53 protein-coding genes (1 of these 53 running past the window's edge) are annotated in these 57,671 nt (G+C 32.8%); 29 read left to right on the top strand and 24 right to left on the bottom strand.

Annotated elements, in window-relative coordinates; genetic code table 11:
* Positions 1 to 496: 496 nt before the first annotated feature.
* The 4 genes from DG508_RS09425 to DG508_RS09440 form a co-directional block, all read right to left on the bottom strand.
* The gene (locus DG508_RS09425; RefSeq protein WP_108867902.1) at positions 497 to 2,155 is read right to left on the bottom strand and encodes an MBOAT family O-acyltransferase; all 1,659 of its coding nucleotides are present in this window, start codon (positions 2,153 to 2,155) and stop codon (positions 497 to 499) included.
* Complete coding sequence (locus tag DG508_RS09430) at positions 2,152 to 3,429, bottom strand: GDSL-type esterase/lipase family protein (RefSeq protein WP_108867903.1); 1,278 nt, start codon at positions 3,427 to 3,429, stop codon at positions 2,152 to 2,154. Before DG508_RS09430 ends, DG508_RS09425 begins: the two co-directional genes overlap by 4 nt.
* Positions 3,416 to 4,927 carry an SGNH/GDSL hydrolase family protein gene (locus tag DG508_RS09435; protein ID WP_159090782.1) on the bottom strand — a complete coding sequence of 504 codons (1,512 nt, stop codon included), beginning with the start codon at positions 4,925 to 4,927 and terminating at the stop codon, positions 3,416 to 3,418. Before DG508_RS09435 ends, DG508_RS09430 begins: the two co-directional genes overlap by 14 nt.
* 168 nt (positions 4,928 to 5,095) lie before the next feature.
* The gene (locus DG508_RS09440; RefSeq protein ID WP_108867905.1) at positions 5,096 to 5,593 is read right to left on the bottom strand and encodes a hypothetical protein; all 498 of its coding nucleotides are present in this window, start codon (positions 5,591 to 5,593) and stop codon (positions 5,096 to 5,098) included.
* A 481-nt stretch (positions 5,594 to 6,074) separates the two neighbouring features.
* Between DG508_RS09440 and DG508_RS09445 the strand changes: the two genes are divergently transcribed.
* The gene (locus DG508_RS09445) at positions 6,075 to 6,767 is read left to right on the top strand and encodes a M57 family metalloprotease (protein WP_108867906.1); all 693 of its coding nucleotides are present in this window, start codon (positions 6,075 to 6,077) and stop codon (positions 6,765 to 6,767) included.
* Positions 6,768 to 6,858: 91 nt separating this feature from the next.
* On the opposite strand, the gene DG508_RS09450 is transcribed toward DG508_RS09445, so the two are convergent.
* Positions 6,859 to 10,311 (bottom strand): pyruvate carboxylase, encoded by a 3,453-nt coding sequence (locus DG508_RS09450; protein WP_108867907.1) that lies wholly within the window; start codon positions 10,309 to 10,311, stop codon positions 6,859 to 6,861.
* A gap of 355 nt (positions 10,312 to 10,666) precedes the next feature.
* Here DG508_RS09450 and DG508_RS09455 point away from each other — a divergent pair, with 355 nt between their 5' ends.
* Positions 10,667 to 11,509, top strand: coding sequence for a hypothetical protein (locus DG508_RS09455; protein WP_108867908.1), 843 nt, complete (start codon positions 10,667 to 10,669; stop codon positions 11,507 to 11,509).
* Positions 11,510 to 11,673: 164 nt separating this feature from the next.
* A complete protein-coding gene (locus tag DG508_RS09460; RefSeq protein WP_108867909.1) occupies positions 11,674 to 12,516 on the top strand; it encodes a hypothetical protein in 843 nt (280 codons plus the stop codon).
* A gap of 70 nt (positions 12,517 to 12,586) precedes the next feature.
* Here the strand turns inward: DG508_RS09460 and DG508_RS09465 are convergent, their stop codons facing one another.
* From DG508_RS09465 to DG508_RS09485, 5 genes are all read right to left on the bottom strand, one after another.
* The gene (locus tag DG508_RS09465) at positions 12,587 to 13,708 is read right to left on the bottom strand and encodes a TRAP transporter substrate-binding protein (RefSeq protein WP_234418207.1); all 1,122 of its coding nucleotides are present in this window, start codon (positions 13,706 to 13,708) and stop codon (positions 12,587 to 12,589) included.
* A gap of 37 nt (positions 13,709 to 13,745) precedes the next feature.
* Positions 13,746 to 15,092, bottom strand: a complete 1,347-nt coding sequence (locus DG508_RS09470; RefSeq protein ID WP_108867910.1) for a TRAP transporter large permease — start codon at positions 15,090 to 15,092, stop codon at positions 13,746 to 13,748.
* The gene (locus DG508_RS09475) at positions 15,092 to 15,595 is read right to left on the bottom strand and encodes a TRAP transporter small permease subunit (RefSeq protein WP_108867911.1); all 504 of its coding nucleotides are present in this window, start codon (positions 15,593 to 15,595) and stop codon (positions 15,092 to 15,094) included. The genes DG508_RS09470 and DG508_RS09475 overlap by 1 nt, the downstream gene beginning before the upstream one ends.
* Before the next feature lie 119 nt (positions 15,596 to 15,714).
* Complete coding sequence (yaaA, locus tag DG508_RS09480; protein ID WP_108867912.1) at positions 15,715 to 16,476, bottom strand: peroxide stress protein YaaA; 762 nt, start codon at positions 16,474 to 16,476, stop codon at positions 15,715 to 15,717.
* Positions 16,477 to 16,570: 94 nt separating this feature from the next.
* Positions 16,571 to 16,972, bottom strand: coding sequence for a VOC family protein (locus DG508_RS09485; RefSeq protein ID WP_108867913.1), 402 nt, complete (start codon positions 16,970 to 16,972; stop codon positions 16,571 to 16,573).
* 367 nt (positions 16,973 to 17,339) lie between these two features.
* On the opposite strand from DG508_RS09485, the gene DG508_RS09490 reads away from it, so the two are divergent.
* Positions 17,340 to 18,716 carry a glycoside hydrolase family 99 protein gene (locus tag DG508_RS09490; RefSeq protein WP_108867914.1) on the top strand — a complete coding sequence of 459 codons (1,377 nt, stop codon included), beginning with the start codon at positions 17,340 to 17,342 and terminating at the stop codon, positions 18,714 to 18,716.
* Between the two features lie 99 nt (positions 18,717 to 18,815).
* Here DG508_RS09490 and DG508_RS09495 read toward each other — a convergent pair whose 3' ends face one another.
* The 3 genes from DG508_RS09495 to DG508_RS09505 all read right to left on the bottom strand — a co-directional run bounded on the left by DG508_RS09495 (position 18,816) and on the right by DG508_RS09505 (position 20,961).
* Positions 18,816 to 19,007, bottom strand: a complete 192-nt coding sequence (locus DG508_RS09495) for a cold-shock protein (protein WP_103866618.1) — start codon at positions 19,005 to 19,007, stop codon at positions 18,816 to 18,818.
* Between the two features lie 323 nt (positions 19,008 to 19,330).
* Positions 19,331 to 20,380 carry an RluA family pseudouridine synthase gene (locus DG508_RS09500; protein ID WP_108867915.1) on the bottom strand — a complete coding sequence of 350 codons (1,050 nt, stop codon included), beginning with the start codon at positions 20,378 to 20,380 and terminating at the stop codon, positions 19,331 to 19,333.
* Positions 20,380 to 20,961 (bottom strand): PASTA domain-containing protein, encoded by a 582-nt coding sequence (locus tag DG508_RS09505; protein ID WP_108867916.1) that lies wholly within the window; start codon positions 20,959 to 20,961, stop codon positions 20,380 to 20,382. Before DG508_RS09505 ends, DG508_RS09500 begins: the two co-directional genes overlap by 1 nt.
* 98 nt (positions 20,962 to 21,059) lie before the next feature.
* Between DG508_RS09505 and DG508_RS09510 the strand changes: the two genes are divergently transcribed.
* Both DG508_RS09510 and coaD read left to right on the top strand, forming a co-directional pair.
* Positions 21,060 to 22,037: a D-alanine--D-alanine ligase gene (locus DG508_RS09510; RefSeq protein ID WP_108867917.1), complete on the top strand. Its 978-nt coding sequence runs from the start codon at positions 21,060 to 21,062 to the stop codon at positions 22,035 to 22,037.
* 90 nt (positions 22,038 to 22,127) lie between these two features.
* Entirely contained in the window at positions 22,128 to 22,583 is a 456-nt protein-coding gene (coaD, locus tag DG508_RS09515; protein WP_108867918.1) for a pantetheine-phosphate adenylyltransferase, read from the top strand.
* A gap of 94 nt (positions 22,584 to 22,677) precedes the next feature.
* On the opposite strand, the gene DG508_RS09520 is transcribed toward coaD, so the two are convergent.
* A complete protein-coding gene (locus tag DG508_RS09520) occupies positions 22,678 to 23,991 on the bottom strand; it encodes a M12 family metallopeptidase (RefSeq protein WP_159090783.1) in 1,314 nt (437 codons plus the stop codon).
* A gap of 302 nt (positions 23,992 to 24,293) precedes the next feature.
* Here DG508_RS09520 and DG508_RS09525 point away from each other — a divergent pair, with 302 nt between their 5' ends.
* Positions 24,294 to 24,752: a GyrI-like domain-containing protein gene (locus tag DG508_RS09525; protein ID WP_108867919.1), complete on the top strand. Its 459-nt coding sequence runs from the start codon at positions 24,294 to 24,296 to the stop codon at positions 24,750 to 24,752.
* 208 nt (positions 24,753 to 24,960) lie between these two features.
* Here the strand turns inward: DG508_RS09525 and DG508_RS09530 are convergent, their stop codons facing one another.
* Positions 24,961 to 26,052, bottom strand: a complete 1,092-nt coding sequence (locus DG508_RS09530) for a polysaccharide deacetylase family protein (RefSeq protein ID WP_108867920.1) — start codon at positions 26,050 to 26,052, stop codon at positions 24,961 to 24,963.
* Between the two features lie 194 nt (positions 26,053 to 26,246).
* Between DG508_RS09530 and DG508_RS09535 the strand changes: the two genes are divergently transcribed.
* Complete coding sequence (locus tag DG508_RS09535) at positions 26,247 to 27,077, top strand: class I SAM-dependent methyltransferase (RefSeq protein WP_108867921.1); 831 nt, start codon at positions 26,247 to 26,249, stop codon at positions 27,075 to 27,077.
* A 316-nt stretch (positions 27,078 to 27,393) separates the two neighbouring features.
* Positions 27,394 to 28,533 (top strand): hypothetical protein, encoded by a 1,140-nt coding sequence (locus DG508_RS09540; protein ID WP_108867922.1) that lies wholly within the window; start codon positions 27,394 to 27,396, stop codon positions 28,531 to 28,533.
* Positions 28,534 to 28,612: 79 nt separating this feature from the next.
* Here DG508_RS09540 and DG508_RS09545 read toward each other — a convergent pair whose 3' ends face one another.
* Positions 28,613 to 30,244, bottom strand: a complete 1,632-nt coding sequence (locus DG508_RS09545) for a SulP family inorganic anion transporter (RefSeq protein WP_108867923.1) — start codon at positions 30,242 to 30,244, stop codon at positions 28,613 to 28,615.
* A gap of 158 nt (positions 30,245 to 30,402) precedes the next feature.
* On the opposite strand from DG508_RS09545, the gene DG508_RS09550 reads away from it, so the two are divergent.
* Entirely contained in the window at positions 30,403 to 32,148 is a 1,746-nt protein-coding gene (locus DG508_RS09550; RefSeq protein WP_108867924.1) for a M14 family metallopeptidase, read from the top strand.
* Positions 32,149 to 32,162: 14 nt separating this feature from the next.
* On the opposite strand, the gene DG508_RS09555 is transcribed toward DG508_RS09550, so the two are convergent.
* The 3 genes from DG508_RS09555 to DG508_RS09565 all read right to left on the bottom strand — a co-directional run bounded on the left by DG508_RS09555 (position 32,163) and on the right by DG508_RS09565 (position 34,693).
* Positions 32,163 to 33,395 carry a glycoside hydrolase family 18 protein gene (locus DG508_RS09555; RefSeq protein ID WP_108867925.1) on the bottom strand — a complete coding sequence of 411 codons (1,233 nt, stop codon included), beginning with the start codon at positions 33,393 to 33,395 and terminating at the stop codon, positions 32,163 to 32,165.
* Positions 33,396 to 33,529: 134 nt separating this feature from the next.
* A complete protein-coding gene (gene lysM, locus DG508_RS09560) occupies positions 33,530 to 33,991 on the bottom strand; it encodes a peptidoglycan-binding protein LysM (RefSeq protein WP_108867926.1) in 462 nt (153 codons plus the stop codon).
* Positions 33,992 to 34,084: 93 nt separating this feature from the next.
* Positions 34,085 to 34,693, bottom strand: a complete 609-nt coding sequence (locus DG508_RS09565) for an NUDIX hydrolase (RefSeq protein WP_108867927.1) — start codon at positions 34,691 to 34,693, stop codon at positions 34,085 to 34,087.
* Between the two features lie 8 nt (positions 34,694 to 34,701).
* Here DG508_RS09565 and pyrE point away from each other — a divergent pair, with 8 nt between their 5' ends.
* Positions 34,702 to 35,343 carry an orotate phosphoribosyltransferase gene (gene pyrE / locus DG508_RS09570; RefSeq protein ID WP_108867928.1) on the top strand — a complete coding sequence of 214 codons (642 nt, stop codon included), beginning with the start codon at positions 34,702 to 34,704 and terminating at the stop codon, positions 35,341 to 35,343.
* A gap of 16 nt (positions 35,344 to 35,359) precedes the next feature.
* Positions 35,360 to 35,752 carry an SRPBCC family protein gene (locus tag DG508_RS09575; protein WP_108867929.1) on the top strand — a complete coding sequence of 131 codons (393 nt, stop codon included), beginning with the start codon at positions 35,360 to 35,362 and terminating at the stop codon, positions 35,750 to 35,752.
* Here DG508_RS09575 and DG508_RS09580 read toward each other — a convergent pair whose 3' ends face one another.
* The gene (locus tag DG508_RS09580; RefSeq protein WP_108867930.1) at positions 35,753 to 36,484 is read right to left on the bottom strand and encodes a biotin--[acetyl-CoA-carboxylase] ligase; all 732 of its coding nucleotides are present in this window, start codon (positions 36,482 to 36,484) and stop codon (positions 35,753 to 35,755) included.
* 89 nt (positions 36,485 to 36,573) lie between these two features.
* Here DG508_RS09580 and rsfS point away from each other — a divergent pair, with 89 nt between their 5' ends.
* From rsfS to DG508_RS09610, 6 genes are all read left to right on the top strand, one after another.
* Positions 36,574 to 36,945: a ribosome silencing factor gene (rsfS, locus tag DG508_RS09585; RefSeq protein ID WP_108867931.1), complete on the top strand. Its 372-nt coding sequence runs from the start codon at positions 36,574 to 36,576 to the stop codon at positions 36,943 to 36,945.
* A 13-nt stretch (positions 36,946 to 36,958) separates the two neighbouring features.
* Positions 36,959 to 38,911 (top strand): ATP-dependent zinc metalloprotease FtsH, encoded by a 1,953-nt coding sequence (ftsH, locus tag DG508_RS09590; protein WP_108867932.1) that lies wholly within the window; start codon positions 36,959 to 36,961, stop codon positions 38,909 to 38,911.
* A gap of 116 nt (positions 38,912 to 39,027) precedes the next feature.
* Positions 39,028 to 39,639, top strand: coding sequence for an LUD domain-containing protein (locus tag DG508_RS09595; RefSeq protein ID WP_108867933.1), 612 nt, complete (start codon positions 39,028 to 39,030; stop codon positions 39,637 to 39,639).
* 1 nt (position 39,640) lies between these two features.
* Entirely contained in the window at positions 39,641 to 40,450 is an 810-nt protein-coding gene (locus tag DG508_RS09600; protein ID WP_108867934.1) for a phosphatidate cytidylyltransferase, read from the top strand.
* Complete coding sequence (locus DG508_RS09605) at positions 40,440 to 41,087, top strand: phosphatidylserine decarboxylase family protein (protein ID WP_108867935.1); 648 nt, start codon at positions 40,440 to 40,442, stop codon at positions 41,085 to 41,087. Before DG508_RS09600 ends, DG508_RS09605 begins: the two co-directional genes overlap by 11 nt.
* Before the next feature lie 117 nt (positions 41,088 to 41,204).
* Entirely contained in the window at positions 41,205 to 41,471 is a 267-nt protein-coding gene (locus DG508_RS09610) for an acyl-CoA-binding protein (protein ID WP_103865678.1), read from the top strand.
* Positions 41,472 to 41,537: 66 nt separating this feature from the next.
* Here the strand turns inward: DG508_RS09610 and DG508_RS09615 are convergent, their stop codons facing one another.
* On the bottom strand, positions 41,538 to 44,171 hold the full coding sequence (locus tag DG508_RS09615; RefSeq protein ID WP_108867936.1) for a valine--tRNA ligase: 2,634 nt from the start codon (positions 44,169 to 44,171) through the stop codon (positions 41,538 to 41,540).
* Between the two features lie 258 nt (positions 44,172 to 44,429).
* Between DG508_RS09615 and DG508_RS09620 the strand changes: the two genes are divergently transcribed.
* On the top strand, positions 44,430 to 44,822 hold the full coding sequence (locus DG508_RS09620; protein WP_108867937.1) for a DUF1573 domain-containing protein: 393 nt from the start codon (positions 44,430 to 44,432) through the stop codon (positions 44,820 to 44,822).
* An 83-nt stretch (positions 44,823 to 44,905) separates the two neighbouring features.
* Here DG508_RS09620 and DG508_RS09625 read toward each other — a convergent pair whose 3' ends face one another.
* Positions 44,906 to 46,255, bottom strand: a complete 1,350-nt coding sequence (locus DG508_RS09625; RefSeq protein WP_108867938.1) for a PDZ domain-containing protein — start codon at positions 46,253 to 46,255, stop codon at positions 44,906 to 44,908.
* 105 nt (positions 46,256 to 46,360) lie between these two features.
* Here DG508_RS09625 and DG508_RS09630 point away from each other — a divergent pair, with 105 nt between their 5' ends.
* The 4 genes from DG508_RS09630 to DG508_RS09645 all read left to right on the top strand — a co-directional run bounded on the left by DG508_RS09630 (position 46,361) and on the right by DG508_RS09645 (position 49,663).
* Positions 46,361 to 47,551: a pyridoxal phosphate-dependent aminotransferase gene (locus DG508_RS09630; RefSeq protein ID WP_108867939.1), complete on the top strand. Its 1,191-nt coding sequence runs from the start codon at positions 46,361 to 46,363 to the stop codon at positions 47,549 to 47,551.
* Positions 47,551 to 48,564: a UDP-N-acetylmuramate dehydrogenase gene (gene murB, locus DG508_RS09635; protein WP_108867940.1), complete on the top strand. Its 1,014-nt coding sequence runs from the start codon at positions 47,551 to 47,553 to the stop codon at positions 48,562 to 48,564. The genes DG508_RS09630 and murB overlap by 1 nt, the downstream gene beginning before the upstream one ends.
* Positions 48,565 to 48,845: 281 nt before the next feature.
* A complete protein-coding gene (locus DG508_RS09640) occupies positions 48,846 to 49,052 on the top strand; it encodes a membrane or secreted protein (RefSeq protein ID WP_108867941.1) in 207 nt (68 codons plus the stop codon).
* A 41-nt stretch (positions 49,053 to 49,093) separates the two neighbouring features.
* Positions 49,094 to 49,663, top strand: coding sequence for an RNA polymerase sigma factor (locus DG508_RS09645; RefSeq protein ID WP_234418208.1), 570 nt, complete (start codon positions 49,094 to 49,096; stop codon positions 49,661 to 49,663).
* Positions 49,664 to 49,681: 18 nt separating this feature from the next.
* Here DG508_RS09645 and DG508_RS09650 read toward each other — a convergent pair whose 3' ends face one another.
* A complete protein-coding gene (locus tag DG508_RS09650; protein ID WP_108867942.1) occupies positions 49,682 to 49,912 on the bottom strand; it encodes a hypothetical protein in 231 nt (76 codons plus the stop codon).
* A 275-nt stretch (positions 49,913 to 50,187) separates the two neighbouring features.
* On the opposite strand from DG508_RS09650, the gene lipA reads away from it, so the two are divergent.
* From lipA to DG508_RS09665, 3 genes are read left to right on the top strand one after another with little or no spacing between them, the layout of a single operon-like run.
* Positions 50,188 to 51,060 carry a lipoyl synthase gene (gene lipA / locus DG508_RS09655; RefSeq protein WP_108867943.1) on the top strand — a complete coding sequence of 291 codons (873 nt, stop codon included), beginning with the start codon at positions 50,188 to 50,190 and terminating at the stop codon, positions 51,058 to 51,060.
* A gap of 25 nt (positions 51,061 to 51,085) precedes the next feature.
* Positions 51,086 to 52,090 (top strand): type I glyceraldehyde-3-phosphate dehydrogenase, encoded by a 1,005-nt coding sequence (gene gap / locus DG508_RS09660; protein ID WP_108867944.1) that lies wholly within the window; start codon positions 51,086 to 51,088, stop codon positions 52,088 to 52,090.
* A 9-nt stretch (positions 52,091 to 52,099) separates the two neighbouring features.
* On the top strand, positions 52,100 to 54,340 hold the full coding sequence (locus tag DG508_RS09665; protein ID WP_234418209.1) for a tetratricopeptide repeat-containing hybrid sensor histidine kinase/response regulator: 2,241 nt from the start codon (positions 52,100 to 52,102) through the stop codon (positions 54,338 to 54,340).
* An 88-nt stretch (positions 54,341 to 54,428) separates the two neighbouring features.
* Here DG508_RS09665 and lpxK read toward each other — a convergent pair whose 3' ends face one another.
* Complete coding sequence (gene lpxK / locus DG508_RS09670; RefSeq protein ID WP_108867946.1) at positions 54,429 to 55,436, bottom strand: tetraacyldisaccharide 4'-kinase; 1,008 nt, start codon at positions 55,434 to 55,436, stop codon at positions 54,429 to 54,431.
* Between the two features lie 101 nt (positions 55,437 to 55,537).
* Between lpxK and DG508_RS09675 the strand changes: the two genes are divergently transcribed.
* The 3 genes in view from DG508_RS09675 to DG508_RS09685 are tightly spaced (at most 60 nt apart) and all read left to right on the top strand, a layout consistent with a single transcriptional unit that may run on beyond the window.
* A complete protein-coding gene (locus DG508_RS09675; protein WP_108867947.1) occupies positions 55,538 to 56,632 on the top strand; it encodes a Nif3-like dinuclear metal center hexameric protein in 1,095 nt (364 codons plus the stop codon).
* A gap of 3 nt (positions 56,633 to 56,635) precedes the next feature.
* A complete protein-coding gene (locus DG508_RS09680) occupies positions 56,636 to 57,412 on the top strand; it encodes a zinc ribbon domain-containing protein (protein ID WP_108867948.1) in 777 nt (258 codons plus the stop codon).
* A gap of 60 nt (positions 57,413 to 57,472) precedes the next feature.
* Positions 57,473 to 57,671, top strand: the 5' portion of a protein-coding gene (locus DG508_RS09685; RefSeq protein ID WP_108867949.1) for a glycosyltransferase. Its footprint extends 1,040 nt past the window's final position; only the first 199 of its 1,239 coding nucleotides appear in the window; the start codon lies at positions 57,473 to 57,475; its stop codon lies off the right edge, out of view.

A 57,671-nucleotide genomic window follows, 5' to 3' on the forward strand; every position in this document is an offset into this window, starting at 1 on the left:
AACTACAATCCAACATAGTGTAAGTTTTGTGATCGATTTCTAATTTGGCTTTAAAAGACATTTGGTGTTAAAATTTTGGTTAATACTATACATAGAACTTGTTTTTGATATCCCTATATATATTTTGTTTTATAAACAATAGTATATAAGCTATTACCAAAAGTGTGACCAATAAACATTCAGGGTAGGAAAAAATGATATTGATACTATAGAACTCATCCTTACTTTTTGTTTTTAAAATACGATACTCAAAAAAAACAAAAAATAGTATAATTTTGAATACCAATGTAATTATCTTGGTAATAAAGACCAATAAATCAGGTAGTTTTTCGATAAAACACTGTTTTATATAGGCAAAAAACACGTATTATAATACCGTGACCTATTTGCCTTACAGGCTTATCATTTTTGGTATTTCAAAGATATTTTTAGATTCAAATAATAACCTTTTTGGTGCTTCAAAGATACTTTTAGGTTCTTTTTGACAATTTCTTTTCTAAAACTGAAAATAAATAAATGGCTGAAAATCTGCCGCATAGGTTTGATAGCATAGTATTGCTACTACCATTGCTACGAGCGCCTTGATTACTATATTACTTTTTACAAATACGTTTTCTGCCCAGTCCTTAGTACGATATGGCAACCAGTGTGTAATATACCCCAATGCCATTACTATAAAAACAATACGATACTCCCACAATACGGCAAGGGCATTCTGCCAATCCATATTGGTTATCACTTGTTGATAAAAACGATTGATATGATCCATACTATTTCCTCTAAAATAGATACGGGTAAAGGTTATAAAAAGAAATGTCAAAGTGATTTTCCATAACAATGCATACCATTTTGTAGAGCTTTCATAGGGGCTGACTTTACGCCAATATTTATAAGCTACTACCCCCAAACCATTTAATCCGCCCCAGATCACAAATTTCCATGAAGCTCCGTGCCATAGCCCACCGATAAGCATGGTAATCATAATATTTACGTTTCTATTAAAATGCCATGCCAGTTTTGATGAAAAGAGTGTCATAATCAAAAAACCACCTACAACAGCCGCTGCCACCAACGCAATAGAATAGTCTGATACGGCAAAGACACCCAAAAAAGTAAATAGTAATACAAAGGCATAAGAGAAGATGCTTCCGCTACGATTACCTCCTATAGGAATATATAAGTAATCTTTGAGCCAGCTTGATAATGAGATATGCCATCTCCTCCAGAAATCACCACAATGAATTGCCTTGTATGGGGAGTTGAAATTAACGGGGAGTTTGTACCCCATAAGCATTGCCAACCCTATGGCAATATCAGTATATCCAGAGAAATCGCCATAAATCTGTAACGAATATCCAAACATTGCCATGATATTGGTAAAACCAGAGAACATCTCGGGCACATCAAATACCCGATCCATAAAATTTGCCGCAATATAATCTGCAAACAACATTTTTTTGATCAGCCCTTTAAGAATCATAAAAGTAGCTCTCCCAAACTCTTCTTGGGTTATGGTTATTTTTTTTCTGATCTGTGGCACAAAATCTGATGCTCGCACTATAGGCCCTGCTACTAATTGAGGAAAGAAACTTACAAAAAATCCAAAATCAATAATCGAATTGAGGGGCTTGATCTGTTTTCTGTATATATCAACACTATAACTAATCGTCTGGAAGGTATAAAAGGATATCCCTACCGGAAGAATTATTTTATCTACCGTAAAATAATCTGTTGTTGCCCATGTATTTGCCCATTGTGCTAGATAGTTTATAACCTCATAGTCTGTTTGAAACAGGTAGTTATATGAATCTGCAAAAAAATAGGCATATTTAAAATAGCACAGTGTACTCAGGTTGATGATCACACTGATTGCTACCAATATCTTTTGCAATATTACCGATCTACTTTTATAGATGGCTTTGCCCAAAAAGAAATCATTGACGGTACTAAATAATAAGATACCTATAAAAAATCCACTGGTTTTATAATAAAAAAGTAAACTGATTGCGAAAAGATAAGCGCTTCGCAAATTTTTATTACTATATACTATTGCATAGATAAAATATACTACTGCAAAAAATATCCAGAAGTTTGCCTGTGTAAAAATTAAGGGGAATTCTTCTGAAAAAGAAAATATGTCTATAAGTCTATTCATTTAATAATCTGGCTCAAAACAGTGTTATACTCCAATTGCATTTCTTTTTCCCAGGAATGTGCTAATGCTTGTAGTAGTAGGTCTGCTTTTATTCTATATCCCGCTACCGTAAAATGAATACGGTCTCGAGGCATTAATTTATTTGTATACCAACTTTGTGAGGAATTGAATCCTCCCATAATTTCATAAAAATCCCAAATCGCCATTTTTTGTTCTTTTGCTACTTCATAAATTACTTTTTGAGCTATACGGGTTCTGGGATTAGGAATTTTTCTTTTATAATAGGAATCATTGGGTACGGTAAGCAGTACAGCGCAATCAGGATTTGCTTTTTGAATTGTTTTGATCAACTCTGTATAGTATGCCTTATACTTTGCTGGATCAAAATCTGGGTGATAAGCATCATTGGTACCAATGGATACAATAAATAAATCAGGTTTATAGAGCATCAATTGCTCTTCAAAATATCGGCATCGTTTATAGAACCCAAAACTCCCCCCGTTTACCCCTATAGAAGTGTATTGTATCCCGCTATTATCATTCATAAGCTCTATCCCCATCATCAGGAATTCTGCATTCTGTGCTCCTTTTACTTTACGCACACAAAACTCGATCTCTTCAACCGTTTTATTAAAGGTATATTCTACAAAATGTGCTTGTTTGTTTTCTGCTACTGCAGTGACAAGGCTATCTTGTTTAAAAGATATTTCATAATCTGTGGTCCAGTTATCATAAAAAATTCTGATTTTATTAAAATCATACATTTTTTCGTGGTAGTTATTACCGTTGGCTTTTATTTTTATATTGGAAACACTATCCTTGAAAACAGCAGTGACTCCTGATAATCCCCAAGCTATACTATCTCTATTGACCGAGCATCGATACCCACGCCATACTCCATCATATTTTACTCTGTAATTACCAGGGTTATTGGTTTTTGCAATACTATACGGGTATATAAATCCACGTTGTCCTTTTGCTTCTGGATTCATCATTTGCAGGTATGATCGTAATCGATTTGAATAGATATCTGCCTGAATGTGTGATCCACCGATATGAAAAATGTGTACATTCTCTTTTTTGCCATTGGCAATAGCATCTAGTTTTTGATATAGTTTTTTGAAAGCTGGAGAGTTTTCTGCCATCTTGATTGTATTGGCTTTCCAGTTTATAAAAGTATATTTATTCTTTAATGTATCTATAGTATAGGTCTGTGCTATGGCTGGTAGTACCAGTAGCCATAGTAAAAAAAATAATTGTCTACGTTTCTTCATTGGTTTTAGGTTCTTTGAGGTCAAGGTATAGGGCTGTAAAAAATAGTTCAGATATTATTTTGGTTCCTTTCCAGGTAAAATGCATATAATCTTTGGCGGTGAGTTTTTCATCTACCCATAATGCCATTGCTCCTTTTCCTCCCATAGCCTTATACATGCTCCAGTAAGCAACATTATTCTCTAGGCAGGTTTCCATTAATTTAGTATCTAAATAAGGTAACAGAGGATAGGTTTCCATTTTTCCGTTTACGGGTTGGCACATATCTGTAGGGCCAATAAATATAAAACTGGTATTTTTTGCACGTCTTCGTATCCAATTTGCTTGATTCACAACTCTCTTTGCATACTTCTCAACATCTGTAGAGTCTTTGAGGTAAGGCATCGTATTACCCCCGTATTGCATAATAACAATCTTGGGTTTTAGTTGTCTTGCCATTCGGCTATAGGTTCCTGCATTGGAACTGGCAAATATAGTTCCTGATGCACCTCTCATAGCAATATTATCTATTTGCACTCCAGAAGGGGCATCTAGTGTTAATCCATAAAAATCTGCACTTATCTTACCTTCCACCTCTATTTTGAGATTGGTAGGAGTCGTACTTGTTCTTATTTTATATTGATGATATTTTCCGTCTGTTATCAAGCTATCTTGTTGTATCAATACTCCATCATTGTACACCGTTATTTTTATAGGAGTATTACAATTACCGTAATGCAATCCTATATTGGTAAACCTTCTAAATTTTGCATACGCTTTTGTAGATTTACCTATGGTTACCGATGCTTTTACTACTGGCAATACACTCATAGCCGTACTATCTGGCTGTTCTGTTTGGTATGCTGTAAATCGTGAAACAGAGAGGTATGCCCCATATTTTCTATGAGAAAACTTTTTTTGAGTAGGATCAAAGTAAGCATATCGTTGCCAATTCTCGCTGGGAGTTATTATTGCACTTATCTGGTTATAGACTGGTAATACAGGTAAAAAACCTGGTCCCCCGCCACCATACATAAGCTGTAGCCTATTGCGTAAATACCCAGTGATACGGTCTCCTTCTATTTGAGAGTCTCCATAATGTAAAATTCTACATGATCTTGATGCTAGTTTTGTTCTTAGCTCATTTGCAAAATCAGGGGAATTCTCAGGGTATTTGATTCGTACAAGTCGGGTAGTATCTATTTTAGAAAAATCAGGTAATTGAGTAATTTTATCTGTAACAACGGTATCGCTTTTATTGTCTGTAGTTTCTATATCAAGAGGGGTTACAATCTGAGTAACTTCTAGAACGTCTTGGCGGGTTAGAGTAGTATCTTTCTTTAATCCCAAAAAGGTAGCATATGTTGGATATTTGAGTGATACGTCTTGATAATAAAATCCATCATCTTGTGTTTGAGCATTCTCAGTTTTTCCTTGCTCACTCAAAAACATAAGTCCAAATAATCCTCCTAGTATAAATAGGATAAATAATGATATATAAATAGGTCTAATTCTCAACAATTCTTTAAAATGTTAATGTATTGTAAAAATAGGAAGTTTTTACAAACTACAAAGTATATCGGTATGATGCATTAAATTTATTTTATAACATTTTTTACTTACTTTTTTTAAAAACAGCAAGTTGATTCTATATAGGTTTTACTTTACTCAACTTTATACTGTTTATACTTATAAATCTCCTGCTATCACTACCCACCGTTCTTTTACTTGTCTATATATTCCCCACCACCCTTCTGAATTTCTTTTATAGGGAGGCACCATTACCAAATAATCTCCTTTTTCTAGAGAAAATCCATACATATCCATTTTACCATTTTTTTGAAGTATCTCATGGTAATCTGATAATCGCATCCTCTTGAAATCATATAGAGAATCTAATGGTCTTTCTTTATGCGTATACAAAGCGCTTTTAGAGTTTCTTGCCATCTTTTTTAATCTTTTCTTGTATTTTTTGAAGTTTACTTTGCCGTCTTTATTTATACCACCATGTAAATGCACAAAGTTTTTTACATCAAAATATGCTATATATCCCTTAATATCCCCTTTTCTCAGATCGTCTAATTGAGATCGTACTGCATTTGTAAGCTTATCTTGATTAGTATCCTCCTGACATAAACAGAAAAACGGAAGTATTATAAAAAAAGTTGCTTTAATATTATGTTTCATCAATACTTTTATTTTTTTATGATCTGGTTTTATACTCTATAAAAGTTAATACATCTTTTTTAATTAATAACATATCAAAAAATGGTTTTAAAATTTTAACATTTTAAGTTTATTAATAATTTCTGTAAATTTCTTTGATCACTTTTTTATACTACTAGTTATAATTCCTATAAAAAACAAATTAAAAGATAGAAGAATTCATCATTTTTTTAAATAAATTAAAAGGTTAATTTTCGTAAAAAAAACATGTGTACCGTTAACTATGAGTTAATTACTACAAAACCAAAACTCATCATTTTTTTTCATCTTAATTTAGTTGACAACTTAAAATAGTTTTAGTTTGTTTTTGTGATTGTATCGCTTTTTATAAAGCTACATAGTATGCAACCTAGGTCCGGAACTAAGAGCATGTACTATTGATCTCTCTCTAAAAATAAACTTTAACTCATAATTTTTACTAACTCTTTAAACTTACACAAACATGAAAAAGACATTTTTAAAAAGTCTGTCTAAATTATTGGTACTAGCTGTACTAGGTTTTGCCACCTTATTTACTTCTTGCGAAAAAGAAGCACCGGAAACTTTTGAACAACAAGAAACTGTTCATAAACAAACTAGAGATACGTATTTAAATATTTCTGATGAAAATCTTAGTAAAGGGTCATCATTTGCTGGGCGCCCTAATCCAGAACTAATCAGTAACCTTACTGTATTTATAGATCAGGGGGTTCCTATGGAGTGGGTTAACCCTACAGTTAGAGCTATTAGCGAATGGAATAGTGTAAATACCATAACAATGAGAAGGGTATTTTCTAGGGTACAAGCTGATATTATTGTAAATGCAAAAGCCGAAAGACCTTTCCTTAATAATTCTCCTGCGGGAGCTGATTTCCCTGATTTTGCCAACGGGCCAGCTGGGGAGTTTGTTACTATCAACCTTAATTACAATAATACAAATCCTGTTCTTACACCAAACTTACGATATTATATCATGACACATGAACTTGGCCATACTCTTGGGCTTCACCATGCAGATGCTGTTCCTCGTGGTGCTAACATTGATTTCATGAAAAATAGGGTTACGGAAGCAGATGAAAATTGGGGTGGAATATCTCAACAAAATGTTAGATCAATTAATAGAATATTATTTCCTAATTTGGGTGATCCTAGATAATATTTAAAATTTTAGACATAGTTAAATCAATGTACGCTCTCTATCTTTTTTGAATCGAGAGCGTACATTTTTTAGTTTCTGTACTTTAATTCTATTTAAAGGATACTACCAAATCATCTGCATTGACCATGGTTCCAGATTTGAGAGCGATTTTCTTAACAACTGCATCTTCATTGGCTGTAATGGTGGTTTCCATCTTCATAGCTTCAATTATAAATAGAGGTTCGTTTTTCTTTACTTCTTGTCCTGTTTTTACCAATACAGAAGACAAAGACCCTTGTAAGGGGGCTCCTATTTGTTTTGAATCTGATTTATCTACCTTGACATGTGTTACTTTCTCTACTTTGATAGAGTGGTCTTGTATTTCTACATTTCTTGTCTGTCCATTTACTTTAAAGAATATAGTTACCATACCATCCTCATGAGGTTCTCCTATAGATATCAATTCTATCAGTAATGTTTTTCCTTTATCCAATTCTATAATGATCTCTTCTCCTGGGGTCATCCCGTAGAAAAAGTTTTTGGTCGGTATATTTGTTACATCACCATATTGTAGATGGTGGTTGTATGCTCCTGTAAAAACTTTTGGATATAACTTATACGAAAGAAAATCTGTAATATCTAATGCTCTTGCCATTCCTTTTCTGAATGTTTTTACAAAATCTTCAAATTCTGTTTCAAAATCTACAGGTTCCAGATGCGCATTGGGCCTATTGGTAAAAGGTTTTTGATCTTTGAGTATTGATTTTTGTAAGCCTTTAGGAAACTCTCCTACTGGTTGTCCTAATTCTCCCTTAAATAAACTAACTACAGATTGCGGAAATGAAATAGTTTCTCCTCGTTCTTTTACATCCTCTATCGTTAGGTCATTACTTACCAGATATTGTGCCATATCCCCTACTACTTTAGAACTTGGGGTTACTTTTACAATATCACCAAAAAGTTGATTTACCTCACCATACATTTTGGTAATTTCATGAAAACGGTCTGCTAATCCTAGTCCTTGCGCTTGTGGTTTAAGATTAGAGTATTGTCCTCCTGGAATTTCATGTTGATACACCTCTCCTGTTCCAGCTTTTAATCCAGATTCAAAAACATAATAATACTCACGCACGGCCTCCCAATAATTAGAATACTCATTCAACTTTGAAATATTAATTGGGTTCTCTCGTTCATGAAATTTCATCATTTCTAGTACTGCATTAAAATTGGGTTGAGCAGTTAATCCTGATAATCCACCAATTGCTACATCTACCACATCTACTCCAGCTTCTATGGCTTTGAGATATGTTGCTGATTGTACAGAAGATGTATCATGTGTATGCAAATGAATAGGGATATTTATTTCTGTTTTTAATGCAGAAACCAACTCATAAGCGGCATAAGGTTTTAGCAATCCTGCCATATCTTTAATTCCAAGAATATGCGCTCCTGCATTTTCTATATCTTTAGCCAATTGAATATAATATTCTAGTGTATATTTGGTTCTTTTGGGATCTAGAATATCTCCTGTATAACATAATGATCCTTCTGCCAATCCTTGAGTTTTTGTACGCACATGCTCAATACAAGGGGCAATAGATTTCATCCAGTTTAAGGAATCAAAAATTCTAAACACATCGACTCCATTCTCCCAAGATTGTTCTACAAATTTTCCTATCAAATTATCTGGATACGCTTTATACCCTACCCCGTTAGATCCACGAATCAACATTTGTAGTAATAGATTAGGCATTGCTTTGCGTAGAGTGCGAAGTCGCTCCCAAGGGTTTTCTTTAAGAAAACGCAGGCAGACATCAAAGGTTGCTCCCCCCCAGACTTCCATACTAAAGATTTCAGGATGGTTCTTTGCAAATCCTTCTGCTACTTTTTGCATATCATATGTACGCATTCTTGTTGCCAACAGACTTTGGTGAGCATCTCTCATAGTAGTGTCTGTATAATGTACTTTCTTCTCATTCTTAAGCCAGGTTGCAAATTTCTCTGGACCTAATTCGGTAAGTAAATCTTTGGTTCCTTTGACATAACTTGCCGTTTCATCATATTTTGGTACAACGGGTGTTACAAAAGTTTTTTCAGGATCTATTTTTTTTACATCAGGATTCCCATTAACAATAACATTACCAAGAAAATTCGCCAGTTTGGTAGCTCGATTACGAGATTCTTTTATTGTAAATAATGATTTTGTGTTTTGAATAAAATTAACGGTTGCCTCTCCTTTTCTAAAAGTTTCGTGTTGAAGAATATTATCTAAAAATGGCATATTGGTTTTTACTCCTCGTATTCTAAACTCTGAAAGAGCTCTTCTCATTTTTCTACAAGCTCCATCTAACGTTCTGCTATTAGCAGAGATTTTTACCAGCATCGAATCAAAAAACGGAGAAATAGTTACTCCTTGATATACACTTCCTGCGTCTAATCGTATCCCGAATCCAGAAGCACTTCTATAGGTAGTGATTGTACCATAATCAGGTTTAAAATCATTTTCAGGGTCTTCTGTTGTGATTCTACACTGTAATGCAAATCCATTTATTTTTAAATTTTCTTGACTCTCTATTTTGATTTGTCGATCTGATAGTTTATACCCTCCTGCAATAAATACTTGTGCCTTGATTAGATCTATCCCCGTAACAATCTCTGTTACCGTATGTTCTACCTGCACACGTGGATTTACTTCTATAAAATAAATACTCTCGTCTTCATCTACCAAAAATTCTACAGTACCAATATTATTATAATCTACCGCTTTACAAATTTTTAATGCATACTCATATAGAGCTTGTTTAATCTTTTCTGATACTCCAAAAGAAGGAGCATATTCAATCACTTTTTGATAACGTCTTTGTACAGAGCAATCTCGTTCAAAAAGATGTACCATATTACCATGGTGATCTGCTACAATTTGTACTTCGATATGTTTTGGGTTTTCAACAAATTTCTCTAGAAACACAGTATCATCACCAAAAGCATTTAGCGCTTCTCTACGAGACTCAGGATACGCTTTTTCTAATTCTTCTTTATTTCTAATTACTCGCATACCACGACCTCCACCTCCTGAGGCGGCTTTGAGCATTACAGGATACCCGATACTCTTTGCTTCTTCTATAGCAATAGCAATGTCTGTAAGTTCTTTTTTATTACTTTGAATAATTGGTATATCATTTTCTATTGCTACTTTTTTGGCCGTTATCTTATCTCCCAACGATTGTAATACCGACACTTTAGGGCCAATAAAAATGATATCATTTTCTAAACATTTCTGTGCAAAATCCGCGTTTTCTGATAGAAACCCATATCCTGGATGAATGGCATCTACATTATTGTTTTTTGCAACTTTGATAATCTCCTCTATATTGAGGTACGGTTTTAACGGTTGGTTATTTTCGCCAATCTGGTAGGCTTCATCAGATTTGTATCTGTGTAAGGAGTATCGATCTTCATAGGTATATACTCCTACCGTTTGCAAACCAATCTCTGTACAAGCTCTAAAAATACGAATTGCGATTTCTCCCCTATTAGCCACTAATACTTTTTTGATTTGCATGATATAATATTAAATAAATTAAAACTTTTTGAACACTCGTCTCCGAAGATATTAATTCAGATAATTTATTGCAATACAACCACTTCAAAATAATTCATTTTTTCACTAATACTTAACTAATTCTATTAATCTGTTAATTAAAACACTATTATTCATCAAAATGGTAAGTTATTATTATTCTTAACTTGAGAATACTTCATCTCCAAAAAATTAGAGTTTATATCTAGTTATATAAGATTATCAAGCTTTATTCGTTATTATAAAATACAAGAGGGAATACAATCTCTAATATGATTGCTAAAAGATATTCCCAAATCATAAACCATTTGTTTAATACCCATTAAATATTTTTATTATGAAAAATAGAATTATTGTATTTGCCAGCCTACTACTATTTACCAGTGCATTTTTATCAAGTTGTAATAGTGATGATGACAAAACATCTATTCCTTCTACTCCAGTTACGACTTCAAAACAATACAAAAACATTGAAGCGGCTAATACCAAAATAAATGCTATCGTAGAAAATGTTTTTAACACAGAATCTACTATCAAACTACATGGTAACCCTGCTAACAAAATGTCAAATTGCATGACAATTACCTCAGAAATAGCAGAACAAAATCAAGTTGTTGTTATTGATTTTGGTACTAATTGTGAAGTATCTAACGGAGAAATTATATCTGGTAAGATTCGTATGAGTTTTGCTGTGGAGTTAGATACTGAAAGTAAAATAGAAATTAATTATAGTCTTGAAAATGTTATCTACAATGACATTACAGTAAGTGGTAATGCTACGACTATATTTTCTATTCAAAATGATACTACAGGTGCTACACGCTTTACAACAAATTCAGATTTCTCATTTGCTTGGGGCAATGAAATTTCTGCTACAAGCACAACTAACTTTGTTACAGAATCAGTTTTTGAAACTAATAATCCAGATACTCCCACTGATTTGATTTTTTATACAGTAACTACAGGTACTAGTGTAACAGAATTTTCTAATGGTGATCGATACGCTGCAGAAATTACAACTCCTATACGTAATGAGAGCGCTTGTCAATATACAGTAAGTGGTGTTATCGTTACTACAGAAAATACCGCTACCGTTACCTTGGATTATGGTGATGGAACTTGTGATAATATTGCTACTCAAACTGATAGCGATGGTAATCAAACAACCATAGAATTATAACAACTTTTCCTTTGTTTAAAAAAAGCGTTTTAGAGATTTTCTCTGAAGCGTTTTTTTATTGAAAATTAACAAAGGATTAGTATTCATCATTAGTACCATTGACTAATTTTGTCTCTTAACAACCCCGAGTAAATAATATATAACCTTTTTTTTAATCATTAAATATGAAAAACCGAATTATTGCCTTTGCAAGTGTACTTATAACAACCGCTTTTATGCTAAGTTGTAGTAGTGACGATGATAATACATCTACAGCTCCTGATGGAGTGATTACTGCTACAAAATATAAGGACATAAAATCAGCTAATCGTGAAATTAATGCAGTAGTACAAGGTGCTTTTAACACTCAACCTACTCCTGCTTCTAAGAGTAGCTATATCAATAAAACTACTGACTGTACTACTATTGATGGTATGGATGCTGGTACAGGAGGAAATGTTACTATAGATTTTGGTACTAATTGTAGCTTACCTGATGGAGAAACTGTATCTGGTAAAATTATTATAAGTTTTAGCATTAAAGAAGAAGCTACAGGAGTACGAATCGATATGAATTATTCATTAGAGAACTTTTCTTTTAACGGTATAACTGTTAGTGGAAATTCTGTTGCTACTATCTCTGCTAATCTAGAGAGTGATCAGTATTTTACTTCAACCTCTGACTATGTATTTACATGGGATGATGGTCTTAAAGTTACTAGTAAGGATGTTACTTCTACAGAAGTAATCTTGAATCAGGAAACTTTTGAATACCACACACTAGTTCATTTGGATACTAAAGCTGAATTTAATAATGGTGATGTGTATACTTCTAAAACTACTGCTCCATTACGAATTGAAAATGGATGTGAATATGTAGTTAGTGGTACTATTGTGACCAATGAAAATGCAGCAACCACTACATTGGACTATGGTGATGGTACTTGTGATAAGATTGCTAATCAAACAGATAGTGATGGTAACACTACAACAATAGACCTAAGCGTAGAGGAAAATTTCACTCTATAAAAAAAGCTATTCTATTTCGTCATAATTAATAGTAAAACCGTTTTTAGAAAAATTTCTAAAAACGGTTTTATCATTTCTGTATTTTATTGTAATAAGCTTTCTCTGTTACTTTTGACCATTTAGAAATATTGTTCTGAAAATTTGAATAACTCTCATACACTTCTTTAGACAGCGGATCATCTCCTATCATTTCTTGAATTGCTTCTTCTGTATAACCTCGTAAACCATCAAGAGTTTCTTTTGAAAACTCTCGAAGTTCTACCTTTTCTTCATTGATTAATTTATCTAGGTAAATACCATTTTGTTTATCAAACTCTGCCAAAACCCATACTTGCGCACGTTTTGATGCTGCCTCTAATACTGCTTGTAAATGTCTTGGCAAACCATCATATAGGTTTTTATTGACAAAAAACTCTAACTGCGAACCTGTTTCGTGCCATCCAGGTGTATAGTAATACTTTGCTATTTTATGAAACCCCATCTTATAATCGTGGTAAGGCCCAATCCATTCTGTTGCATCGATCACTCCTCTTTCTAAACTTGTATACACCTCGCTACCTGCTACAAGTACAGCTGCACCTCCTGCTTTTTCTAGCACCTTTCCTCCTATGCCTGGTAAACGCATTTTTAGCCCTTTAAAGTCTTCTATAGAATTAATCTCACGATTAAACCAGCCCCCCATCTGCACTCCTGTATTTCCTCCCATAAATGGAACAAGATTAAATTTGGCATACGTCTTTTTCCATAACTCATATCCTCCTCCAGTTTCCAACCACGAGGTAATCTGCTGACTATTCATTCCAAACGGAACTGCTGCAAAGAATTGTGCTGCTGGGGTTTTACCTGCCCAATAATACGCTGCTCCGCATCCCATTTCTATACTACCTTGCGAGACTGCATCAAAAGCTTCTAATGGAGGAACGAGCTCTCCTCCTCCATATACTTTTATTTTTATTTGTCCATTAGATAATTCATCTACCCATTCAGCATATTTTTCTGCTACTTCACCTACTACAGGAAAATTTGGTGGCCAAGTGGTAGTCATTTTCCAATAAAAAACCTTGTCAGGTTTGGCTACATCATATGTGGCTGTACTCATACTAGCTGGAGGATCCCCAAGGCAAGAAAAAAACAACGACACTGTTATTAATAAAACAGTGTATGTAAACATGGTATGTTTTTGAATATTCATAAATTCTATCTTTTGTACTAAGTAACTTGTTCTCTTTTTATTTTGAAATAAAAATAATCTCTGGAAAAAATACTACTACTCCAACAATGATTAGTTGAATGATTATAAAAGGAATAATACCTTTATAAATCTGACTGGTTTTTACGCTCTCTGGTGCAACTCCTTTGAGGTAAAATAATGCAAAACCAAACGGAGGAGTCAAAAATGATGTTTGCAGATTTAATGCTATCAAAATTCCAACCCATAACATATCCATATCAAAGGCATTAAAAACAGGAGTTACTACTGGTATAATAATGAATATGATCTCAATAAAATCAATAAAAAAACCTGCTATAAAAATGACTACCATCACTAATACCAAAAACATAAGAGGACTCAGGTTTGAGGATATAATTAATTCTTGTAAGTACGTATCACCCCCCAATGTTCTGAATACTAATGTAAATGTGGTTGCCCCCAAAAGAATAAAGAACACCATTGAGGTAAGCTTGGTCGTCTCTTGAGCTACTTGTTTTAATGTTTTAAAAGAAAACTTTTTTTGAGTGATCGTTAATAGTGTCGCTCCTATTGCTCCAATAGCAGAGGCTTCAGTAGGTGAAGCAATCCCTGTAAAAATAGAACCTAATACCAAAACAATTAATAATATTGGCAGAAATAATACTTTGAGCACTTTTACCGTAAAATCATTTCCTCTAAATGCTGCTATTTCTTCTGCAGGAATACTAGGTGCATCTTCTTTATTTATAAAAGAGGTGATCAATATATAAATAATATAGAGCCCTACTAGTAATACCCCTGGTAACAATGCTGCCGAGAATAATGCGCCAACATCAACAGATGCTGATCCTCTGGAAGAGCTATTAATGGTATCTGCTAGTAATACCAGTACAATTGATGGTGGAATAATTTGTCCTAAAGTCCCAGAAGATGCAATTACTCCAGTAGCAAGTTCTGTTTTATATCCTCTTTTGAGCATTGTAGGCAAACTTATTAATCCCATAGTTACTACAGTTGCTCCCACAATTCCTGTTGATGCTGCAAGTAATGCTCCTACCAATACTACCGAAATTGCCAATCCGCCACGTACACGACCAAACATCATAGCCATTGTTTCTAATAAACTTTGTGCAAGGCCAGATTTTTCTAACATAATTCCCATAAAAATAAATAGAGGAACTGCCATCAATACATAATTATTGACAACTCCCATGATTCGAGAAGGAAGTAAATAAAATGTAGACATCTGGAACTGTTCTGGTGCAAAAATAGAAACTCCAAAAGCAAAAATCACAGAGATTCCTCCTAAGGTAAAAGCTACAGGGTAGCCTCTGAGAATCAAAATAAATATAATTAGAAATAGTACGATTGCCAGATACTCCATTACGCTTTTTTATTGAAAATGGTTTGAAATGATTTCAACATATGTGAAATCCCTTGAAGTAACAGGAAGATAAACCCAAGGGTGATACAAAATTTGAGGACATATAATCCTGGTAATCCTCCTGGTTGAGGAGAACTTTCGCCTATCATAAAAGAAAACTGCCCATAATACCATGATGAAACGATGACTACATAACACCAAGGAACTAATAAAAAAATACCTCCAAAAAGGTCGACCCAAGCTTTGCCTTTGTCTGATAATTTGGTATAAAAAACATCTACTCGTACATGTTTTTCAAATTTGAATGTATATCCAGAGGCTAGTAAAAACAGCATTCCGAAGAGATAAATTTCTACCTCTATCATCCAGACATATGTAAATTTAAAAATATAACGAACGATCACATCCAGACCAATCATCACTGCCAAAAAAACGGCTATCCAACTAACTAATGTTCCTGTTTTTTCACCAATCCAATCTAAAAAATCAATACTTTTTTGCATCTAATGATTTGTGTTTGTAAACGTAGTATGAAGATACTAAAATTAGCTATACAAAAAATAGAAGTAGTATAAGAAAGTAGATCTTACTTAATGCTTAAACCTCAAAAAAATAAAATTAATTATCGTACAAAAACAGGCTCATTAGGCTTTGTAGTAAACTCTTCGCTAAATCCATACCCTTCATAATTAAAACCTTTTAAGTCGTCTATAGTTTCTGCTCCTGTATCAAGTATATAACGAACCATCATACCTCTGGCTTTCTTTGCATAGAAACTGATTATTTTAAGTTTATCTCCTTTCCAATCTTTAAATTGAGGAGCAATCACAGGTACTTTTAATGATTTTGTGTCTATAGCACTAAAATATTCATTGCTTGCCAAGTTTACAAATAGTTCATTCTCTTGCAATTCATCATTAAGTTGTTGAGTAATTTGCTTTTTCCAGAATTCGTACAAATTATTTTTTCGCCCTACTTTTATCTTAGTTCCCATCTCTAAACGATATGGTTGCATAAGGTCTAATGGTTTTAATATACCATATAATCCAGATAATATTCTCAACTTATCTTGTAGTACATCTAACTTATCTTCAGGAATAGTATAAGCATCTAATCCTGTATATACATCTCCATTGAATGCATAAACCGACGGTCTTGCATTACCTATTGTAAAAGGTAACTCAAAATCCTGATTACGTTGCCAGTTTAATTGTGCTAATTTATCACTTATACTCATTAGCTCAGAAAGGTTTTTTGGTGTCTTTTTTCTGAGTACCGTATTTAGCTTTTCTATTTCAGAAAGAAATACTGGTGTCGTATACTGTGTTGTTGGCAAAGCTGTTTCAAAATCTAATGATTTTGCTGGAGATATTACAATTTTCATTACAAGTGCTATTTTTGTTGTTCAAAAATACGATTGTACATCGAGAATTAAAATCCGTACCTGTATTTATTCTCTATTCGGGTATTTATAAAAGTTATTCTGACCTTATTATATATTTTTCTATCTGTGACATAAAGCTTTCTTCATCTTTGTATGCAAGCATATTCCCTTCGGGATCAAAAAATTTTGCTACTGTTCCCCATGAATGTTCTTGATAATCAACCTTGATATTTTTCCTTATAAGATTATCTGCCATGGCTTTTACATTCTCTACATTTATTCTGATACAGCTAAAATTTTTATCAAAATTTTCTTTTAACTGAAGATATTCTCTCCTGTCTTCTTTTTCTACCATAAGATAGGTTCCATAAAGATCAAAACACGTTAATTCTGTATCTTTAAACAAAATATCCAACTCTATTATTTCATTATAAAACGTAATACATTCCTCATATTTCTTTACATATAGAATTAGCCCTGTTCTTTTGAATGTCATATAAAATATTTTTATCAACACAATAAAAACATTAAGTATCACTATAACAGATAATTACAATAAACAAAAGAAATACCTTTATCAACACTCTCTATCCCAATTATCAATGATATATTTTGATACGTTATACCATTCATTTTTAAGGTATACCCATAATTAAAATGTTAATAACAACTAAAAAATTATTCTTTATTGATTTATATTTTAACTATTTTTAACACTAACAACGTATTACAACGAGGGGATAACCTTCTGACTTTCGTCACAAAAATTATGATTTTTATTATTTATTATTGGTGAATTCATTGTCTATAATCACAATTTTATTGCTACTTATTGCCTCAATGTATAATTTAAAATTTGTAATATGTTACGAACTTCGAGCAAAATTATTTTTTTATTGTTGTCAACAGTCATTCTCTTTTATTCTTGTGAGGAAGAAGAGGATTTGTTGATTACAGAACCACAAACGGATGAACGATCAGCCGCCGAAACTGTTCAGGACACCGTATACTCAGATGCTGAGTTATTAAAAGTATTAGAAGAAGAATTCGACTTCTTAGAACAAGAGAAAAAAGGGAATATCTCAGATATCTCTAGTATGGATATCGTCAAAGAGAACCCCAAAAAAGTGTATGTGCATTACCTTCCTTGGTTTCAAAGTAAAGACTTTGATGGCTATTGGGGGCAACATTGGACTATGAGTAATCAAAACCCTGATGTTCCAAAATCAAATGGTAACCTACAAATTGCTTCACATTATTATCCACTCATTGGCCCCTATTCATCTAATGATCCTGATTTGCATGAATATCATTTTTTAATGATGAAATTATCTGGAATAGATGGAGTAATTTTTGATTGGTATGGTAGTAAAGATCTACATGATTATGGATTGATCAAACAGTCTACTGAGACTTTTATTACCGCACTAGAAGATCTAGGACTTCAATTCTCTATTATGTATGAAGACAGAGTTGCTGCTCAGGTTGCAGAGCAGTCGGCTACTACGAGTATTATAGAAGCTGCACAAGATGACTTTACATACATTAATCAAAAGTATTTCCCTAGTCCACAATACATGAAACATAACAATAATAATATGTTATTTGTTTTTGGTCCTCATCATATAACAACTGAAACATCCTGGAATCAGGTATTTGATATTTTACCTACCTCTAATCGTCCTGATTTTTTGACATTATGGGCTGCTAGTAACACTGTTGGTGTAAATGCTACAGGAGAGTTTTTATGGGTAGATCAGGATCATTTACTCGCTCATGAACATTACTATAACACTCATCAGACAACAGATCAAATTATTGTTGGATCAGCGTATCCTGGTTTTAATAGTTTTTATAATGAAGGTGGATGGACTGGTGGCACCGATAGTTGGACCATCGACCTCAATAACGGTACTACTTTTATAGAAACATTGAATTATAATCATCATGAACGTTCTGATTTTATACAAATCATTACTTGGAATGATTTTGGTGAAGGCACTATGATAGAGCCTACGCAAGAGTTTGGTTTTACCTATTTACAACTCTTACAACAATATACAGGAGTACCTCATACATCAGATGATCTGCAGGTTGCTCTAGACCTATATTTGGCAAGAAAAGAGTATACTAATAATGAGCAGGCACAACGTCTCTTGGATAGAACGTATAAATATATAAAACAACTTGATATGAATCGTGCAGATAAAATTATAAAGTCTATACAAAGGTTTCTATAGTATTTCACAAAATGCCTATGATAAAAAAATACTTTTTAAAGAACAAAAAAAGCCTGTCTATCAGACAGGCTTGTGTTTTTAAAAAAGTCAAAATGTATATTATAATACTTTCACGTTTACCGCGTTCATTCCTTTTTTACCTTCTTTAAGATCAAATTCTACCTCATCACCTTCACGAATCTCGTCAATAAGCCCTGAAATGTGTACGAAGTGATCTTTATTTGATCCCTCTTCTGTAATGAATCCAAATCCTTTGGAGTCATTGAAAAATTTTACTGTTCCTTTGTTCATTATAAAATATTAAAACACGAAGGTAATACTATTTGTCCAGTATTTCCTATTTATTTCAAAATAAAGTTTTTATTCTACACTATTTAATGTTCTCTAAATACAATGATAATAAAGATATTAAGTATCTAAGTCACATACATGTAGATATTTACATATAGTAAAGATGTTAATGCATATGGGTTGATTTATCTCAACCTCTCTTTACTGCCGTAATAAGTTAAATAAATGATCAAAAAATCCATAGGATGAGATGTAAAAACACTCTTATTTCTTATAAAGATACATTACAAATCGATCGAACTTAATAATGGTAGAGTATACTATTAATTATTCAACTGATTTTTTGCATAGTTCCTCCATCGATCCACACATTGATCTATATCTTGTGGTATTGGTGTGTCAAAATGCATTTGTTTTCCAGTAACAGGGTGTTCAAACCCAAGTGTTTTTGCATGTAATGCTTGCCTTGGCAAAATTTTAAAACAATTTTCTACAAATTGTTTATATTTTGTAAAAGTAGTTCCTTTCAATATTTTTTCCCCTCCGTAACGTTCGTCATTAAACAAGGTATGTCCAATATGCTTCATATGAACTCTAATCTGATGCGTTCTTCCTGTCTCTAATCTACAAGAGACCAATGTTACATATCCTAGACGTTCTATAACTTTATAATGCGTTACTGCAGGTTTTCCTTTATCTGCTTCTTCTCCTTCAAAAACAGTATTCTGTAACCTATTCTTAGGGTGACGACCAATATTGCCTTCAATAATACCTTGATCTTCTTCTAGATTCCCCCATACTATTGCTACATACTCTCGTTGACTGGTCTTATCAAAAAACTGTTTCGCCAGATGAGTCATCGCTTCTTCTGTCTTTGCAACCACCAATAAGCCACTAGTATCCTTATCAATACGATGTACCAACCCAGGCCGATCACTACTATTATTGGGCAGATTATCAAAATGATAAATCAAAGCATTGATCAATGTGCCAGAATAATTACCATGACCAGGATGTACCACCATTCCTGCGGGTTTATTTACCACCAAAAGTGCATCATCTTCGTATACAATATCCAAAGGGATATTTTCTGGAGTAAGCAAGTTTTCATAAGGTGGGTGAGAAAACAAAACTCTCACAATATCATGAGGTTTGACTTTATGGTTAGATTTTACAGCAACGTCATTTACAAATACACTGCCATCTTTTGCGGCTTGTTGTATTTTGTTACGAGTTGCATTCTCAACAAAATTCATCAAAAACTTATCCACCCGTAAAGGTACTTGACCTGCTCCCGCTACAAAACGGTGATGCTCATAAAGATCATCTTCATTAGTCCCAAAATCTCCTGTATCTATATTTTCTTCCAAAATCAGTTAGAAAGGTTTATTGATGTCCCTCCATCACCCAATACAAGGTCTATGACAGAGGTCTTCATTAATTTTGTTCCAGATTTTAATCGTTTGCCTTTATGCCTTAATTCTAATACCATGTCTTTGGCAATATTAGGCTTGTAGGTTACGGTTCCTATTTTGAACCCAAGAGCGATCAATTTTGGTTCTACTTGTCTTCTTGTTTTTTGTACCATATTAGGTACTTCTATCTTGCGGTAACCAGAAGGGTTTAAGGTTACATATATTTTTCGGTTTTTCTTAACCTCACTACCCGCTTTAGGGTTTTGTTCTATCACTGAATATCTAGGAAAATCAGGATTAAAACTAGCCGAATCCTGAACTTCATACTTCAACTCTTTCTCTTCAAGCATTATAGCTATATCATCCAGACTCTTTTTACTTAGACTAGGTACAACAATACGTTGGTGGTGATTGGTTGTACTCTCTAACCATTGTAGTGTTACATATGCCAAAATTGCAAGCATTGCAACTGCTATAACTAATTGTATTAAGAATATTTTACTACAAATAAACTTGATAAGACCTCTGAAGAAATTCATAAACACATATAAAATTTGGACAAATATATAAAAACGGAAAGTTTTACGCTTTTCTTATTAGATAAATGATATTTTTGTTTTCAAAAGTTATACATTTTATGAAGAAAAACATTGCCATTTTAGTAGGGGGATACTCTAGTGAGTTTGAAATTTCTATCCAAAGCGGAAATGTAGTCTACAAATACCTTGACAAAGATTTGTATAGCCCGTTTCGCATTCATATCACAAAAAATGACTGGTATTATGTAGATGATCTTGATCAGAAACATAGTATTGATAAAAATGATTTTTCTTTAACATTAGAAGGCAACAAAATTATTTTTGATGCTGCTTTTAATACGGTGCATGGTACTCCTGGAGAAGATGGACTACTGCAAGCTTACTTTGATTTGATAAATATCCCACAAACAACTTGTGATTTTTATCAAGCAGCACTCACTTTTAACAAGCGTGACTGCATTAGTACGTTACAACCTTATGGCATACCTACTGCTACCAATTATTTTTTAAACAAGGGAGATACCATAGATTCTAAAGCTATTATAGATACTGTAGGATTACCTTGTTTTGTAAAAGCTAATAAAGCTGGTAGTAGTTATGGGGTATCCAAAGTACATACAGAGGATCAATTACTTCCTGCTATTGAGAATGCATATCAGGAAGATGATGAAATTATTATAGAGTCCTTTTTAAGCGGAACCGAAGTTTCTGTTGGAGTGATCCAGTATCAAGGAAAAGATATTGTTCTCCCTATCACTGAAATTGTTTCTGAAAATGATTTTTTTGATTATAATGCCAAATATCTTGGACAATCACAAGAAATTACTCCTGCTCGTCTATCTGATAAGGATACCAAAAAGGTGCAAGATCTTGCATTGCAAGTATATCAAATATTAAAAATGAAAGGTTTTTCTAGAAGTGAGTATATTTTTCATAATGGGGAACCTCATTTTATAGAAATGAATACTACTCCTGGACTTAGTGAAGCTAGTATCTTACCTCAACAAGCAAATAAAGCAGGAATTAGTCTAAAAGAATTATTCTCTAATAGTATTGAGTCTTGTATTAAAAAATAAACTGCTTATCTGTATTAGAAAAGATTGTGATAAAAATAGTAATTTGCAAATTCATTTATATTTGTATAATACGAATAAACGATTTTATTGATGAGAAGAGCTGTTTTTCCTGGATCATTTGATCCCATTACATTAGGACATTATGATATTATAGAAAGAGGACTTACCTTATTTGATGAAATCATTCTGGCTATAGGAGTAAATGCTGAAAAGAAATATATGTTTTCTCTTGAGCAACGCAAACAGTTTATAGAGGAAGCTTTTATAAACGAACCAAAAATAAAAGTGATGACCTATCAGGGGTTAACTGTTGATTTTTGTAAAAAACAAAATGCTCAGTTTATATTACGTGGTCTGCGTAACCCTGGAGATTTTGAGTTTGAAAAAGCTATTGCCCATACCAATAGAAAAATGTCTGAAATTGAAACCGTATTTTTATTAACCTCTTCTGGTAAGAGCTATATATCTTCCTCTATTGTAAGGGATGTGATTCGTAATGGAGGGGATGTTTCTGGACTTGTTCCTGATACAGTTCGTGTAAAATAAAAGATCCTAGAAAATAATATCGTATTACTAAAATAAATCCCTCACCTGATATCACTATCAAATGAGAGATTTATAAAATATAGTATCCTATTTATTAATTACAGGTACCTATAGTTTTCCACCAGTGTTCTCCACTACCTGGAGTTACCCATAATGGCCCTGTTTGAGCTTCGTATAATGTTCCTTGATATACTGCCTTATCTCCTCTATTATAGATTTGAGGGTAAGGTTTCCACGCTGCAACACCATTACAACCACCACCAGTACCACCTTCTACAGTAATCCTTACTCTAGATGATGTTGTTGATTTACCTTTATTATCTGTAGCTACTGCAGTTAGATTATGAGTTCCAGAGGTAGAATTATTCCAGTTATATGAGTATGGGCTACTTCTATCCTCTCCAAGTTTTGTTGACCCTCTATAAAACTCTACTTTGGTCACACTACCATCACTATCTGAAGCAGAGGCTCTGATTGATACTGTAGCTCCTTGTGCAAATGTTGCTCCGTTAGAAGGTGAAGTAATCGATACAGTAGGTGCTTGATTACCACCGCCGCCACCGTCGCCATACATTGCTCTAATACCTGTAAGATCTCCTTGAGAAAGCGCGCTTCTGTTTGTTGTATAAGATGACCCATCTTTTTTAACAATTGTTGGCTGACCATTTGTAGAAAATGCTCTTGAACTATACATCATAATAGATCCAAAATCTAATGTTGGAGTATACTCATCTCCATCTCTACCTCGTTGTACATAGGTCTGAAAATTATGTTCCATTCCTGATCTTATATTCTGAAAATTGATCGTTATATACTGATCTCTGTCTTTTCTACTTTGTTCATGCCATAACCCAACAGCATGTCCAATCTCATGAATAGTAGATCCTGTAGAGCATCCACCAGCAAGATTAATAGTTTGTCTTCTTCCAGTACGCCCTACCTGAGATGAACAACCACTACCTACTTGAAAATAAATATACGCAGATTGATTTGTTCTTCTTACAAATTTAAGACTCGTATTTGCCTCCCAATGTGCGATAGCTGTAGTTACTCTAGTTTGATTAGGCAGACTACTCTGTATCTCATAATATACAATGTTATTTGGCCACCTACCAGAGGTTCGCCCTACACTTTTGGCTTGAGGAGAATCATCTGGATATACAATCATATCTCCTTCTAAAATATAATCATCACCTATTTTCTCTACCTCTACAGATTGCCCATGTAATTGAATGGTAACAATCTCTCCTTTTTGGTTTGGATATGCCATTTCTGTTGACATGCCTTTTACTGTTTCTGCCTGGTTAGATGGTGTGGCTTCAAAAGCTTCTTGCTCACACGAATTAAACATCAAGCACGCTGCAAGGGTAGTTACTCCTAGTGCAGTACTTCTTAATAAATTGTTCATAATAATATAAGTTATTGTTAATATGATCTGTAAACTGCTAAATCATAAAATATATTGTTATGCACTCCTTATACCCCTTGTCCATATTTACGCTAAACAACTAACTAACAGTTGTTTTTACTAAGCTTACACTAAAAAAGAGCTTTTGAAAAAAAAAATCAAAAAAATAGCCACACGCTACTTTTTCTTAATTTTTTTATGCTTTTTTTAATAAATCACGGTAATTCTGTTTTTCTACTGACATACCTTTGTCACTCTTCGATATTACTTTTACTTTACTATTAATTCATTATTATAACATCATGATTAAAACAAATTTAGAGCCTTTTTGGGTTCTCGGGATTTCTGTACGTACTACCAAAAAAGACAATCAATTCACAAAAGATATTCCTGCTTTATGGGACACCTTTTTTTCTGAAGGTATACTACATAAAATTCCCCATAAACTAGAAGACTCAATCTATGCTGTATACACAGATTATAAAAGTGATCACACTGAAGAATACACAATGATATTGGGATGCAAAGTAAAAAATATAACAGCTATCCCAGAAGGGATGAAAAGTGTAGAAGTTGAAAAAAGTACATATACGCGATTTACAGCTAAAGGAGATATAAACAAAGGGGTAATCTATGATAAATGGGTTTCTATCTGGGATACCGATCTTGATAGAACTTATACTACCGATTTTGAACTTTATGGTGAAGAGGCTCAAAACCCTAGTGATGCAGAGGTAGATATCTTTGTAGCTATCTCATAAAAACAAGATTTGCAAATAAACCACCTCAAGGCAAGTCCAAGAAGTATTTGTTTGAAACACTCTTTAATTTTGAAACAGCCACAGAGTATTAAAACCACACTTAGTGAATAAATTATTAAAACAATATATTTTCATAAACTAAGTCTGATTTTTATATAAACACATCTTTTTTAAAAAAGATGTGTTTATATAAAAACTCCTTATCTAGTCAAGATTTCTTGAATCGAATTTTAAGTTTATTAATTTCTTCTGGATTAATATTCACAAACACTTTATTACTCTTTTTTTCTAAAAAAGAAACCTCTTCTTCTGTCACCGTAGTAATTTTATCAATTTCTATTTCTTTGGGATATGTTATTGTAAATGTTATCTCAGAATTTGTATTGGTACTCTTATCATAGATGACTGAAAGGTATAGTGCCGTATCTTCCTGGTATATATCAAAACGAGTATGTTTACTTGTTTCTATGTATTTAATAACTTCTGAAGGAGGAGATACCCATAATTCTCCTTGATTCTGTAATTCTTGTAACACCTCTATATGATTAGTATAATCAGGGATAGATATTGTACCCCAAGAACCATCTGCAACACCATGCACTTCTCTGATTGCCCATAATCCTTCTTGCACAGCCATATTAGCTACTTTATTAAGGTTTTCTATTGGTGTATTTGGGCCATGCGCATAAAATTTTAGTCCAAAATAAGGTGTATTGGTATCATTTAAAAAATCTGAACTTACTCCCTGAGTATATGCTCCTGATCTAGCTCCTAAATATTTTTTGGCAGCCAGATAGGTTAACATTTCTGTAGTATATAAATCAAAGGGAAAAGCAAAAAACAATGGTGTTACCCCTGTATTGTCGAAAATAAGCTGATGGCTTACATCTATTTCAACATCAAAATCATCAACTCCCCATATTTTTGTAGGACACCAACTCACATCAAGCCCACAATAATGATTATGTGTATGATTTATAGGTTCATGCCCATTATCAATTAATTTATTAGCAATTCCCCATTCTGTTTGATCTACCTCACTAGTTATAATAGCAAAGCCAAATTTTATATCATGATCTGTAGCAATACTATCTGCATAATTTGCTATACCATTGGCATTAGGTATCCCAAAATCATCGTGTATTAACGAATACACACCTTTACTATCATTTTTCCATTTTGACACTTCTATAGTAACATCTTTAATCTGTTCTAATACAATGGTATCATCCCCAATATCACAAGCTATAGAAAGTACCAATACTAGCATCAATAAACTGATATACATATTTCTTTTCATAATTTAAGTGGTTAGGTTATATATAATAACAATATAATCAATACACTCACAACGGTCTCATAACAGACTCATAAACAGAGGTTAAAAAACTCTTATGTCATACCTTTTAGTATCTCTTGATCTATCTTTTTATTTTACAGTTTATTTTCTCTTTTAAATTTGATATTTTAGACAAATACTAAATTCATTTGCCTATGCAAATTCATGAAACTGCATTTATTGTATCAACATACAGATCATATCATGAAGATATAAGTAAGGATATCTATGCCAAATTATGGAACAATTCCAAAACAGAATTATTGATCCCTACTATTCTAACATCTATCTCTAAGGATGAGGCAATATTACATAGTCTGAGAAATCGTTTTTTCTACGAACGAATGAACTCATTTTTCACCAAACACAATGGTGGAACATTTATCAATTTTGGAGCTGGTTTTAGTATGTACCAATTTCAGATGAACACCTCTGTATCTACTATAGAAATTGATAAACAAGATATTGTTGATTATAAAAAAGAACATGTTGACCGTTGGATCACAGAAGGTAAATTACCGCATCGAGAAATTACTTATACTGCTCTTGATTTTAATACAAAAACAGCAAAAGAAATCATCACAATACTACAACCTCTGATCAAAAAAAAACCTGTTTTTATTCTTGTTGAAGGTGTCTTTTTCTTTTTAGACACTTCTACTACAAATAAGCTATTTAATGTTTTTAATGAATTACAAGAGTCTGACGATATGGTTGGAAGTGTGTCTTATCTTCCTGAGGTAGAAAATACTGCCGTATACCACCGATTATTACATTATTTTGATAGTCATAACGATACCAATGATACATTTAGACATCAAACAATACCTAATCAATACTATCACACTATAGATGGGTATTCTCTAGAGGAACATAAAGATGAATTTGAATTGTCAAAAATATACGCCTTAGGTCATCATATTACGGATAAGTCTCAAATTCTCAATGAGAATATGTACCTTCTAAAAAAAGAAAATAAAACCTAAAAACTGACGCTTTTTTGAGAAAACCAGCCATTATAATTTTATTTTTTTACCATTTTACTATCTAAAAATAAAATATACTCACTTAACTGTATGAATTTTCTTTCTCTCTAATTCCCTCCAAATCTTACTTTTAACAGTTTTATTATGCATTTTAACATAATCTTACAACCACTACTGTAAGCATAATCCTATAACACTGCAAATCAAATAAATACATTTATTTTTGTGTCATTTCCAGCACTTCAAACAATAATTTCTTGTTAACTTTACCTAAATTAAATGTTAATTTTTTACAAACTAATCAAAATCACTTATTATGAAAAAAATCTACACTTTGAGGTATTTTTTTATGGCTTTTTTATTAATTCTTACATCTTGTAGTAAAGATGAAAATGAAGCTATTGTTGAATCTGAAAAAACTATTATTGAACCTGATTTTATTAAAAATGACGGTACAGAGGGTTTAAAAGAAGAAGTATTACAGGAAGAAGAGGCTCCTACACCAACTGAAGTTAATGCAAAAAGTTATAGACATTATAATTATACATTGCTTAAACCTTCTGATCTCACACAAACAGATGTAGATTCTATTGCCTGTGGTAACATTACAAAAATGCCATTATTAGTTGGATCTCGTAAGCAAAAGGTAGGACATGTTACTGTATCTAATGATGGAGAGAACTTATACTTGACTTTTAAGGCAAAAAGACGGAATCTTATGAAAAAGGTATATCTCTATATTGGTGCAAAAGACAATATTCCTTTCTATTCTAATGGGTTTCCTAATTTACGAAAATTTAACTATAAGGCATTTCCTTATTATTATGGGGGCACAAAAGAAGCAACATATATTATTCCTTTATCTTCTATAGATTTAGATTGTTTTGAAATCGTTGCTTATGCCAAAATATATAATAAGGACAGTAGATGTTTTTACACTTCATTTGCTTATGATCAAGAACGAACTCAACAATACAATTATTACTACGGCTGTATTCATTATGGAACTTGGGTGCGGTCTTTTGAATATTGCAAACAACAATGTCAGGATCCATGTATTCAGGCATACGGATACCATGAAGAGTGTGGATTATGCGAGAATGATGTTTTTAATACTTTCTTTGCTTATACTTTTCTAGATAATCGAGGTACAGCAGGAGTTAATGTAGAAATACTTATCAACCCTAATGGTTGTGATATTACCAATAGTCAGGAAGTAGGACACTTAAATATTTCATCAATCAGTGAATCTAAATTAAGAATAGAATATCAACTCAATTCTGGTTATGAAATGTGTGAGTTAAATTTCAATTATGGAATTTCAAGATTTGATACTCCAAACAATTATTCTCAACAGTTTAGTATGCCTACTACATCTCATGCTTTTGAAATTGAAAAACTTACAGGAGCAAACATTTATGTAGACAGTAAAGCATTGGTTACACCAGCAAATTAAAAAGATAAAATAAAACTTATAAAAACTAAAAAGCTGGATTGCTATAGCAATCCAGCTTTTTATATAAATACAATTATGTTTATTTCAATGCTTTTGCCATCACATGATACCTTGGATCATCAATATCATGCTCTATTACACTAGCTAATTTTGGCGAGGCTTTGATCATTAATGCTTGACACTCATCGCTAAGGTGTTTTATCTTAATTTTTTTTCCAGCATCTTGATATTTTCCTACCAAAGCAAATATTGCTTCTAATGCAGAATGATCAGATACTCGGGATTCCATAAAATCAATTTCAACAAATTCAGGGTCATTTTTAACATCAAACTTGTTATTAAAATCTTGTATGGATCCAAAAAACAATGGACCCCAGATTTCATATACCTTGGTACCGTCTTCTTTTATGTGTTTACGAGCACGAATTCGTTTTGCATTTTCCCAAGCAAAAACCAATGCCGAAATTATAACTCCTACAAAAACAGCAATTGCCAAATCATAAATAACCGTTACTGCAGAAACAATAATCAATACAGCCGCATCTGCCTTAGGTATTTTTCTAAGGATACGAAAACTAGACCATGCAAATGTTTCTATAACCATCATAACCATTACTCCTACCAATGCAGCAATAGGAACTTGCTCTATATATTGATCTGCAAACAATAAAAATGTTAGTAATGTCAATGCCATCATTACACCAGATAACCTCCCTCTACCGCCTGCATTAATATTTATTACAGTTTGTCCTATCATACCACATCCTCCTGTACCTCCAAACAATCCACTCAAAATATTTCCAGCTCCCTGAGCTACACATTCACGATTACCATTACCTCTAGTTTCTGTAAGTTCATCTACCAAATTCATAGTCATCAGTGATTCAATTAACCCCACTGAGGCCGCCAAAAAAGCGTATGGCAAAATAAAAGTAAGTGTATCTACCGTAAAAGGCATATACTGCCAAAATTCCATGTTTGGTGTTGGGAACTCACCAGATAATCCAGCTCCCCCACCTTCTCTAATATAAGACCCAACAGTACTCACCTTGAATTTACCCAAAATAACAACAGTTGATGTTACTAATATTGCGGTTAATGCAGCGGGTATTTTGGTTGTTATTTTTGGTAATAACCAAACGATCCCCATCGTGAGTAAAACAAAACCGACTGTGGTATACAACTCAGTCCCTTCCATAGGTATATTTATATATTTTTTTACTCCGTCAATACCTATTTCTAATTTTTTATGAGAAAACATTTTTACCTGTGCGATAAAAATCACAATAGCAAGACCATTTACAAATCCCATCATAACAGAATGTGGTATCAAACGTACAAAACGTCCTAACTTTAATACTCCAGCTCCTACTTGTATAATCCCCATTAGTATTACTGTTCCTAACAGATAATAATACCCCATGTTTTCTACAGGAACATCAAAAGCCATTCCTTTAGCATGTCCTTCTGATATCATATGTACAAAAATAACTGCTACTGCACCTGCTGCCCCAGATATTAGTCCTGGTCTACCTCCAAAAATTGCTGTTATCAATCCTATAATAAAGGCTCCTGATAATGCCACCAAAGGGTCTATCTGAGCTACAAAGGCAAAAGCCACTACTTCTGGTATCATAGCCAATGACACCGTAATTCCAGCCAATACATCATCTTTAGCATTCGGAATAATTTTTCTTACAAACTCAGTCATAATTGTGATATTTGAGGGTGCAAAAGTACAGTTATTTTATGGGTTGGCAAGTAAAATCAATTTCTTATGCCGTATATCACAAAATTGTACTAAATGATTCTAGAGAATTTTAAAACTTGAAAACTTTAGTATATTTAACTTTTTTATATACTATTCTGATGCAAAAAGTCCTTCTATTTTTCAGCTTTCTAAGTATTATCTCCTGTAATACTTCTGATACAGAAAAATCTCAAAAAATTGACTTCACCACATTATTTGAAACAAGTAAAGGTACAGAAACCCCTACATACAATGAGGTAATCTCCTATTACAAACAACTATCTGATACATACCCTACTATCCATATTCAAGAAATAGGGACAACAGATAGTGGCTACCCTTTACATATCGTTACCCTAAACCCTGAGGCTATATTTGATTTTGAGACGATAAGAAAATCTAAACGTATTCTTTTTATTAATAATGGAATTCACCCTGGAGAGAGTGATGGTATTGATGCAACTATGTTATTATATAGAGATATCGCCCAAGGTAAAATCAAACCTCCCTCTGCTACCGTTCTGGTTACCATCCCTATATACAATATAGGAGGGGCATTGAATAGAAATTCTGGTACACGAACTAATCAAAATGGTCCAAAAGAATACGGTTTTAGAGGTAATTCTCGCAATTATGACTTAAATCGTGACTTTATAAAAAGTGACACAAAGAATGCTCTATCCTTTGCTAAAATCTTTCATTTTGTACAACCTGATGTATTTATTGATAATCATGTTAGTAATGGCGCTGATTACCAATACACCTTAACTCATCTATTTACACAACATAATAAACTTGGTGGTGAACTAGGTAGTTATTTACATAAAGAAATGCACCCACAACTAGAAACTTTGCTCAAAGCAAAAGAATGGGATATCACTCCTTATGTAAATGTATGGGGAACTACTCCTGAAAAAGGGTGGACTCAATTTATGGATTCTCCCAGATATTCTACAGGATACACAACATTATGGAACACACTGGGGATGATGATTGAAACTCATATGTTAAAACCCTACAAACAAAGAGTTGAAGGTACCTATGAAATCATAAAATCAATGATTGATATTATAGAAAAAGATGGTGAAAAAATACGATTACTGCGAAATGAAAAATTCGCTAAACAACCTACACATAAAAAATATCCTATACACTGGAAAGTAGACACTACACAAGTTACAAAATTTGATTTCAAAGGGTATGAAGGAGAATTTATAGACAGTAAGATAACCAAAGCAAAACGCTTGAAATACGATCAAAACAAACCTTATAATAAAAGGGTTGTTTATAAAAATTATTTTATCCCTACGACAGAAGTCACTATCCCAAAATCCTATGTTATTCCTCAAGGTTGGTGGAATGTCATTCAATTATTAGAAGCAAACAAAGTGATTTTTGATGTCCTAAAAAAGGATACTATCATTACTGCAGAGGTATATCATATAAAAGAGTACACAACAAGAAAAACACCTTATGAGGGGCATTATTTGCATAATCAGGTATCTGTGAGTTCAAATACTGAAAAGGTTTCTTTGACAAAAGGAGATATTATAGTTGATACTGATCAAAAAGCATTTAGATATCTTATAGAAACTCTAGAACCCCAAGCTCCGGATTCTTTTTTTGCATGGAACTTTTTTGATACAATCTTACAACAAAAAGAAGGGTTTTCTCCTTATGTCTGGGAGGATAAAGCAACTGATTTATTAAAAAACAACACAGAACTACAAATTAGGTTTGAGCATAAGAAAAAAGACACTGCTTTTGCCAATAACTGGTATGCTCAGCTTGCTTGGTTACATAAACAATCTAAGAACTATGAGAAAGCCCATATGAGATATCCCATCTATCGAATTCTAAAATAATCGTTTGTCATAAATTACTTTTCCTGTCCAAATTTATCCGCCAAGAGCTCCCATAGGTCAGTATCTCCATGATCATATCCTAAAGCCCATATACCTACTCCTGATAGTTTTTTTTCTTTGATCCAATCATATTTTAAAGATAATGACAAACTATCATCAAACCAAAGTTGTTTTATCACTCCCTTTTCTTTATATATACCATATCGTGTAGAGCTTACAGTATCAAAACTTATTTTATACTTTTTTGTATCCAGCAATTCTTGAGTTGTACTATACATATCATGAGAAATAAATTTTTTGGCTTTACTAGGTACAGAAGTACCTTCGGTTATCCATGCATCTCCATAATAAGGCAATCCAACAATAAGCTTACTTGGGCTTATTCCTTCTTTAAGGTAATAATCTACCGAGGATTCTATACTGTGCTCCCCCCATATTGAACTACTTCTCAACGGAGATACTGGCCCTGCATGTTTACTAAATGCTCCATAATAATCATACGCCATAAGGGTATAAAAATCTATCGAAGTATCAATAGCTTTTATATCAAATATATTATGATAATCTACTGCATATAATGCTAATGAAACCATATACTTAGGGTTTTCCTTATGTAGATGATTTGACAACTTGACTACAAAATCACTAAACTCCTTTTTATATTTAGACGACACACCTTCAAAATCAATATTGATTCCATCTGCTTTTCTTAGCGCCAATAATATTGCTAAACTATCTGCTAATGTATTTTGAGCTTTTTGATTTTTTAAAAAGATGGCATTTTTTTTCTCCCCAAAACTAGATACAGTAAGAAACACTTTGCATTTATTAACCTTTGCACTATCAACCAAAGCGGTCGTTTTCCATTGATGAATATTATCGTATCCTCCCGTTTGCTCATTAACCATGTACGAAAAATATGAAATCCCCCATAACAAAGAAAAGTCGTAACTCTTATATGCTGATCCTTTTGAGAAAACATGCCACCCAAATGTTCTATAATCTTTATGAACAGCATATCGAGTTACAGATTTGGTATGCTGAGTAAGGTGGTTCAGGCTATCCCACTGCTCTTCTGTAGTAAAATCATATTCTTTAAATTGTTTGTAATGTGAATGATTTGGGCCTATATAAGTGCCAGAAGAGTTATAATACTTTAACACATCTTTTTCTTCACCTTCTTTTCTATTACAAGCAATTGTAAAAAAAAGAGTCACTAAAAGAATAACAAATATCTTAACTTTCATTTTTTTAGCATATCAAATTGATAACACAATTTTCACCAGAGTTCATAGAGTTTCTTGATAAAGAAAAGAGAGGCTTCACCTCCTCTTTTCTTTATCAAGTGAACTGTTTTTTTGATCGTATATAATTTCTTGTATTACAACACAGGGATACGTAAGGTCTGTCCTGGATAAATCTTATCAGGATGTTCTAGCATTGGAGTATTCGCTTCAAAAATCACATTGTACTTCATAGCATCCCCATATACTTCTTTAGAAATTTTAGAAAGCGTATCTCCACTTTTCACCACATGAAAAGTAGCTTCTGGTTCTGGGTTGGTTACCGTAATATTATCCTCTACACATCCAACACAATCTATATTACCCATTGCCAAAATGATTTTTTCTCTATCTGCATTGGTGACAGTCTGCCCTGATACCGTTACCATCTCTGAAACAGAAACATCAAGACCTGACACAGGTATGCCTAAACGATCTATTTCTGCTTTTAATAATTCTGTTTTAGTTTTTGGTGTGACAACTACTTCTTCTTTGACTGTTTCATCTTTACTGCCAAATATTTTTTTTCCAGCTCCTTTAATAAATGAAAATAAACCCATAATATTAGTTTGTTTTAGTTAGTAATTCATAAAATTGCTTATCTCCTTATTATTTGGACACAAGTATATTTTTATAAATTTAATAAAATAACGCTATGATAAATAATCATGCGAAAACAATAATTTAATATTAGCATAAGAATCCTGTAGAGCTTTCTTAGCTTTTTTAGTGTTTTTCCATTTTACTTTTGTAATCCCTTCTTCTTTTTGCGGTACTAATTCTCCTTCATAATCTGTTTTCATTTCAAACCAATACGTTACTTTTAATCGAAACTCCCCGTTTCTTTTAAAAACATGAAAACTTCGGTATAAAAACTTGGTAATCTCTAACCCCATCACTCCTGTTTCTTCTTCTACCTCACGTATTGCAGCTGTCTCCGTATCTTCTTTCTTCTCTACCTTTCCTTTAGGTAAATCCCATTTCCCGTTACGTTTGATGAATAGGATTTCTTTTTGAGCATTATACACTTTGCCCCCACCTGCTACAACCACAGGAAGTTTGGTATAAAGATGTTCTATCAACCTATCTTCCTTCTTATGATACAGATGATATCTTGCTTCTTCATGCATTGCTTCTTTATTCAAGATATCTCTTATAATTGTAGAAAAATCTGCTTCTTTAATAGGAATCGTTTGATAATCCTCTATAGACTTTTTTGTAGATAGAATAATAGGAGTATTATTCACAAAAACTTTATACATTTGCAACTATGATTTTTGATAAAGATACAGCAAAAAAAACTGCTGAAACACTACTGCAAATTAATGCAATTAAATTAAATCCGCAAGAACCTTTTACTTGGGCATCTGGATGGAAATCCCCTATTTATTGTGATAATCGAATTACACTTTCTTATCCAGAGATACGAAGCTACCTAAGTAAGCATCTTGCTAGTTTTATAGAAAAAGAGTATGGTAAGCCTGATGTAATTGCAGGAGTAGCTACTGGTGCTATTGGTATTGGAATGCTTGTTGCTGAACAACTTGACCTACCATTTATCTATGTACGTCCTGAAGCCAAGAAACATGGCAGAAAGAATCAAATTGAAGGTATTGTTCCTACTGGCAAAAATGTAGTTGTCGTAGAAGATCTAATAAGTACAGGGAAGAGTAGTCTCAACGCTGTAGCTGCCCTAAAAGAAGTAAATGCGCATGTAAAAGGAATGGTAGCTATATTTAATTATGGTTTTGATATAGCAGTACAAAATTTTAAAGACGCGGCATTATCTTTGCACACTCTAAGCAATTATGAAAACCTTTTGGAGCAAGCTCTAGACACAGACTATATTACAAAAGAACAAGAACAAACATTACAAAGCTGGAGAATAAATCCTGCCGAGTGGAACATCTAATAACTTAAACAACATCATGAACTTAGAAAGCCCTACTGTAATTGTAAACAAAACAGCAAAAGAGGTGTTTGATTTTTTAACCAAGGTTGAGAATTTTGAACAACTTATGCCAGAAAGCAAACAAAAATTTGAAAAAATAAATGATTCAAGGTTCCTTTTTCAACTAAAAGGAATGCCTGAATTAGTCCTAGATCAAAAAAGCAATACTAGCCCTAGTCAGGTAGTATTAGGGGCTGCAAGCGACAAACTCCCTTTTACATTAACTGCTGATATTACTGATACCGAAGAAGGAAAAAGTACAACAAAACTTACTTTTGAAGGTAAATTCAACACGATGATGTCAATGATGATCAAAAACCCAATTCAGAATTTTATCAACACACTAAGCGAAAATATAAGTAAGCTATAACTAATATAATAGCTTAACCTCTTTTAGATCAAAATCTGAAATAATATCGTCTTCAATTAAAACCTGTAATTTACCTTCGTTAGTTACAGATTTGATAATTCCAACAAAAGACTCTCCCTTTGCGTTCATAAATGCAGAGGGTTTATTTTTTCTAAAAAGGACCTCTTCATACTCCTTTTTAATACTATGGTAATTAGAAGCTACTAATTCTAAAAAGCGTTTTTGTAACCTTTGTAGTAATGAATTCAATACTTCTTCTACTTCTAGATTATACCCTAAAATCTGTTTTAAAGAGCCAGCTTGAGGAAGATTATCAAAGTTTATTTGATTTACATTAATCCCTACACCGATAACAGCACCAATCATACTGCCATTCTTAACCACATTTTCTATCAAAATACCACATAACTTCTGGCGATCTGACAGAATGTCGTTAGGCCATTTTATAGATAATTTAGTAATCATCATACTTCTTAATGTATCATAAACAGCTAAAGATGTAACCATAGAAATAAAAAACTGATCTACTAGCGGTACTCCTTGAATTGGTATAAACACACTACATGTAAGGTTTTCTCCTGGGTTACTTTGCCAGACTGTACCCATTTGTCCTTTTCCAGCAAGTTGTTCTCTTGCCAAAACACAAATCGGATCTACTTGTTTTTTTTTACGAATTAATTCCCTTAGGAAAATATTTGTGGAGTCAATGGCATCAACTTTGATTATATGCATGTATAAGGTGTAAAAGTTTTATAAATGTCCGACTAATACAGACATTAAAATCATAAAAAGTAATAACTTTACGCAAATTAAAAAAATGCATGACTAAAAAAGAAATCGGCAACGATCAATTAATTACCCAAATATTAAAAGGTATTGAAGAAGTAAAAGGAAATGATATCACTATCTTAGATCTTAGAGATATCGAAAACACCGTATGTAGTTACTTTGTAATCTGTAACGGAACTTCTAATACTCAAGTAAATGCAATTGTAAGTTCTATCCAAAAAACAGTAAGTAAAGAGTTAAAAGACAAGCCTTGGCATGTAGAGGGTAGCGAAAATGCAGAATGGGTACTAATTGATTACGTTCACGTCGTTGTACATGTTTTTCAAAAACATATCAGAGAATTCTACGATATAGAAGGACTCTGGGGGGATGCAAAGACTACAGCTATTGAAACAAATTATTAAAAGAAAACCGTAAATGGCCAAAGAAAATAAAAAAACAGAACCGAATAAAAAGCCAAAATTTAGCGCCTATTGGATTTATGCGATCATTATTGTTGGTTTTTTAGTACTAAATTTTATGGGAGGAAGTGGATTAGGATCTGCCCCTACTACCTCTCCTTCTGAGTTTCAGGATTTTCTGAGCAATGGAGAAGTTGAAAAAGTAGTGATTATTAATCGCCGTAAAGCAAAAGTCTTTCTTACTCCAGAAGCCAAATCATTAGAAAAACACCAAAAGAAACAAAACAAATCACTGTTACCAGCAAGTCCTAGTGATCCTGATTATCAGTTTGAATTTGGTGATTTACAAAATTTTGAAAATAAAATTGCTACAATAAAAAGCAAAAACGGTTTAAGCACGCAAGTAAATTATGACACAGAAAGCAATGTGTGGGGAGAAATCTTTATTACTCTTTTGCCTTTTGCTCTAATTATTGGAGTATGGATATTTATCATGCGAAGAATGAGTGGAGGTTCTGGCGGTGGTGCTGGAGGTCAAATATTCAATATAGGAAAATCTAAAGCAAAACTCTTTGATCAAAACACAGAAGTAAAAGTTTCTTTTGAAAATGTAGCGGGTCTTGAAGGAGCTAAAGAAGAGGTGCAAGAAATTGTAGATTTTCTTAAAAATCCTGAAAAATATACTTCTTTAGGAGGTAAAATCCCAAAAGGAGCATTACTTGTTGGACCTCCTGGAACTGGTAAAACATTATTAGCAAAAGCTGTTGCTGGTGAGGCCAAAGTACCATTCTTCTCATTATCTGGATCAGATTTTGTAGAAATGTTTGTGGGAGTAGGTGCCTCTCGTGTAAGAGATCTATTTAAACAAGCTAAAGAAAAATCTCCTGCAATTATTTTTATTGATGAAATTGATGCAGTTGGTAGAGCTCGTGGTAAAAGTAATTTCTCAGGGTCTAATGACGAAAGAGAAAATACACTAAACCAATTACTTACAGAAATGGATGGTTTTGGAACCAACACCAACGTTATTGTAATAGCTGCTACTAACCGTGCTGATGTATTAGATAAAGCATTACTACGTGCAGGTCGTTTTGACCGTCAGATATACGTAGATTTACCTGACATTAGAGAACGTAAAGAAATTTTTGATGTTCATTTAAAACCCCTTAAAAAGGTAGAAAATGAACTAGACACAGAATTTATGGCTAAACAAACCCCTGGATTCTCTGGAGCTGATATTGCCAATGTTTGTAATGAAGCTGCCTTGATTGCTGCCAGAAAAGGTAATAGTGCTGTAGGTAAACAAGATTTTCTTGATGCTGTAGATAGGATTGTTGGTGGTTTAGAGAAAAAGAATAAAATTATTACCCCAGAAGAAAAGAGAGCTATCGCTTTTCATGAAGCTGGTCATGCAACTGTAAGCTGGATGCTGGAACATGCTGCACCACTAGTAAAAGTAACCATTGTACCAAGAGGGCAATCTCTAGGAGCTGCATGGTATCTACCAGAAGAAAGGCTTATCGTAAGACCTAACCAAATGCTAGATGAGATGTGTGCCGCATTAGGAGGTCGTGCTGCTGAAAAAGTTATTTTTAACGAAATTTCTACTGGAGCTTTGAGTGATCTTGAGAAAGTTACAAAACAAGCAAGAGCAATGGTAACTGTATATGGATTGAATGATAAAGTAGGAAATTTAACGTATTACGATTCATCAGGGCAAAGTGAATACAATTTCACTAAACCTTATAGCGAGCAAACCAGTGAATTAATTGATAAAGAAATCTCTAATATTATCGAGATGCAATATCAAAGAGCTATTGATCTTTTAGAGAAACATAAAGATAAATTAACGGAGCTTGCAGAAGTACTCTTAGAAAAAGAAGTTATCTTCAAAGATAATCTAGAAAAAATATTCGGAGAACGTCCATTCGGTAAAAAAGAAGAAGAAATCGTAAACGAACCTTCTTAAAAACTACCGTTTTTACAAGTAAATTGAAAAATCTTAGCCTAATGAGAATATTAGGTTAAGATTTTTTTTATCTTTGGAGGTAATGTAAAACCGTAATCCCCCAATCTCAATCTAAAATGAGTCTATTTAGAAGAATCTTTTCCTCAAAATCTAAATCAGACCAAAAGGCTAAAGAACGTCACACAGAAGATCGTAGTAAATATATGCCTGAAATCGATCTACCGATCGATGAAAGCTTTATGATAAACTTCAAAAGAAATGGAGGTAAGTTTCTTTATTGTGATAACGAAAATGAAGTTTCTGATTCTTTTGATAAAATTCTTTTGGAAAATGACTGGTACGAAAAAGAAGTATGTTGTTTTGATAACAGCCTTGAGCATAAATTTTCTGGCTTTAATTTAAGTTTTGTAAAAAACTTTTCTGCTTCTTTCTTTTTCGCTACTTGTGAATATTTAATCGCAGATAGTGGCGCCATATTAATCTCTTCTAACCAACTTAGAGAGAAAAAACTTACCGAATTACCTGACAATTTTGTAATCCTTGCAGCTACAAGTCAATTAGTTAAGAATATCGGAGAAGGACTCAAAGGAATCAAAAACAAAAACCGAAACGCAATCCCCTCAAACATTACAACCATCAAGGATTTTGAACCACAAAAAGAAAAAGATTTCTTAAGCTACGGAAGTAGTTCAAAAAATTTATATTTGCTCCTTCTGGAAGACCTATAACATGAAAGAACTGCTTACAAGATCTTTATCGGGACTTTTATATGTCTCTATATTACTACTCTCAATATTTATCAATAAATATACTTTTATTGGGGTATTTTTTATTTTTGGAATAATCACTATCTATGAGTTCCAAAAATTAATTTACCTTAAAAACAAAAGACTCTATGTAATATTCATTGCCCTTTTGGTTATATTACACCTATGTCAAGATGAGCTTTATTACTACTTTATATTACCTGTATTAGCTCTTACTATTATCACTGAGTTGTTTTTGGTAAAAGATCTGGTCACCATTCGAATTATACCCATGTTCGAAAAAAGAAAATACCTGACCACTATCTTCTATTTGATCACATCGATTATATTTTCTACACTCCTACCTAATTACTCTGGAGAATACCAACCATTTATTATAGCAGGGGCATTTTTGATAACTTGGGTGAATGACACCTTTGCATATTTAGTTGGTAAAAATTTTGGAAAACACAAATTATTAGAACGAATATCTCCTAAAAAAACGGTAGAAGGTTTTATTGGAGGTTTTATATTCTCATTGATTGCTGGATACCTTATCGCTATATTTTCTGACACATTATCTATTACAGTTTGGTTGATTATAAGCATAATTATGAGTATTTTTGGCACACTGGGAGATCTCATACAATCTAAGTTTAAAAGGCAAGCAGGTGTCAAAGATAGTGGCACTATAATGCCTGGTCACGGAGGCATATATGATCGATTAGATAGTATTATATTTGCTAGCCCATTTTTATACGCATTTTTACAAATACTGAAGCATGTTTCATAAAGAAGGATATAAAATAATATCAATAACACTCGTATTATTTCTAGGCATTAATTTAGCTGCTTATGTTGCTATTCAAATCAAAGAATTGCAAATCGCTATATTTTCTACAACACTAGTCTTTTTAATTCTGATCTTACAATTTTTCAGAAACCCAAAAAGAGTCACAAAAATAGATGAAAGCACAATAGTTTCGCCAGTAGATGGAAAAGTTGTAGTTATTGAAGAAGTATACGAGAAAGAACATTTTAAAGATAAACGACTACAAGTATCTATCTTTATGTCACCTATCAATGTGCATGTCACCAGACACCCTATTGGAGGAGAAGTAGTCTTTAGCAAGTATCATCCAGGAAAATACCTTGTTGCATGGCACCCTAAAGCTTCTGAAGAAAACGAAAGAACAACTGTTGTGGTAAAAAATAATGCTATCACAATTCTATATCGTCAAATTGCTGGAGCATTAGCAAAGAGAATTGTAAACTATGCTACAGAAGGAGAAAAAGTAATTCAAGGTTCTGACAGTGGATTTATTAAATTTGGATCTAGAGTTGATGTATATCTACCTATAGGAACCAAAGTAGATGTAAGCCTTGATCAAAAAGTCAGAGGAGGAGAAAGTGTTATTGCTTCCTTATAACAACAATAAATTCCAAAAAAGTTTTAAATAAACTTTATATTAATTAAGAATAGTAATCTTATAATCATTTTTGAATTTCCCCAAATACAAATTCTGAAAAAAGGAGTTTTCTTAAACATGACTGAAGAAGAATTAAATATCGCCTTTGAGAATGCATATGAGCGTGCCTGCAATACCAAAATACAGTTACCTCCAGACATCATGCTTTATTTCTATGCTTACTACAAGCGAGCCACACACACAGAAAGCCTATTCACCCCATCAGGAAATAGCGAGCTTAGAAATGCCTTTAAGCTAAATGCATTTTTTCAAGCAAAACATCTTACACCAAAAGAGGCCAAAGAAAAATACATTGACATGGTCAACAAACATATTACAGATTAAAAAAAAACTTTGACTATTCAGTCAAAGTTTTTTTTTAATCTACATATCTTAATGTCTTGTCTATTTCTATCCATTTAAACCTTCAAGACTTGATTTTATCGTAGCTATTTTAGCCTCTGCATCAGCTTCTTTCTTTCTCTCATTAGCAATAACCTGATCTGGTGCATTATTTACAAAACGTTCATTTTGTAATTTTTTCTGTACAGACTTCAAAAAACCTTCTGTATAAGATAGTTCATCTGTAAGCTTTTTAATCTCTTCTTCTATATTTATTGTTCCAGAAATTGGGATAAAATATTCATTAGATTTCACTCTAAAAGAAAGAGCTCCATCTACCTTGGCATCTACATAATCCAATGCTGATAGATTCCCTAATTTACTGATTACAGTATCAAAAGTAGTCGGAGTATTCTCACTATTGAATACCGATAATTCAATAGTCTCTTTAAATGATATATTTTTTTCTTTACGTATTGTTCTAATTCCAGAAACAACATCAGCTGCGGTTTCAAACTCAACAATCAAATCTTCATTAATTGGCTGTGCTTTTGGCCAACTGGCAATAATCAACGCCTCCTCTGTAGTTCTATTAGCAATCTGTTGCCATATTTCTTCTGAAATAAAAGGAACAAAAGGATGTAAAATTTTTAGATTTTCTTCTAAAACCGTAATAACCTCTGCATACGTCTTACCATCAATAGGGCTACCATACGCAGGCTTAATCATTTCTAACAACCAACTACAAAAATCATCCCAAATCAACTTATAGGTTATCATCAAAGCATCACTTATTCTATATTTGGAATAACTATCTTCTAACTCCAACAAAGTTTTTTGAAATTTTGAAGCATACCACTTTATCGCAATAGAAGAAGATTCTGGCTGTTCGATAGTTGTATCTATTTCCCATCCTTTAATCAATCTAAAAGCATTCCATATTTTATTTACAAAAGAACTTCCTTGCTTACATAAATCTTCATCAAACATCAAATCATTCCCCGCAGGAGAACTCAACAACATCCCTACCCGAATACCATCTGCACCATATTGCTCTATTAGGTCTAGTGGATCGGGGGAGTTACCTAAGGACTTAGACATTTTACGTCTTTGTTTATCCCTAACGATCCCTGTAAGATACACATTTGTAAAAGGCTTCTCTTTTTTATACTCATACCCAGCAATAATCATACGTGCTACCCAGAAAAACAAAATCTCTGGTGCGGTAACCAAATCATTAGTTGGATAATAATAATTAATTTCTTTATTATCTGGCTCCAAAATACCATTAAACACACTCATTGGCCATAACCAAGAAGAAAACCAAGTATCTAAAGCATCGGGGTCTTGAGTTAAATCAGCAATAGTTAAGGCTGAATTTCCTGTTTTTTCTTTTGCCAATACCAATGCATCCTCTTTATTTTCTGCAACTACAAAATCCTCTTTACCATCACCGTAAAAATATGCAGGAATCTGATGCCCCCACCATAACTGTCTAGAGATATTCCAATCCCGAACATTCTCCATCCAATAACGATAGGTACTTACAAATTTTTCAGGAACCAAATTCACTTCTTTATCAAGAACCGCATCCAAAGCAGGCTGAGCTAGATCCTTCATTTTTAAAAACCATTGATCACTCAATTTTGGTTCAATCACAGCTTTAGTTCGCTCGCTAGTTCCTACTTTATTAAGGTGTGTTTCTGTTTTTTCTAACACCCCTATTGCCTCTAACTCTTTTACAATCTCTTTCCTTGCTACAAAACGATCTTTCCCTTTATAATTTCCTCCAAAAGAATTTAAAGTAGCATCATCATTAAAAATATCTATTACCTCAAGATTATGCTTATCGCCTAAAACTTTATCATTAGGATCATGAGCTGGAGTAACTTTTAAGCAACCAGTACCAAACTCCATATCCACATACTCATCTTCGATTATTGGTATCGCTCTATCAACAATAGGTACAATCGCTTTTTTTCCTTTAAGATGAGTAAATCGTTCATCATTTGGGTTGATACATATAGCCGTATCCCCCATAATAGTCTCAGGACGAGTAGTCGCAATAGTAAGTGTATCATCTGTACCTTCTATTTTATATTGCAAATAATATAAATTACCCTGTTTTTCTTCATAAATCACTTCTTCATCAGACAAGGTAGTTTTGGCTTCTGGATCCCAGTTAACCATTCTATACCCTCTATAAATCAAACCTTTATTATAAAGATCTACAAAAACTTTAATCACAGACGCAGACAAATTGTCATCCATTGTAAAGGCAGTACGTTCCCAATCACAAGAAGCTCCTAATTTTTTTAATTGCTCTAGAATAATCCCCCCATGTTTATGAGTCCACTCCCAAGCATGCTCTAAAAATTCTTCTCTAGTAAGATTATTTTTATCAATCCCATCCTCTTTGAGTTTAGCAACCACCTTTGCTTCTGTAGCAATAGATGCATGATCTGTTCCTGGAACCCAACAGGCATTATAACCTTTTAATCGAGCTCTACGAATCAACACATCTTGAATTGTGTTATTAAGCATATGTCCCATATGGAGAACACCAGTAACATTTGGTGGTGGAATTACAATAGTATACGCTTCTCTATCATCAACTTCAGAATGAAAATAATTGTTTTCCATCCAGTAGGCATACCATTTTTCTTCTATTGATTTTGCATCGTATTTTCCTGCTAAAGACATACTTTGGTCTGATTTTTGAGTTTAAAGAAGCAAAAGTACTTATTAAAGTATGAAGTACGAAGTCTGAAATATGAAAATTTTTAAAAATATAAATACGAAAAATAGATAATACTATTACAACAAAACAAGCAGTTTAGATATAGCTTATTATATTCAAATTTTTCAACTCATATTCCTGGTTTTAACCTCTTACTTTTATTTGCCATTTTGCAATTGAATAAAAAGTAAGTACTTTTACGTTTAACAAAAACCTACATTATGAAAAAAATAATGATAATTTTATTTATTGGTTTTCTTGGCACAACCTTATATGCACAGGATAAAGCACAAATAGAATTTAAAACCGAAGTTATTGATTATGGTGAAATTGCCAAAGGTAGTGACGGTATTCGTAAATTTGAATTTACTAACACTGGTAAAGCACCATTAGTTATTTCTAAAGTATATTCTAGTTGCGGATGTACAATTCCTAAAAAACCAGAAGGTCCTATTGCACCTGGAGATTTGGGTGTTATTGAAGTAAAATACGACACAAAAAGAGTTGGTCATATTAGAAAAACTGTTTCTGTAAAATCGAACGATCCTGATCGTCCAACAATAGCTTTAAAAATTAAAGGTACTGTACTTGATAAAAGTGTTTTAGAAAACTAAAACAAGTACTCCAAAATATAAAAAGGGATACCATCATGGTATCCCTTTTTATATTTTTATAACTCTCAAAAAAATATGCTAATTCAAAGTACCTTTTTTAAAGAAAACTGATAATTCATCATAATACCTAATCGTTCTATCTTCATTCTAATTTTCTTCCCTTCATCAAGATAAAACAAATCATTAAGGTCAGAAAGTTTATATTGGTATGCTCTCTTACCATTTACCTGTAAAATAACATCTCCTTTTTTTAACCCTGCAAGTTCTGCCGGTGAATTTGGCCTTACATCCATAATTTCATATTTAGGTTGAAGCACAAAATTATTCAACAATTCAAATGTTTTCTTACTCACGATCTTATTAAGTCCTAAATATACCCTGTCCTTTTCTTTATAATCTTTTACCGCAGTAAAACCAGAGTGTTGTATCGTAAGACCACTCATATTATAATTAAATGGTTTTCCAAAAAAACTATTCTTTTTAAAAGATATTTTTTTATGAGGATAATCCAAAATAATATTAAATCTCTTCAAAACATTACCTCCTAATGATCCTTGCCTATTATCCAAAGAGATACCTTGTATATAAATTGAATCAGGAAACGAAGTAGTTACTTCTTTCATTTTGAATGCACCAATATGAAGTCCTTTAATTTTAGTTTTCTCTCCATAAATTTCACCACTAAACCCTTTACCCAAAAAATCTCTAAAAGAATTTTCTGAAGGATATATCCCTTTTTCTTTATTTTTAAACAACCACAAAGAAGAACCTGATCCTGAATCTAATAATAAGTTTACATCAATCAAGCCTTCTACTGCCTCATACTTTGCTTTAACAAAAGGTCTTTTCTTTTTTCCTCTAAAATCCAACGCTGTTTGATAGCATTTTTTGCACTTTTTGTATTGATACGATTCAGGATTATACAGCTTAATTATCTTTTTACTATAATTAATATCTAAAACAAAATCTTTAATAAAATCATATCCAATAATTCCATGTACTGGAAATCCCATTCTTGGAGAGAAGTTGATTGATTCATCCAATACTAAATAAATCTTGTGATTTGCACTTGTTGCTTTACCAATAGTTACTTCATTATTCATAGATTTTATAGCCTCTACAGGCTCATTATCCCCTAATCCTCTAAGATAAATCTTGGATGTATTTTTGAGCTCTATAGAACTTTTATTATCTACACTAAAAATAATAGTAGATCCTACTCCTGTATCCAAAATAAACGACAACTCTACACCGTTTACAACGACAGGAACAATAATAAGATTATTCGCTAATTCAAATCTAACTTTATCCTTCTTTTTCCCAATAGGTAATTCAAAGTCTTTTTGGGCAAAAAGAATAACATGAGATAATAGAAATAATATAGTAATCTTACTTTTAAGAAAATAGCAAAAACCTTGTGATAAAACCTTCATTACAATAAATATAGAAAAATAGTTGAAAAATCATAGCAACTATACATCTATTTCTTAATTATTTTAAGACATTTACTGCCGTTTTATTTTTCAAAATCAGACTCAATGCCAATAGTATCAAAAAAAGGAAAAGCTATGCCTGAATCACCAATTCGAAAATTGGTTCCTTTTGCAGAAAAAGCTGCAAAAGAAGGTAAGCATATTTATCATCTTAACATTGGTCAACCTGACATCAAGACTCCAGTTGGAGTGATGGATGCAATACGTAATCATGATTTAGACATCCTAGCCTATAGTCATTCTGCAGGGTTTGAGAGTTTAAGAAATAAATTAGCAACCTATTATACTAAACACAGTATTTCTGTCTCTTCTGATGATATTCTGATCACTACAGGAGGCAGTGAGGCCTTAATTTTCACTATGGGTAGTATCACTGATCCTGGAGACGAAATCATTGTCCCAGAACCTTTTTACGCAAACTATTATAGCTTCTCTACTCAATCTAATATCAAAGTAGTTCCTGTTGTTTCCAAAATCGAAAATGGGTTTGCATTACCATTGATATCTGAATTTGAAAAACTTATCACTAACAAAACAAAAGCTATTCTAATTTGTAATCCTGGTAATCCAACTGGATACCTATATAGCAAAGAAGAAATAAAACAATTGGCTAAACTTGCAATCAAATATGATCTCTTTTTGATTTCTGATGAAGTATATCGTGAATTTGTATATGATGATTCTGAGCATTATTCTATTTTGCAAGAAAAGAATCTAGACAATCATGCTATTATTATAGATTCTGTTTCCAAAAGGTACAGTATGTGTGGAGCACGTATCGGGTGCATGATAAGCAAAAACAAGAGTGTAATTGCTACTGCAATGAAATTTGCACAAGCGCGTTTGAGTCCGCCTACTCTAGCACAAATAGCAAGCGAAGCAGCTCTAGACACTCCTGATTCCTACTACACCGAAACGGTTGCAAAATACAAAGCTAGAAGAGACACTCTAGTTGCTGGACTCAACGAAATACCTGGAGTAAAAGTAACTACTCCAAAAGGCGCTTTTTATTGTATCGCCGAGTTACCGATCAAAGATGCAGATCATTTTTCAGAATGGCTTTTGGATCAGTTTGATTTAGACAAACAAACAGTTATGCTAGCGCCTGCATCTGGATTTTACTCAAGCCCTGATAAAGGAAAAAAACAAGTGCGTATTGCGTATGTATTAAATCGTAGAGATCTAAAAAAAGCAATCGAGATATTAAAAAAAGCACTAGAAAAATATAATCAATAATGAAAATCGAGTACAATAAGTCTCTAAAAAGATACAATACTTTTGGAATCGAAGTTTTTGCTTCTGAATTTGCAACGATCACCTCTATAAATGAGCTCGAAGACACTCTTATCAAAAACGAGAATAAACCGCTTTTCATACTCAGCGGAGGAAGTAATATGTTATTGACAAAAAACATAAATTCTCTCGTATTACATATTTCTATCAAAGGAATTACAGTTACAGAAACATCAGACACACACGTATTGGTATCTTCAAATGCAGGAGAAAACTGGCATGACTTTGTTCAATATTGTATCAAAAACAATTACGGAGGTTTAGAAAACTTATCATTAATCCCAGGTTATGTAGGTAGTGCTCCTATTCAAAATATTGGAGCGTATGGAGTAGAACTCAAAGACACAATGGTGAGCTGTGAAGCAATTAATATTTCTACAAGAAAAAAACATATTTTTCTAAACAACGATTGTAAGTTTGGGTATCGTAACTCTATTTTTAAAAACGAAGCAAAAGGAGAGTATATCATTACTAAAGTTACATTTAAACTGACAAAAAAAGAACACCAACTCAACACTAGTTATGGTGCGATAGAAAATGCTTTAGCTGATCAAAAAATCACCCAACCCACAATCAAAGATGTATCTGATGCTGTTATCAAAATACGACAAAGCAAACTCCCAAATCCTTCAGAAATAGGGAATAGTGGTAGTTTTTTTAAAAACCCAGTAATAAACTCTGATCACTTTATAAAGCTTCAACAAGCACATCCTAACATTCCTTTTTATAAAATAGACAAAAATCATATCAAAATCCCCGCTGGCTGGCTAATAGAACAATCTGGTTTCAAAGGAAAACGTTGGGGAGATGCTGGAGTGCATCAAAAACAAGCCTTGGTTTTAGTAAATTACAACAATGCAACAGGAAATGAAGTTCTTGAAATATCAAAAAAAATAGTAACTACAATCAAAGATAAATTTAATATATCTCTAGAAACAGAAGTTAATATCATCTAGTATAAACATTATACAAAAAATTGAACTACTACGCTTATTTTTGAGATCCCCCACTTCTTAAACCCGATATATAATCTAGAACTTCGCTATGAAGCTTGAGAGTACAATAAAAATTGGTGTTTTCTTAATTTTAGCGTAATACCAATGCGGTTAAATTTAAAAATGGAGCGTAACCTTTGTTTTTGCAGAACTTGCAAGATGTAATAGATTTTCTAACGCATAAAGTGGGTTAAATACACATTCTTTGTATCTTTGCATATAATTTTGATTTTATAATAATTATGAAGCTTATATTACTTACAATTGGTTTATTACTAATGGCATTTGCTGGTATTGCTATTAAATTATGGGCAAAAAAAGATGGTAAATTCGCAGGCACTTGTGCAAGTCAAAGTCCATTTCTTAACAAAGAAGGAGAATCATGCTCCCTTTGTGGTAAAACTCCTGATCAATATTCGTCTTGTAATGATGAAGAACATTCTAGTTAATCTTTTATCAAACTTGTAGTATTTCATTCAAAAAAAAATCATTGAGAAAAGAAAAATCAATCCTCCTAGAAGATCATATAAAAAAAGCTAAAGAAGGAAAACAAATATCTTTTAATTATCTTCTAGATACATTTTGGAATGACGTATACAGTTTTCAATTAAAAAGAACTCAGGATGAATATGAAGCAGAGGATATAACAATACAAAGTTTTTCTAGAGCATTTGACAAAATCAACACATTCAAAGAAGAATATAACTTCAAAACTTGGTTAATTCAAATTTCTAAGAATATCCATATTGATTTATTACGTAAAAAAAATGCATCAATCCAATCCAAAACGACTGCGCAAGTAGATGATGTAGTATATAAAATCATAGACCGCACTCCCACTCCCGAAGATAAATTGATTACAGAGCAAAACCTAGCTCAATTATTACTTTATATCAAAAGATTAAAACCTAACTACCAAAAAGTAATTAATTTACGTTATTTTCAAGAATTGAGTTATAAAGAAATTGCACATCACCTCGATGAACCTATAAATAACGTAAAAGTAAAATTATTACGTGCAAGAAAACTATTATCAGAAATTATCACCGATGCAAACTAAGCATTTATTCCTGTTTAATTACCTTAATTTAAAAGAAGCAAATTGTTTGATAACACCATACAAAGGATCAATCCATTTATCATGAATCTTCTTATCATATTTTACAAATTTCTGAATTAATCCTTTTGGTGCAGAAATTTCTTTTTCTAAAGCTGTAATATTAATATACTTTTGATTATTAATTAACCATTTCTCTACACGTTTTCGATTGTTTTGTATTTTTTTTAGACTTACCAACTCTTCATGCATGATACTTAACATTTATCAGACAAGATAACTGGCAAAATCAAAAAAAATTTTACATTAACTTAATTTTAACCTGATGTTAAAGCTCTGTTTTAAGGTGGTTTTGCAATAAAAAAAGAATAATTGTAATAATATTACTTACTATTCCCTATACTACTATAAAACTTAGTTTTTTATCACTACCCCCCTCAAATTTATTCCTAATGAAGTATGAACTTTATTCAAAACTTCATTTTAATCTAAGCATTCTTTGTACTTTTGCTAAAAACATTGCTTGTATGAATAATGATGTTATTAGCGTAGCTCCTCCTAAGGGAAAACCAAAATGGTTACGTGTTAAACTTCCTACCGGAAAAAAATACACTGAACTCAGAGGTCTGGTAGATAAGTATAACCTACACACTATTTGCACCTCAGGAAGTTGTCCTAATATGGGAGAATGCTGGAGTGAAGGTACTGCTACCTTTATGATATTAGGAAATATCTGTACACGCTCCTGTGGTTTTTGTGGAGTAAAAACAGGGAGGCCAGAAACTGTAGATTGGGAAGAACCAGAAAAAGTTGCCAGATCTATAAAATTAATGAACATCAAACATGCTGTTATCACATCTGTAGACCGTGATGATCTTGCTGATGGAGGATCTATAATTTGGTCAGAAACTATTCAGGCCATACGAAGAATGAATCCTGAAACGACATTAGAAACATTGATTCCCGACTTCCAGTTAAAAACAAAAAACATAGATAGGATAATCGCAGTAAAGCCAGAAGTAGTTTCTCATAATATGGAAACCGTAAAACGATTAACACGAGAAGTTAGAATTCAAGCCAAATATGAACAAAGTCTACAAGTGCTAAAATATCTTAAAGATAATGGGATTAGACGTACAAAAAGTGGAATTATGTTAGGCCTTGGAGAAAAGGAAGAAGAAGTAATACAAGTACTCAAAGATCTTAAATCAGTAAATCTGGATGTTGTAACAATAGGACAATACTTACAACCAAGTAAAAAACACCTACCAGTAAAACAATTCATTACTCCAGATCAATTTAAAAAATACGAAGAAATAGGTCTTGAAATGGGATTCAGACATGTAGAAAGTAGTGCCTTAGTAAGATCTTCTTACAAAGCTCAAAAACACTTGACTTAGACCTTATAAAAGCTGTAAAAAATTAATGAATACACCTACTAGAGTTGCAATTAATGGTTTTGGAAGAATAGGCCGTAATTTATTTAGGCTATTAATCAATCATAAAGATATACAGGTAGTAGCTATCAATGATCTTTCTGACTCAAAAACCTTAAGCCACCTTCTTAAATACGACAGTATTCACGGTATTTCTTCTGCTACAATAGCACACACCGAAGGACATATAATAGTTAACAACACCTTAATACCTTTACTAAACGAAGTAGACCCTAAGAATTGTAATTGGAAAAAATACGATGTTGATGTTGTTATAGAAGCAACAGGGAAATTTAAAACCAAATCAGACGCAGAAAAACATCTTACCGCAGGAGCTAAAAAAGTCATTCTCTCTGCTCCTCCAATTGAAGATAGTATAAAAACTATTGTTATGGGGGTAAATGATCACATTATTGACGGTTCTGAAACCATCATCTCAAACGCTTCATGCACCACCAACAATGCAGCTCCTATGATCAAGGTGGTAAATGATCTTTGTGGAATTGAACAAGCATACATTACCACAATACATAGTTACACTACCGATCAAAGCCTTCATGATCAACCTCATAGAGATTTAAGAAGAGCTAGAGCTGCTAATCAATCTATAGTTCCTACCACCACAGGAGCCGCAAAAGCGTTAACAAAAATATTCCCTGATTTAAGTAGTGTTATAGGGGGATGTGGTATACGAGTTCCTGTACCAAATGGATCGCTTACAGATATCACCTTCAATGTAAAAAATCCAACCTCTATCGAAGAAATTAATGCGGCATTCAAAAAAGCATCAGAAACTAACCTAAAAGGCATTCTATCTTATACAGAAGACCCAATCGTATCTGTTGATATTCTTGGAAACCCATACTCTTGTACATTTGATTCACTTATGACTTCTGTTATAGGAAAGATGATAAAAATCATAGGATGGTATGATAACGAAATTGGATATAGTAACAGAATAATTGATTTAATTATCAACATTTGCAAGAAATAACTATCTTAGTTGAGATATTTCAGAGGAAAAATGCCAACCCAAATCAAATATTTTATAATTACGTTATTACTTATTTGTTATTTTCATAGTCCTGCACAAACTTCAGAACTTGAAAACAACCAAATAAAAGATTCTATTCAAAATTATTTATCAAATGCTTCCCGCTCAATAGAACAAACAAAATTAGAACTTGCTCTTTCTAATATAATAAATGCAAAAGAACTAGCGCTACAAGAAAGAGACAGAACTTATATAGCTAAAACCAATATGGTTCTTGCTAAACTCTACAGGGAATTAGGAGACATTAAAAAGGCCGAACAACAAATCCTTGAAGCAATTGCAATCCAGAATGATCAAAAAGACGAAATTACACTAGCCTGTTCTTATACAATCTATGGCTCTGTTGCTACAAAGCTTAAAAAATACAAAACAGCACTAAAAATTCTAGAAGCTGCCCTTGCCCTAACCCAAAAAAATAAAATAAAAAACCAGGAAGGCCCCATTCAACTAAACCTAGGTCTTTTGGCTCTAGCTCAAAATCAACCTGAGTTAGCAATTCGGCATTTCAACGATGGATTACCAATAATAAATTCATTTAAACAAAATTATTTCAAAGCCAAACTACTTACCAATAAAGCCAGAGCAGAATTATTACTTGATGAAACAGATCAAGCAAAAGAAACAAACGATCTAGCGATGAAAATTGGTAAAGAAATGGGGTATGCTGAGATACGATCAGAATGCTATGAACTTTACAGTAGAATCTATGAGAAAAAAGAGAATTATCTTACTTCTCTTGATAACCTTAGAGCTCACGAAAAAATCAAAGACTCTTTATTTAATATCAATAAAGAAATTATAGCCCAAGAAGCAAGCGCTAAATTAAACTTAAACGAAAATAATGTTCTTATTGAAGAACTCACAGAAGAAAACATTCAACAACAAAAATCTCTAAAATTAGGTCGCCTTACTACAATACTCAGTATAGCTTTGATAACCATATTATCTTTACTCACTCTATCCTTATACAAAAACAACAACCTTAGAGCCAGAGCTAATGAATTGTTACAGAACAAAAATACCGAACTCATACTAGCAAAAGAAAATGCTGAAAGGGCCAGTGAAGCAAAGGTTCAGTTTCTTTCTACCATAACCCATGAATTAAGAACCCCTCTATATGCTGTAACAGGGTTAACCCATTTATTACTTGAAGAAAGCCCAACACCAAATCAAAAAGAACACCTTAATTCTCTTAAATTCTCAGGAGAATACCTCTTATCACTAATCAACAACATCTTAGACCTCAACAAACTAGAAGCTAACAAAGTAGAATTAGAAAACACCTCATTTAATCTAAAAAAACGGATTAATGATGTATTAATTGCTTTAAGCAAGTCTGCAAAAGACCGAAATAATAAATTACATTATCAATTTGATGAATCCATCCCTTCTAAATTAAAAGGAGATCCTCTAAAAGTTTCACAAATCCTTATTAATCTTATCGGGAATTCTATAAAATTTACACAAAACGGAGACATTTGGATACGTGTAAAACCTATTAATAAAACAGAAAACAAAGTATTACTTAGTTTTGAAATTGAAGATAATGGAGTTGGAATTTCAGAAAAAAAACAACTTAGCATCTTTGAGAATTTCACACAAGGCTCTGTTCAAATAAATAGAAAATTTGGAGGTACTGGATTAGGTTTATCTATCGTGAAAAATTTGTTATCTCTCATGGATAGTGAAATCAAATTAGAGAGTGAACTCGGAAAAGGCTCTAAGTTTTTGTTCACACTCAAATTTGACATTTTTGAGGACAAAACTACCAACTACGAAGAAGAAGCCAAAAAAATTGACTTTAATGTAATGGTAGACAAACATGTTTTGGTTGTAGAAGACAATAAAATCAATCAAATAATTACCAGAAAAATTCTTGAAAAAAATAAAATAAAATGTGATGTTGCAGATAATGGAGATATTGCAATAAGCAAAACAAAACAAAATAATTTTGACCTTATCCTAATGGATATCCATATGCCAGGAATTAGTGGAATTGAAGCTACTAAACAAATTAGAGAATTTAATAAAGAAATCCCTATCATTGCATTAACAGCAGTTACACTAGACGATAACCTTGATGAATTCTATGAAAACGGATTCAATGACATAATACCCAAGCCATATAAAACAGAAGAGTTTTTCACCAAACTACATAAAGCCCTCATAAAAAAACAAACTACAGCATAACTTCTGAACATTGCCGCCTTATTATAGCTATTTTAAGTTTCACTCTTCACTCCCCTATTTTCAACACAAAAAAAATATGATTACGATACTATTTCTGGATATACTCTAGTATTTTAGTATCAAAAGAGCTTGCATCTTCTACAAATTCCACTTTAATAGGCTGATACCATAATTTCTCCTCTGCAATATAAGAGGCTAATCTTACATGATCTTTTTCTGTAGTGATAATCAACTCCAGATTATTTAGCTCCTTCAACTCTGTATCCGTAAAATTATGATGATCTGGAAAACTAATATGATCAAATTTCAACCCCAAAGACTTATAATAATCAACCAATGGTTTTGGGTTAGCAATTCCTGTTACTAGAGTAAAATAAGTGTTTTTAAAATTATCGATAGAAATTGCCTTAGAAGTATTCCGAACAGTTTCTCCATAACTAATTGTTGTAAAAAACAAATACTGATGTGATTGAATATTTAACCTACCAGTAATCCTTTCTTTTTCTTCTTGAGACAAATCACTAGGGCACTTTGTCACCACAATAATGTTTGCTCTATTAGCACCTTTCCTAGGCTCTCTTAAATTTCCCGTAGGCAAGGTTATATCATCACAATAAAGATCATAATAAGCAGTAAGCAAAATATAGAATCCCGCCTTGATTTTTCTATGTTGATAGGCATCATCCAACAAGATTACTTCAGGCTGAGGAGATAAAGACCTTAACTTTGCTATTCCTGAACGCCTATCAGCATCAACACTAACAGTAATCTCTTTAAATTTTTTTTTGAACTGAAGTGGTTCATCTCCAACTTCTTTTGCTGTAGAAAAAGGAGTCACCAGCTGAAATCCATTAGTTTCTCTTTTGTATCCTCTACTTAGAGTTGCCAACATTACCTGTTCTTTCAGCAATATTATAAGATATTCTACCATAGGAGATTTACCAGTACCCCCTACACTTAGATTCCCCACAGCTATCAAAGGAAAGTTATATTCTGTAGATTCCTTAATCCCCATATCATACAATAAATTTCGCAACCATGTCACTATATAATAAAATGGCACAAAAGGCAAGAGTAGTTTCCTCAGTAAATTCACAAGTTTTATTTTTTGTCAAAGCAAAAGTATAAAACGAAACTTTGATTATTGACAAAAGTTTTTTTACATTCATTTTTTTATTCAGAAAAAGACAAATTATAATGCAAATAAAAGAGGTCATACAACATCTTGAGGCGCTAGCCCCAACAGCGTACGCAGAAGATTTTGACAATGTAGGTTTATTAGTTGGAAACTCACACACACAGTTAACAGGCGTACTTGTAACTCTAGACACACTAGAAAGTGTAGTAGATGAAGCCATAGAAAATAACTGCAACCTAATTGTAAGTTTTCATCCTATTGTGTTCAAAGGCCTTAAAAAAATCAATGGAAACAATTATGTAGAGCGCGTGATAATGAAAGCCATCAAAAATGACATTGCCATTTTTGCAATTCATACCGCATTAGACAATGCTTTACATGGAGTGAACAATATGATGTGTGAGCAATTAGAACTAATCAATCGTAAAATTCTTATTCCTCAAAGTGGAAACATTAAAAAATTAGTCACCTATGCCCCTATTAATGAAGCAGAGACACTACGACATAAACTTTTTGAAGCTGGAGCAGGAAGTATAGGTAATTATGACAACTGCAGCTTTTCCTCAGAAGGAACAGGCACCTTTAGGGCATTAGAAAATGCAAATCCCTCAATAGGCAAAATAGGAAAGATACATCACGAAAAAGAAACTCAAATACAAGTCACATACTCAAGACATAACGAAAAAAAGATCCTTTCAGCACTTTTCAAAAATCATTCTTATGAAGAAATTGCGTACGAAATCACTACTCTTGAAAATAAAAATCAAAATATTGGGATAGGAATGATCGGTGAACTTCATGAAGAAATAAACGAAATTGATTTCTTAAATCATATAAAAAAAGTATTCAAAACAGGATGTGTGAGACATTCTGCTCTATTAAGCAAACCTATCAAAAAAGTAGCAGTATTAGGAGGTAGCGGTAGTTTTGCAATTAATAATGCTAGATATGCTGGCGCTGATATATTTATTACTTCAGATTTAAAATACCATCAATTTTATGAAGCCGAAGGAAATTTAATTCTTGCAGATATTGGTCATTATGAAAGTGAACAGTACACAAAAAACCTAATTGTTAGTTATCTTAGAAAAAAAATCAGTAATTTTGCAATCATTTTATCGGATAAAAATACCAATCCTATTCAATACATATAAAACATGGCAAAGAAAGAAGTTACTGTTGAGCAAAAATTAAGAGCTTTATATGACTTGCAATTAATTGACTCTAGAGTCGATGAGATCAGAAACGTAAGAGGAGAGTTACCATTAGAGGTTGAAGATCTTGAAGATGAAGTAGCCGGATTAAACAAAAGATTAGATAAGCTAAACAATGACCTTGATGTTATTGATGAAGGCATCAAGAATAAGAAAAACCTGATCGAAGAAGCCAAAGCGTTAATCAAGAAATACGGAGAACAGCAAAAAAATGTTCGTAATAATCGCGAGTACAACTCTCTCAGCAAAGAAATGGAATTTCAAGAATTAGAAATTCAATTAGCAGAAAAGCACATCAAAGAACACAAAGCTCAAATCGTTCAAAAGAATGAAATCATTAACCAAACCAAAACAAAACTTGGTGAACGTAATGAACATCTTGGACACAAGAAAGGAGAACTTGATGCGATTCTAGCTGAAACAGAAAAAGAAGAGCAAGCGTTAATTTCTAAATCTGAAGATTACCAAAAAGAAATCGAAGATCGCTTAATCAAAGCATACAAGAGAATACGCAACAACGTAAAAAATGGTCTTGCAGTAGTACCAATTGAGCGTGGGGCATCAGGAGGATCATTCTTCACCATTCCACCGCAAGTGCAAATGGAAATTGCTTCTCGTAAAAAAATCATTACAGATGAGCACAGTGGTAGAATCTTGGTAGATCAAGAATTAGCCAGAGAAGAAAAAGAGAAAATGGAAACTCTTTTCTCAAAACTATAATAAAGATTACTCAATATACATAGCCTCAGTTTTACTGGGGCTTTTTTGATTACACCAACAATGAATCATCTTCTTATCATAGGTGCTGTTTGGCCCGAACCTAATTCATCTGCTGCTGGAAGCAGAATGCTACAACTCATCAAGTTATTTTTATCTCAAAATTGGAAGATCACTTTTGCCAGCCCCGCAATCCAAACCGAACACATGGCTAATCTTGATGAATTAAACATAACTCAAGCAGCCATAGAAATCAATAACC

It is taken from the genome of Aquimarina aquimarini (genome assembly GCF_900299535.1).
Lineage (GTDB): Bacteria > Bacteroidota > Bacteroidia > Flavobacteriales > Flavobacteriaceae > Aquimarina > Aquimarina aquimarini.

Excerpts from the sequence above, each read along its gene's own strand:
- DG508_RS09425 (WP_108867902.1), bottom strand. The coding sequence starts at position 2,155 with ATGAATAGACTTATAGACATATTTTCTTTTTCAGAAGAATTCCCCTTA.
- DG508_RS09640 (WP_108867941.1), top strand. The coding sequence starts at position 48,846 with ATGAAGCTTATATTACTTACAATTGGTTTATTACTAATGGCATTTGCT.
- DG508_RS09535 (WP_108867921.1), top strand. The coding sequence starts at position 26,247 with ATGCAAATTCATGAAACTGCATTTATTGTATCAACATACAGATCATAT.
- DG508_RS09610 (WP_103865678.1), top strand. The coding sequence starts at position 41,205 with ATGACTGAAGAAGAATTAAATATCGCCTTTGAGAATGCATATGAGCGT.
- DG508_RS09465 (WP_234418207.1), bottom strand. The coding sequence starts at position 13,708 with ATGAATATTCAAAAACATACCATGTTTACATACACTGTTTTATTAATA.
- pyrE (WP_108867928.1), top strand. The coding sequence starts at position 34,702 with ATGATTTTTGATAAAGATACAGCAAAAAAAACTGCTGAAACACTACTG.
- DG508_RS09605 (WP_108867935.1), top strand. The coding sequence starts at position 40,440 with ATGTTTCATAAAGAAGGATATAAAATAATATCAATAACACTCGTATTA.
- DG508_RS09580 (WP_108867930.1), bottom strand. The coding sequence starts at position 36,484 with ATGCATATAATCAAAGTTGATGCCATTGACTCCACAAATATTTTCCTA.
- DG508_RS09555 (WP_108867925.1), bottom strand. The coding sequence starts at position 33,395 with ATGAAAGTTAAGATATTTGTTATTCTTTTAGTGACTCTTTTTTTTACA.
- DG508_RS09460 (WP_108867909.1), top strand. The coding sequence starts at position 11,674 with ATGAAAAACCGAATTATTGCCTTTGCAAGTGTACTTATAACAACCGCT.
- DG508_RS09550 (WP_108867924.1), top strand. The coding sequence starts at position 30,403 with ATGCAAAAAGTCCTTCTATTTTTCAGCTTTCTAAGTATTATCTCCTGT.
- DG508_RS09650 (WP_108867942.1), bottom strand. The coding sequence starts at position 49,912 with ATGCATGAAGAGTTGGTAAGTCTAAAAAAAATACAAAACAATCGAAAA.
- lipA (WP_108867943.1), top strand. The coding sequence starts at position 50,188 with ATGAATAATGATGTTATTAGCGTAGCTCCTCCTAAGGGAAAACCAAAA.
- DG508_RS09680 (WP_108867948.1), top strand. The coding sequence starts at position 56,636 with ATGGCAAAGAAAGAAGTTACTGTTGAGCAAAAATTAAGAGCTTTATAT.
- DG508_RS09520 (WP_159090783.1), bottom strand. The coding sequence starts at position 23,991 with ATGAACAATTTATTAAGAAGTACTGCACTAGGAGTAACTACCCTTGCA.
- DG508_RS09475 (WP_108867911.1), bottom strand. The coding sequence starts at position 15,595 with ATGCAAAAAAGTATTGATTTTTTAGATTGGATTGGTGAAAAAACAGGA.
- DG508_RS09600 (WP_108867934.1), top strand. The coding sequence starts at position 39,641 with ATGAAAGAACTGCTTACAAGATCTTTATCGGGACTTTTATATGTCTCT.
- DG508_RS09620 (WP_108867937.1), top strand. The coding sequence starts at position 44,430 with ATGAAAAAAATAATGATAATTTTATTTATTGGTTTTCTTGGCACAACC.
- DG508_RS09450 (WP_108867907.1), bottom strand. The coding sequence starts at position 10,311 with ATGCAAATCAAAAAAGTATTAGTGGCTAATAGGGGAGAAATCGCAATT.
- DG508_RS09440 (WP_108867905.1), bottom strand. The coding sequence starts at position 5,593 with ATGAAACATAATATTAAAGCAACTTTTTTTATAATACTTCCGTTTTTC.
- ftsH (WP_108867932.1), top strand. The coding sequence starts at position 36,959 with ATGGCCAAAGAAAATAAAAAAACAGAACCGAATAAAAAGCCAAAATTT.
- DG508_RS09490 (WP_108867914.1), top strand. The coding sequence starts at position 17,340 with ATGTTACGAACTTCGAGCAAAATTATTTTTTTATTGTTGTCAACAGTC.
- yaaA (WP_108867912.1), bottom strand. The coding sequence starts at position 16,476 with ATGAAAATTGTAATATCTCCAGCAAAATCATTAGATTTTGAAACAGCT.
- DG508_RS09505 (WP_108867916.1), bottom strand. The coding sequence starts at position 20,961 with ATGAATTTCTTCAGAGGTCTTATCAAGTTTATTTGTAGTAAAATATTC.
- DG508_RS09595 (WP_108867933.1), top strand. The coding sequence starts at position 39,028 with ATGAGTCTATTTAGAAGAATCTTTTCCTCAAAATCTAAATCAGACCAA.
- DG508_RS09630 (WP_108867939.1), top strand. The coding sequence starts at position 46,361 with ATGCCAATAGTATCAAAAAAAGGAAAAGCTATGCCTGAATCACCAATT.
- DG508_RS09470 (WP_108867910.1), bottom strand. The coding sequence starts at position 15,092 with ATGGAGTATCTGGCAATCGTACTATTTCTAATTATATTTATTTTGATT.
- DG508_RS09525 (WP_108867919.1), top strand. The coding sequence starts at position 24,294 with ATGATTAAAACAAATTTAGAGCCTTTTTGGGTTCTCGGGATTTCTGTA.
- murB (WP_108867940.1), top strand. The coding sequence starts at position 47,551 with ATGAAAATCGAGTACAATAAGTCTCTAAAAAGATACAATACTTTTGGA.
- DG508_RS09675 (WP_108867947.1), top strand. The coding sequence starts at position 55,538 with ATGCAAATAAAAGAGGTCATACAACATCTTGAGGCGCTAGCCCCAACA.
- DG508_RS09510 (WP_108867917.1), top strand. The coding sequence starts at position 21,060 with ATGAAGAAAAACATTGCCATTTTAGTAGGGGGATACTCTAGTGAGTTT.
- DG508_RS09495 (WP_103866618.1), bottom strand. The coding sequence starts at position 19,007 with ATGAACAAAGGAACAGTAAAATTTTTCAATGACTCCAAAGGATTTGGA.
- DG508_RS09565 (WP_108867927.1), bottom strand. The coding sequence starts at position 34,693 with ATGTATAAAGTTTTTGTGAATAATACTCCTATTATTCTATCTACAAAA.
- DG508_RS09615 (WP_108867936.1), bottom strand. The coding sequence starts at position 44,171 with ATGTCTTTAGCAGGAAAATACGATGCAAAATCAATAGAAGAAAAATGG.
- DG508_RS09540 (WP_108867922.1), top strand. The coding sequence starts at position 27,394 with ATGAAAAAAATCTACACTTTGAGGTATTTTTTTATGGCTTTTTTATTA.
- rsfS (WP_108867931.1), top strand. The coding sequence starts at position 36,574 with ATGACTAAAAAAGAAATCGGCAACGATCAATTAATTACCCAAATATTA.
- DG508_RS09575 (WP_108867929.1), top strand. The coding sequence starts at position 35,360 with ATGAACTTAGAAAGCCCTACTGTAATTGTAAACAAAACAGCAAAAGAG.
- coaD (WP_108867918.1), top strand. The coding sequence starts at position 22,128 with ATGAGAAGAGCTGTTTTTCCTGGATCATTTGATCCCATTACATTAGGA.
- lysM (WP_108867926.1), bottom strand. The coding sequence starts at position 33,991 with ATGGGTTTATTTTCATTTATTAAAGGAGCTGGAAAAAAAATATTTGGC.
- DG508_RS09445 (WP_108867906.1), top strand. The coding sequence starts at position 6,075 with ATGAAAAAGACATTTTTAAAAAGTCTGTCTAAATTATTGGTACTAGCT.
- DG508_RS09625 (WP_108867938.1), bottom strand. The coding sequence starts at position 46,255 with ATGAAGGTTTTATCACAAGGTTTTTGCTATTTTCTTAAAAGTAAGATT.
- gap (WP_108867944.1), top strand. The coding sequence starts at position 51,086 with ATGAATACACCTACTAGAGTTGCAATTAATGGTTTTGGAAGAATAGGC.
- DG508_RS09485 (WP_108867913.1), bottom strand. The coding sequence starts at position 16,972 with ATGACATTCAAAAGAACAGGGCTAATTCTATATGTAAAGAAATATGAG.
- DG508_RS09530 (WP_108867920.1), bottom strand. The coding sequence starts at position 26,052 with ATGAAAAGAAATATGTATATCAGTTTATTGATGCTAGTATTGGTACTT.
- DG508_RS09545 (WP_108867923.1), bottom strand. The coding sequence starts at position 30,244 with ATGACTGAGTTTGTAAGAAAAATTATTCCGAATGCTAAAGATGATGTA.
- DG508_RS09455 (WP_108867908.1), top strand. The coding sequence starts at position 10,667 with ATGAAAAATAGAATTATTGTATTTGCCAGCCTACTACTATTTACCAGT.
- DG508_RS09430 (WP_108867903.1), bottom strand. The coding sequence starts at position 3,429 with ATGAAGAAACGTAGACAATTATTTTTTTTACTATGGCTACTGGTACTA.